Raw genomic sequence first — 57,671 nt, 5'->3', positions numbered from 1 at the left:
CTTTCGGGTAAAATAGGGTTTTTGACATAAAGCACTGGTGCGGCTGACATTTCTCGTATGAGGGATGTCTGCTTGTCAAGTTCTATTTTTTCGTGCAAAAAAAAGAGCGGGCTATCTTTTTGATAACCTGCTCTTTTTCTTGATTTTTGGCCCTGCGCCTTAACTTAATGACATTGAGTAGTGGCATCACCTTTTTGAACTACAAACCCTACGGCAAAAGATAGATATGGAACTCTCAAGTTGTTTCTTGTAAATGCGAGATCTGAAGGAAATTGCAGAGATTCTTGTAAATCCGGAATCTAACCCCGATGAGTCCTGCCTACTTACTTACGAAGCAGAGATATAATAAAAAATTTACAGCCCTGCTTCCGTGAGTATCGTACTTTAATTATAAGAATTATTGTTCATAGATATCCAATCTCTAAAAAGTTTTTCACTTAATAGTTCCGGACATACCTTTTGACTAAAATTAATGAAACTTCCAAATAAATTTTCAAGCATTTTTTTTACAATTGACTTATTCATTTCTATAGTTGATGGTGAAGGTTCCCAACCTAGCATTAAACTGCGGCATTCTAAAAGCAGTTGTTCTCCCCCTTCATCCCGAAAGGCTATTTCCCTCATTATACCTTGCTCATAAAATCCTAGGTTGCAGTTGTATTCGTTGTTATTAAACTTTTGAATTATTTCCGGTAATTCCTCGATAATTGATGGAAGATCAAATTCACAATCAACAGGCCATCCTTCACTTCCAAAACCTGAAACAATAAAATCAATACTTCTAGTTTGATGTAGATACTTACAAATATCTAATATTACACTAGATTCATTATCAAGTTCATCGTCGTAAATTTTTTTTTCAATTGTCATTTCATGAAGTTCACTTTTTTGTTGTAAGCACATTCTAAACACTTAATTTCCTCCTTCTTATTCATATATGTCATGATTATCCTTTTAATTCAAAAGCATCACTTACAGGGTAGGCAGTTTTTATTTTACCTGTTTTTGAGTTTGGAATAATAACGGCTCTGCGAGCTGGTATTATATCCCAAGAGGGTTGTATTACTTGTCCTAATCCCTCTGGTATTTCTAATACTGTTGGCTTATCAACTTTACCATACAAGTTTAATAATTTTGCTGCTTTTTGGTTATCTAGCCATTGACCTTGTTCTGTCATTACTCCTTGTTCATTCACAGTTCTTGCCCGTCCTTTCAATGAATCTAAAGTTTTTTTGCCTGCGCCATGTGTTTCAAAAGTATGACCAAAGTTCGGTAAGCTCTTCCAGTTCACCTCACCATTTTTCCCGGACAACCATCCTGCATCATTCTTACCGGTGGCGCCCCCTTCTTTATCCAAGTAAGGTTCAACCACTGTCAGCGCAGGAACTAATGTTCCAAGTTGTTCATTTGTTACTTGCTCGATTTTTTTAGTTTCAACTGTTTCGAGCTTGCCTGTAAGTTCCTTGGTAGATTCACCCAGTCCTTGATTATCCTCACTATCAGAATTCGCTACAACATTACTCGCTTCCTCTACAATCCTTGATACTCTTTTTGGATCCTCACTAGCCATCATCACCACATGTCCGCTGCCACTCTTTTCGACCCAGAGCTTGTGGTTTTCTTTGCCGATTTTGAAATTGACCAGCAGGCCGGAGATGGCGTTCTTGAGCTTGCCGGCTCCGGCCACCGCGAGGTTGACTCCGGATTTCAACAGTTGCTTGCCGAAGGCTAACAGCCGGGAGTGAACGCCTCCCTTAACCGTACCGAGAAAACCGCCGCCGGATTCTTTTTTGGCAGCCCCTGCTTTTCCGCCGGCTTTTTGCTCTTCTTTTTGGCTTGGGCTGTCTTTGCTGCCTCCTCCTGAGGTCCCGGACAGATTTGCCAGCAGCTTCGCGCCGTTGCCGAAGACACTACTCGCCTGCGATTCAGCATCATCGACAAGAGCCGTCGCTCCGCTGGTGGCTTCGTCGATCAATCCACCGACCTTTTCTACAGGTCCCTGAAGCGGCTGCATCAAACCCTGGACCGGGCCGGACGCTGCGATCTTGTTGATCAGCTTGTCCGCAAAAGGAATATGCTGGCGGATCAGGTCAACCAGAGACTCACCTGCTACAGCTTCAATCCCCTTGAACACGGCCTTAATCAGCGCTGACGGCGGATTGGTGATGATAAAATTCAGTACCATATCCACACCTTTATTGGCCAGTACCGTCATGAGCTGGGCCGGTTTCCCGAGCAACTGCACCTTTGCTTTAATCCCGCCGGCGGCTTCGGTTACCTTTTCCCGAATCCCCTTAAAAAAACCTCCGGCGGCTTCCTTAAGCTTACCGGCCCCCTCATTAAGGGCCTCAGCGGGATTCTTTACAACCTCCAGTGCCTGAACAGCACCGGCATATGCCATACTGAAAGGATTAAACCACGACTTGTCCGATATGTTCATAACCGGAAGAGCCTTGTTGATGGCCCCGGCAACCTTGCCTACAGTCTTTTGCAGAATCCCGAACACACCCTCAAGGAGCTGCAGCACCTTCATCAGCCCTTTTTCCTGGCCTCCGCTTTTCGGAGCCTTACCAGCGTCCTTGTCCTTCTCCTTATCGTCCTCCTGGCCCGTTTGTAGCGGCTGAAGTTCACCGAACAGCCCCTTGACCAGAAAACCGCCCATTCCCGACGGATTCAGGAACTGCTTCACATTCTGCACTTTGAAATTCCGCAACGTGTTGACCACAGTCATGACCGAGTTCGCCTGACGCAGAAGCTTAGGGAGTGTCGATGTCAGCCAGACGCCGATTTGAACCAAAATACTGCCTCCGCCTGTCGCAAAAGCGGCAGCAATTTCAGCAGAAATTTGTGCAATCTCCAGGAACTTGCCGAAATTCACTTTAAAGTCGCCGTTCAGGAATTTCCCGATTCCCGACAATATGCCGTTATATAGCGACTGGACACCGGCGAACAGCTTATCCACCGTTTTCCCCATGAAGTCCAGGGCGGTGCTGACCCCTTTTTTCAGAAGGCTCGCAGCAGTATTGACGGCTTGAACCGCCTTATTCACCGCACGGTCGATCCAGCCGTTGATCTTCTTGGCAATGCCCGGAAAACGGGCGAATATTTTATTGGCTAAGCCCTTCAGCACGTTTCCGAAGCCTTTAATGGCGCTGACAATCAGCTTCCGTCCTGCTTCAATCAGCCCCACAACGGCTTGCTTCGCTTTATCAAAAATGGTTTTAACTGCCTTCCGCAGTTGGGTGAAGAGGAAGTTCATGCCCTTTTGGATGGCTTCCCCGACCTGCCTTCCTTTTTCCTTGATCCATTCCCAGGGGTTTTTCGCTTTTTTCTTTGTTTGCCCGCCTTCGTTTTCGCCTTCCTTTTGCTTCTCCTCTGCCTGGGTTTTCGTGGTTTTATATTCCTGCCGGGATTCGCTTTCGGCTTCGGACAGCTTTTTCTTGACCTCGCCTTCCTTCTCAGCCTTGATCCCGCTAATCTCCTTGTTCTTCTCTGCAGCGGCAGTACCCGCTTCACGGTCAAACTCCCCGCTGGTAGCCTTGATCTCTTCCTGCCACTGGCTCCGGTATCCCGAGACTTCCGATTTGGCAGCAGCCTGTTCGCTTCGCTGCTTCTCTGAAGCTTCGGTTTTCAGCCGTTCCACTTCGGCTTTTGTATCCCTTTTGGCAGTGGTGAGTCCGCTGTCAAACGGCTCCTTCCCTTTCTGGTACTCTGCCTGGCTATTCTCCATATAGGTCTGAAGCGGGCCCTCCAGGTGAGGGTTGAGGTAGCCGGCAACATCGGGCGGGATCACACCAGTGGATTTCAATTGAAAAGCTGGCGGAGCCACGGCGCGGATCGCATGCCCGGATGTGAGAATAGCATCGTCCGGCTTGGGCAGAATCCGGTCCTCTCCGAAATCCTGCCGGGTCTGCTCCAGCTCGGAGTGCTGTACAGTCTGCATATGCTGCGCAGCCTCTGCCTGATAGCTCTCCACCTGAGAGGGGTCCGCTTCACCCGTCAGGCCAATCTCCGGCGGATTTGCCGCATACCGGCTTGCTTCCGCCATAATCTGGTCAGGATCTGCCTCCTCCGGGGTTTGAGGGAAGCTGGCCATCCCTGCCGGGGTATCCCCGCCCTTTTTCCCGCTCTGAAAAGCGGGCAGCTCGGAAGCCGGCACCGCACCCGCCGCTTTCCGCTTCGCAGAACCAGCAGCTTCAGTATCCTTGCCGGGTGCGATTCCGGTCGGTGCCGGAATTGCAGGCAGCGCCTTCTCGGCCTGCTGCCGTTGCTGCTCCAGCGCTCCCCCCGAGACATCTACCGCTTGAGTGTAAGCCTCCACGATTTCTGCCGGAGCAAAACTGCCGAGCTGCCGGATCACACTGCCCGGATTATCGCCTTTAATCTTTACAACAGGAGCTTTTGCCGGTGCCTTTCTGGCTTGCAGCGGCAGGTTAGCGGACAGCGGACCAGAAGAAGCAGCAGACTTAGGCCGGTCCGGAGCTGGCTTGGCTGAGGTCTTTTCCTCCGGCTTGGTTTGTTGCTTCGCGCCTGAACTGGCTTCCGCCTTTGCTCCTGCTTTCCCTTCTGGCTTCGCACCTGACTTGGCCTCCCCGGTTGCTCCTGCCTTACCCTCGAACTTGGCATCTGCGGCTGACTCCGCCGTTCTTTCCGCCTGAGCTTCCGCTTTAACCATCGCAGGCTTATTCTCAGACTTTTGTTTCCGTCCGGTTCCGGGTTGAGATGCCGTTCTGGTGGCATGGATTACCTGAACTGCAGCCGGTTTATCTGGGAGTGGCGACAGCTTACCTTCAGCATCCTTTTTAAATTCAGTCGTAGCCCTGTTGTCTTTTTCAGTTTTCGGGCTGGTCTTTTCAGGCTTTTCAGAACTTTCAGGCTTTGCAGCTTGTGCTGATACAGGCTGGGCCGAAACCTCTGACTGATGTATTGACGGTGACGCTTGCGGTATTGAAGAGTCGCGTGAAGCAGCAGGCAGGTTCTGAGAATCTTTCGATGTTATATCTGAGGTTGTGTCCGCTCGCTCTGCCTTTCCCTTGTTCCGCTTGCCTTGGTCAAGCAGCATAAGAGCGCTCCGAAGGCCAATGACACCCGTGAGCATAGCGAACTCACCGGAGGTTACCGTTTCCGGGGCCGTTAAGAGTCGGTTAGTTAGGCGTTTGAGCTCAAGCGGTGTTCGCAGTTGTGGCTTAAGAGCCGCTTTGTCTGTGAGCGGGGCTTGTGCAGAACTCTTTTTAGTCTCAGTCTGCTGCTCCGCCGGCTTGTGTACAGCAATCTTGCTTGACATAGAGGGTCACTCCCTGAAATTCCGTATACAAGTAATGGTAATTTCAGGAGCTGATTCACAGCCTTTTTCATAAATTTTCTTAATAAAAAACGGCTACATCGTCCTTCACTGGACCATGTAACCGTTCTAGACTGTAAATCAGTAAGAAATCTCATTCAAAGCACCCTATCATTCAGATAGTTATCCTCATCGTAATCCAGTCTTAATCACCGAAAAGACCCTATTCAGCAGGTGTGCTAAACCCGCCGCAGGCGAATTACATTCCAGGACAGCTTACTTAGCTGCGCAGTTAACAGCCCGTCCGACACCTGCGCATCGCCCTTGCTGTGCGGCTGCACCATATCCGGTGAGGCTGCGGTATTGACCGCCTTCACATCTTCATGCTCCAGCACAATATGCTCCGCCACCCGGTAGCCCTGGAAGCCACGCACATCACACTCCAGCACCAGCTTCTCCTCCACGCTCCGGTTAAGCGCAAATACCACCAGCTCCTCATTCTCCGCATTAAATACAACCGCCGAATCCAGCAGCGGCACATCGGTATAATCCTTGCTGTCGTATAAGGGAGAGGAAATGATCGGACGCAGTACGGTTCCTCTGCCATACAGCGAGGCATGCAGATATGGATAAAAGATCGTCTGTCTCCAGGCCGCCCCCCCGTTCTCGGTCATAATCGGCGCAATCGCATTGACAAGCTGGGCCAGACAGGCGATTTTGACGCGGTCGGCATGATTGAGCAGCGTAATCAGCATGCTGCCGACCATCAGCGCATCCTCAAAGGTGTACCGATCCTCCAGTTGCGCTGGTGCGAACTGCCATGGCGCGATTTCCTTATCGGTCTCCAGCGTATGGAACCACACATTCCATTCGTCGAAGGAGAGATTCAGGGTCTTCTTGCTGCGCTTCTTCGCTTTGATGTAATCGCAGACAGCGACAATCTCCTTAATGAACAGATCCATATCCAGCGATTTCGCCAGATAGTTGGCCGTATCGTTCTCCGCGTTGCCGTAATACGTATGCAGCGACAGATAATCCACCTGCTCATACGTGTGATCCAGCACCTCCGCCTCCCACTGCGCATAGGTTGGCATGGAGCGGAAGGAGCTTCCGCAGGCCACCAGCTCAATCGAGGGATCAACAAGTTGCATTGCTTTGGCAGTCTCGCTGGCAAGCCGGCCATATTCCGCCGCGGTCTTCTGCCCGATCTGCCAAGGGCCGTCCATTTCATTGCCAAGGCACCATGTCTTGATGCCATGCGGCTCCGCATAGCCGTGCGATTTCCGCAGATCGCTGTAGAAGCTGCCGCCGGGATGGTTGCAATATTCCAGCAGATTGCGTGCTGCATCGACGCCTCTTGTGCCCAAATTGACCGCCATCATCACCTCGGCCTGCTGCTCCCGCGCCCAGCGGATAAATTCATTGGTTCCTACTTCATTAGGCTCGACTGTTCTCCAGGCCAGTTCCAGTCTTTTTGGACGGTTGGCAACCGGGCCTACACCATCCTCCCAATTGTAACCGGATACAAAATTGCCCCCGGGATAACGTATCATAGGTACTCCGATTTCCCGGATCAGCCCGGCCACATCTTTACGGAAGCCATATTCATCGGCCTGCGGATGCCCCGGCTCGTAAATCCCCCCATAGACAACCCGTCCGAGATGTTCAATGAAAGAGCTATACAGGCGGGGATCAACCTCAGCCAGGGTATACTCCTTATCTACAGTCATCTTTGCTTTCAAAAAGTTAGACATAACCTTCCTCCTGTTTTCACATTTTCAACTTGCTATGCTAGATATGATGAACTATAGATTTCCCCATTTTATGTATTATTAAGTTCATCCTAAATAGCTTTACGAACCCTATTTTAGCGGTTTGCTGTCGTTAATTATATTGATGAATTAAATGTAATTTTATATATTTTCAACCTTTAGCTTCTGCAGGCAAATATGGTAAATGCACGGCAAAAAAAACCGCCCAAAGCTTGCGATAAACAAGCAATGAACAGGGGCAGAGTAATCGCTTAAGAAATGAACTAGAGTAGGGGAAGCAAGAAGAAGCGTAAGGTAAGTTAGGGGAAACCGACGAAAATAACTGCAATAATGCCGGTGTTGGAGCAGGATCAGGGGAACGGACGGAAATAACTGCAATTATACCGTTGTTGGAGCAGGCTCAGGGGAAACGGCGGAATTAACGGCAATTATGCCGCTGTTGGAGCAGGATCAGGGAGAACCGGCAGAATTAACAGCAATTATGCCGTTGTTGGAGCAGGATCAGGGAGAACCGGCAGAATTAACAGCAATTATGCCGTTGTTGGAGCAGGACCGAGGGAAACCGACGGAATTAACAGCAATTATGCTGTTGTTGGAGCAGGATCAAGGGAAACGGCGCAATTAACCGCAATTATGCAGTTGTTAGAGCAGGACCGAAGGAAACCGGCAGAATTAACAGCAATTATGCTGTTGTTGGAGCAGGATCGGGAGGAAACGGCCGAAATAACAGCAAATATGCTGTTGTTGGAGCAGGATCGGGAGGAAACGGCGGAATTAACGGCAATAATACCGTTGTTGGAGCAGGATCAGAGGAAACGGCCGAAATAACCGCAATAATACCGTTGTTGGAGCAGGATAAACTGAAGTAGAGCAGCCCCACTTCAGTTTACCCTCACCCAGGGTGAAAGCCATTTATTCCTTGATTTTTATACTCAAATGTTCGAAAAAATCCGTAAGCGATTGCCCTGAATGAACAGGGACTCCAATCACCAGATTACCATTATTTTAAAATACTCGAATCTTTCCCTCTACCGCGAAAGCTCCTTGTACTCAAAATAATCAAAATCAGCAAAATGACTGGTGCCGCTCAGGTCCTGGGCACACATCCCGATGAAGGTGCCGGTGAACCTGATGTAAGCCGGGAAATCATCGGATAAATGATAGATTTCCATGCTCCGGCCAATCTTTTCCCAGCCTGTATCTCCGATACAGTAATAGAACTGGGCAAATTCCCGGTTGATTGCTACCTTTAACTTGCAGCTTACTGCGGCTGGCAGTGGAATCTGCTCAAACATAGAATCGTCATACACTCCGTCCCTGGAACGAACGATGCCCAGACATTTGCCTAATTCTTCATCATGAGTGATTCGCAGATACACGTAATCCTTCGTATCATAATAGACAATCAGTCCGGCCATCTGCTGAAAATGCTCCGGTTCGAACTCAAGGCTCGTTTCGGCACTGCAGCAGAAATCCTGCTGGCGCAGGGCGACCAGGCTCTGGTGGTACAGCGAGCTCATGGACTCTCTTCCTCTCAGCCGCAAGGATCCGGGCCGCTCCCGCAGGGAGAGCCAGGAGTCATCGGCAGGAACACGCAAGGTGCTCCAGCGGACATCCAGCTCCGGGGCGTCAAAATCATCTCTCTCCGGCGGTGCCGGAAAGGGATGCGCCGGCATATCCGGGCCTTCTACCGTGAGCAAAGGCTGGTTCCCTCCACCGGAAAGGGCCAGCCAGCCCTCCGCTGTGAAGGTGCAGCGCTGAATCGCTGTCTCTCTGCCCAGATTACAGTATTTATCCTTCACAGGACGGCCGCACAGATGGACCATATACCATTCATCTGTATGCGTGTGAACGAGGCAGGCATGCCCGGCCTTTTGCAGCTCCAATCCCCTATCCCCGGCTGAAGTCAGCACAGGATTGTCAGGAGCGGTTTCATAAGGTCCTTCGATGTGCCGCGCCCGGGCTACAGTCACCGCATGGTTATATTGAGTGCCTCCCTCTGCCGTAATGAGATAATACCAGCCGTCTTTCCGGTACAGATGCGGCCCTTCCGTAAGTCCGATAGCTGTACCTTTGTAGATGTTCAGCACCGGTCCGGTCAGCTTGTTCAGCTCTGGCGAGTACTCCTGCAGGACAATGCCGGCAAAGCTGTTGTTCCGGGTCCGATGATCCCACAGCATATTGACCAGCCATTTACGCCCGTCAGCATCGTGGAACAGGGAGGGATCGAATCCGCTGCTGTTCAGATAGACAGGCTCAGACCAAGGTCCTTCAATACTGGAGGCGGTTACTACATAATTAGGGGTATCCTTGAACGCTCCCTGCCTGCTTTTGACATCGGTATACACAAGATAGAATGTCCCTGCATCGTAGCTAAGACAAGGGGCCCAGACTCCGCCGGAGTCGGGATCTCCCTCCATATTGAGCTGCGACTTGCGGGTCAGCACATGCGTTAGCAGCCTCCAGTTCACAAGATCACGGGAATGATGAATCCGGACTCCGGGAAACCACTCAAATGTAGATGTGGCAATGTAATAATCCTCTCCCACTCTGCAAATAGACGGGTCTGGATGAAACCCGCGTAGAATAGGATTCTGTATCAGACTTCTGCTCATGATCTCCACCCCAAAACTCGCTGTCCCGCTTCAAGGACGGCAATAATTTTATCAACATCATAGACACAGCCTTGCCAGGTTCCGCCACTGGCCGCTTGCAGCGCCGCCCACAGCCGGGTATCCTCCGGCAAGCCGGGATCGACGGCAAGGGACGGGTGCGGAGTGCGGGAGGCCAGAATGCTGTCTCCTGCTTCCCGCGATTCAGGCTCTTCACCCTCGCCCACCAGATTCACGCTACCTTCAAGTTTGACCGTATCGACAAGCACCTCAACCCAATCGTTATCCCGCAGTCTGCCAAGCGGTCCCCCGGCCAGCGCTTCCGGTCCCATATGGCCGATGCAGGCACCGGTAGAGACACCGGAGAACCGTGCGTCAGTGATCAGGGTAACATGCTTCCCGAAGGGCAAATGCTTCAGCGCGGACGTCAATTGATACGTCTCTTCCATTCCTGTTCCACTGGGGCCGCGTCCGATGACGGCAAGAATATCCCCGGCATGGATGTGGCCGTCCTTAATGCTTCTGATCGCATCCTTCTCCGCAGTAAAAACCTTCACTCGCCCCACATGCCGGTAAATGCCCTCACCGCTTAGAACCGCCGGATCAATCGCCGCCGATTTGATCACCGCGCCTTCCGGGCACAGATTGCCGGTTGGAAACGTCATTGTCGAAGCAAGACCACGCCGTTTGGCCTCCCCCGGGCTCATAATAACGGTATCAGGATCAATGCCATCCGCCTCTCTCAAGCGATTGCGCATTTCCGTCCGTCGCTGTGAGGTCTCCCACCAGTCCAGATTTTCTCCAAGTGTCCTCCCGGTTACTGTCAGCACAGAATCGTCAATGAGCCCCAGCCGCCGCAGATGCAGCATGACCTCAGGGACTCCGCCGGCAAGAAAAACACGGATGGTCGGATGCGGAATCGGTCCGTTAGGAAGCACACTAACGAGACGCGGCACCTTACGGTTCACCCGATTCCAATCTTCAACGGTTGGAACCCGAAGTCCGGCAGCATGTGCAATGGCCGGCAGATGAAGCAGCAGATTGGTAGAGCCTCCAAATGCCGCATGAACCGCCATGGCATTGGCAATCGCCTGATCTGTAAGAATGTCCCTCATTACGATTCCGCTCCGGTCCATATGCAGCAGTGCGCGTGTGGATTGACGGCCTACATTCATCCACACGGGCTGTCCTGAGGGAGCCAGCGCCGAATGGGGAACCGCCATCCCAAGCGCCTCGGCTATGACCTGAGCCGTCGCGGCGGTCCCCAGGAATTGGCAGCCTCCTCCCGGAGTGGCACAGGCACGGCAGCCCAGCTCCGCAGCCTCTTCCAAAGACAGCTCTCCGTTACTGAACCGAGCGCCGATGCTTTGCACTTTACCGGCGTCCTCTCCCTGGAGCGGTGGAAGAGAAACGCCCCCGGGCACGATAATCCCCGGAAGATCACGCATTCCAGCCAGTGCGAGCATCATTGCAGGCAGCCCTTTATCGCAGGTGGCTACACCCAGCACTCCTTTACGCGTTGGCAAAGAACGGATTAACCGGCGCAGCACTATGGCCGCATCATTCCGGTACGGAAGGGAGTCGAACATGCCTGGCGTTCCCTGGGAGCGGCCATCGCAGGGATCACTGACATACCCCGCGAACGGAATGCCCCGGCTCTCGGTAATTTCCCGGGCGATTTCCTCCATCATCACACCGATTTCCCAGTGGCCTGTATGATAACCAAGCGCCAGCGGACTGCCGTCCTCCCGCCGGATTCCCCCCATCGTGCCCAGGATGAGATATTGGGGCAGATTCATGTGGAGCGGGTCCCAGCCCATTCCGGCATTCTGGGTCATTCCAAATATTTCACCGCTCGGGGCGCTGCGCAGCACCTCACCTGTAATAGGGAGGCTGCCTGCGGGGCCTGCCGCGGCTGTATGTACAGAAGCAGACTTTTCCGGGGCCTCCCGCATGATTTCTTGCAAGCTCATTTCCACTCTGAACCCTTCTCTCTTGAAGAAGATAATTTCCTGGCAAGGTGAACAACTTCCGTCACCGCTGTCTCCTGTTTGTCGGCATAAGCGTGCTGCATCATCGAGGTGCTCACCGATGCAACCGCCTTCCCGGCAGCATCAAGAATGGGTGCGGCCACACAGCAGATTCCTTTAATAACCTCCTCCCGATCCACTGCGTACCCCTTCTTGCGGATAGCCGCCAATACGGCCATGAATTCATTCCAATCCGTAACCGTATGCGCAGTAACCGGGGCTAAGGCTCTGTCCGGATATCGTCTTTCAAGCTCTTCCAGAGGAAGCATGGCGAGCATCATCTTGCCCATCGCCGTTGCATGTGCCGGGAACCGCATTCCTGGGCTGGACTCCAGTTTTACCAGCGAAGGCCCTTCCTGCTTGGCCAAATAAAGAATCTCGCTCCGGTCCAGCACAGATAATTGGAAGGTCTCACCCACGATCTTGACACTCTCAGAGGAGAGCTTTAGGAAATGCTCCACCAGATTAGTGTTCTGCTTACGGGATTCATTAAAAACCGTATTGTAATAAGAAACCCCTGCTCCCAGCGCGTATGCCTCCTTCTCATCCTTCTGCACCCAGGCCAATGCTTCCATCGTGCGCAGAAGAGAAAACATCGAGCTTTTATTGATGCCCGTGGCCTCGCACAGATCCATCAGCTTGTACTCCCCGGGCTTCCTGGAAATTGCCGTAAGAATCAAATCCGCCCTTTCCAGCGCGGGAACCCAATATTTTCGCTCCAAACCTCCATCTCCTCTCCTAAAAAATATTTGATTAAGCGTTTCCAGTTCAATATAATAATCTCATGTTTATAATAACAAACTGGGAGGCAAAAATAAAATGAATCTTATTCATGCAAACGCGGGCATTATTCCCCCTGTACCGACCATTTTGGATGAAAAAAGGAAATTTGACCGCACTGGAATGCAGACGCTGATCGACAGCTTGATTGAGAAGGGCGTACACAGTCTCTTTTTCCTGGGAACAGCCGGGGAGTTCAGCCAGTTTAGCGCGGAGGAGCGGGAGGAGATTGCGGAGTTTTGTATTGATTATACGGGCGGACGCCTTCCGGTCTGGATTGGAACGGGCAGCAACACTACCTCCGAAGCGATCCGCCTCACACAGCATGCTTGCGAAAGTGGCGCTACCGGCGTTATCGTAATCAATCCCTACTACTGCAAGCTGGGCGAAGAAGCTTTGTTCTCGCATTATTCTGCGATCGCCGAAGCGTCTGAGCTGCCCCTGATGCTGTACAATTTTCCCGCGCTTACCGGCCAGGATTTGAGTCCTGCCTTTGTCAGCCGCCTTGCGGCACGTTATTCCCGGGTTGTCGGAATCAAGGAAACGGTGGACCAATTGAGCCATATCCGCCAGATGATTTTACAGGTAAAAGAGATAAATCCAACCTTCGCAGTGTTCTGCGGATTTGATGAATATCTGTTGCCCACCCTTGCGGCAGGCGGAGCCGGAGCCATCGCGGCCAGCGCCAATTTTGCCCCGCAGCTTCTGCTCGGCGTGTATAACGGCTTCCAGAATAACGATTGTGCAGCGATGCTTGAATATCACCGGAGAGTTATCGAGATCCCGCCGCTGTACGGTCTGGATGAGCCTTTTATCTCTTCGGTCAAAGAAGCTGTGCGCTTGTCAGGCATTCCTGTCGGGACCTTCAGTCTTCCTCCATCAAGTCCTTGGAGTGAGGAGAAGGAGCAGCAATTGCAGCGGATCTTCAACAGAGCCGGGATTGCATCGGTCTGATTGAAGCGGACTGCACACCAAAAAACAGGTGAAGCACGCCGGAGATCAGCATACCTCACCTGTTTTTTTGGCAAATCTGCCGGCCCGCCAGCTTCCACCATCAATTCAACTTAAGCCGTTATAAATGATATTTACGGATGAAATAAGACGGTGTGCAGCTCCAGGCATGACAATAGCTGTTGATTAAGTAGCTGCCGTAAGGAGAGAAATTTTTGTCCCCGGGATCATACAGCTCCCAGAAGGTGTCCGCTCCGTCTTTAATCATCTGGCCCCAATAGTTTTTGATTTCCTGCGCGGCTCTTTCCCGCTCGCCGACCTGAATCAAGGCCTCAATCAAGTGATGCATCATATAAGGAGTGGTCAAGGATAAACCGGGTTTCTCCTCGAGCAGACGCACAAGCAGCTCTCTCCCTTTCCCTTCATCCAACACACCGGCCAGTATCATCCAGATTTGCGAGGCCCAGGAGATTTGCTGTTGTTCCCCGCTCACGAAGCAGTGCAGCTTGTCACTCCACAGAAATTGCAATGCTGCCGCTGTGAGCTGTTCAATTCTCACCTGCAGGAACTCTTGATTGTGATCCTCCAGTATTGCCGCAAGCCGCAGTGCCGATTTCATATTATAGATTAGAATCGCCTGGGCGGAGGCCACTTTACTGAGCTGATCCTTCCAATCAATAAATGCCCACCACGTCTCATCGTCCTGTACGATATCACGCGCATCCAGCCGCTCCAGCGACAATTCAATTTGCCGAAAAGCGGTTGGCCACAGCTCACGAAGCGTGTCCATATCCTGCGTAGCTTCATAATAGTCACTCAGCGTTGCCACAAAAAAGAGCGAATAGTCGAACAGATAAGTATCATCGGGAATAACCACTGGCTTCATGAACAGGTTAGCCGAAATCAATCCTTTATCCGTTGGATACGCGGCGAAAAGATACAGGCAGCGTTTGACCAAATCGTAATTTTTGAAGGTTTCGTAATTGGCGAGCGCCTGCAGCCGCAGATCACCCAGCCAAAGTCTGCGGTCCCGCTTCGGCCCATCTTCAAAAACCTCCTGCATGCAGTCTTTCAGCGTCCTGATGCTAACCTCGTCAATCCGCCCAAGCTCCTCATCTGGATGCTTCAGCGGCACAAGCCTTTCCGGCGAAGCCGAGGTCACGGTTGTACAGTAGACATCATCAAAGATCACCTTATACTTCACGGAGGTGTCGATGACCTGAAGCTTCAGATACCTGAAGCTATAACGGCGTTCCATATGCAGTGTGTGAGGCAGCACATCCAAGTGACACGTTTCCTCCTGCAGCCAGGAGCGGCTTAACCAGCCATTGTATTCGGCAAAGGCTTCCCCCATTTCAACCGGCATCTCTCCCAGGGTTACCTTTAAATACAGCGGCGCATCGGGCGGACTTCCGTCCGGCACAATATGAAACGACAGCTTGCCCACCAGGTGTTTGCCGAAATCCAGAATGACCTCATCCCCTTTTCCAAGGACAAGCGCCTGTAAATTATCTGCCGGCCCTACAGCCTCCGTTCTCCATCCATGAACCGCTTCTTCATCGGCTATAACTTTCATCAAATGCTGCGGACGGCAGACCTCATGGAATAATTCAGGGACAAGCCGCTCTGCCGCCACGGCAAAAGCTTCATTCTTCTTGATCTTCACGCCTGCACTCTGTTGATTGGCTTGAGACATCATCCAGCCTCCTAATTAAGATTCATCGCTAAGCAGATCAGCCCTTGACTGAACCAACGGTAAGCCCGCCCACGAAATATTTCTGCATGAAGGTAAATGCGACGAGCAGCGGCAATGCGCACAGGAAGCAGGCGGCGAACAGCACGTTCCACTGTGTAGGGTTCTGCTGGTCGCCCATGAAACCGAGCATCGCCAGCGGCAGCGGGGATTGCGAAGCTTTGGTAATGAAGATCATATTGAAAAAATAATCATTCCAGATCCATACACCCTGCGTGATAATTACGGACACGGTAACCGGAATCAGGAGCGGAAACACGACTCGCCAGAACCGGTAGAACAGTCCGGCCCCGTCGATATGCGCCGCCTCCTCCACTTCCTCCGGCACTCCGCTGCGGATAAAGCCGGTATACAGGAAGGTGGAGAACGGCAGACTGCACGTAATGAACATCAGGATCGGCGTATACTGCGTGCTCGGAATATGCAGGCTGTTCAGCATTTGCACAATCGGAATCAATACCATCTGGCCGGGAACAACAAGTCCTGAAAGGAAGAACAGGTAGAGAAACTGACTGGTTCTGCTCTTGATCCGGGCCATCGGATAGGCAGCCATCGAAGCGATGAACACTACGACGATCACGGAAATGCCGGTCAGAACCAGACTGTTCATAAAGGCCTGCGGAAAATGCATCCGTTCAAATGCAGAGCGGTAGCTCGACAATGAGAATTCATTAAACAAGTTGACCGGATTGCTCATATTGTCGGGAGAACGCAGAGAGGTGGACAACGCAATCACCAAAGGAATCAGATTGAGCACCATTACGGCTATTACAAGCAGTTGAACCAGCGCTTTTTTCCCCAGCTTCCGGCCGTGCAGCCGCTTGATCTCTTCCCGCTTCGGATCGGTTGCCAGCATATTCTTGGTCATCGACGTCATACCGACACCTCCCGTTTGTTCATATTCAGCACGAAGATGCCGGTGAGGATCATGATGAACAAGAAGGACAGAATGCCGAGCGCAGAGGCTTTGCCGAACATTTGCTCCGTGAAGGCCATTTTATAAATTGAGAAAATCAGCGTGTTAGTCGAAGTTCCGGGACCGCCGCTGGTCATAATGAACGGGAAGTCAAAGGCCTTCAGACCATTGATTAGGCTCAGTGTAATATTGATGGTCACCGAAGTGGCAAGCAGCGGAAGCTTGATATTTGTCAATAGCCGCCACGGACTACAGCCGTCAATCTCCCCCGCTTCCAGCAGGTCCTTGGGAACGGTCTGCAGACCGGCCAGAAAGATAATCATCGTAGTGCCGATATTTTTCCAGATTTCCACAAAGATAATCGAGTACAGGGCGGTGGAATAATTGCCGAGAAAATTGATGTTCTCCGTGTTAATTCCTAGCTTGGACAAGAGGGTGACAATCATCCCCGAATCGGGCATATAGACGTAACTCCAGATAAAGCCTACGACAATTGCACTGAACAAGGTAGGGATATAGGAGATGGACCGGTAAAAGCCTTTACCGCGGATATTCATATTCAGCATCAAAGCAAGCCCTAATCCAATCAGGTTGCCTAAACCTACACTGATTACGGTATACAACACCGTGTGCCAGAGTGAAGTGCCAAGCGTTCCGCTTGCGAACAAGTCTTTGAAATTGTCCAAGCCAATATAGCTGAAATCCGGGGAGAACCCGTTATAGTCGGTAACGCTGTATTGAAACAGCTTCAGAATCGGAAAGATCCAGAAGATCAGGTAAAATGCCAAGGCCGGGAGCGCAAAAAAGTACATCGTTTTTTTCATTACAGTCCGGTTCATTTTCTCTCATTCCTTTCTATCCTGGTACACCGGCCATTTCAAATGACCGGTGTATCTATGATCTACTGCTTGCTTTTTGCCAGTTCCTGATATTTTTTATCCATCGCCGCCGTTACTTCCTCCGGTGTCGTCTTCTGTCCCCCAATAATGTTGGCGAACTTCGCTTCCATTTCTTCAGCTACTCCTGTCACCCACATCTGATTCGGGAAATAGATGGAGTTTCCGTTATTGTTATAGTCATCGAATACGGTTTTGAACAGCTCATGATTGAGCGGAACGCCTTTGTATACGCTGATGGACGTATTGGAGTCCACCCAGCTCTTGAACAGGTCGGATTGGCCGTCGAACCAGTAATTCAATATTTCTTTGGCGATGGCTATATTCTCGGATTTGGCATTGATGGCATACCCGGCGGATGTCGCCGCAGCAATATAAGTCGGCTTGCCGGCATCGTTAGCCGGGAGCGCGAAGAAGCCGCGTGTAAATTCAGATGCGCCTTTAGCCGTCAGTGTCGGATAATCCCAGGTTCCGTCGAACACCATTGCAGCTTTGCCGTCAATAAAATTCTGGGCGGCTTGAGCGCTGCCGAGTCCCAGGGAGTTCTTAATGACATATCCCTTATCATATAGCTCCTTGAACATGGAAACTGCCTTCACCCATTTAGGGTCATTCAGTGAAGTCTCTCCGGTCTGAAGTTTAGTGTCAAACTCTTTGTTATCCGGGTAAACGGTATTCGCCGCAATCTGATACATCCCGAATTGAATGAAGAAAGGGTCTTTATCTCCAAGGACGATTGGCGTAATCCCCGCAGCCTTCAGCTTCTGGCAGGCTTCGAGGAAGGACGGCCAATCCTTAGGCAGCGCGGTAATTCCCGCCTGTTTGAATAACTCCTGATTATAGTAAACCCCAAGCATATCCATACCCGATGGAATCGCATACTGTTTTCCTTGATACGCCATATCTTCCTTCGCAGCCGTACTGATATTGTCCAGGAATTTCAGGTCAGACAGATCTGCTGCAAAACCGGCCTTCGCCATATCGTTCACAGCAAGCGAGGCATTTCTTGGGAACACCAGGAAAATATCCGGGCCCTGCCCTGCCCCCAGCTTCGTACGGACAGAGGTAATGTACTGTTCATCAGGATATTTAGACGTTTCAAGCGTAACATTCGGGAATTTCTCCTTGACCAGCTTAGGAAGAATATCCAATACAAAGTCCTGGCCGTCGGGCGCCTTAGTCCCTGACATCATCAAGGTAATGGTTACCGGTTTCGCGCTGGAGCCTCCTGAATCCGCCGCAGAGCCATTTGAAGCCGCCGGCTCGTTGTTAGAACTGGAACCGCAGCCGCCAAGAAGCGACGCGGACAAGATCAAAGCGGTGATGCCGGCCCAAAAGGATGGTTTAGCTTTCATGAAATGAATCCCCTCTTTCGTTTGTGTTATGCGCTTACTGTTTACGCTTTCATTTTACTATCATCGGCGGTATACTTACTTTGGTCATTTGAGTGCACTATCTTTGGATTGAAAGGAAGGCCTGAAATGAGATTCTTTAATATTAAAACCAAGCTGTTTCTGGTGCTGCTGGCGGTTTCTGTTGTCCCGATTATTGTTATCGCTTTCAGCTCTTACCGGAGCTATACCAAGCTGGTGAATAAGCAGACCTCCCTGGTGGCAGCGACCACCATCGGAAATGCGGTTGAGAGCATTGAAGCTGTCCTGCAAAATATTGAGCGGATCTCGATCACCTTCCAGCAGCAATCCTCCAGTTCAACGGAATATAGAACAGTCAGCGACGAATTGCGGCAGCTTCAGACGACAAATGATTCTTTCGAAATCTACACGATCCGCAACAAGCTGAAGCTGATTTTTCAGAATGTGCTGCTGGGTTACGACTATATCAATGGCATCTATCTTTTTACACCGGACGGTAAATTTATCAGCTATGGTGCGGCAAGTGACCTCAAGGCGGATTATAACCCACTTCAGGACAACTGGTATCAGAAGACACTGGCCAAACATGGGGAGCTGTACATCGGGGATAACAAAATCAAATCTTATTTTATTAATCCCAAACCCTCCATTTCCTTCTCACGCGCGGTTTACGATATTAATACAGGGCAATTTCTCGGCGTCTTCATGCTCGATTGCAGTCTGGATATCTTCAGCGGCCTCAACCGCAATCTGGCAACCAACCTGTCCAATATTTATCTGGTAAATGAGGACGGCACCCTGCTCTTTGAAGGCTCACAGAATCCTGAAGGCTCCACGCTGCCTGCCGAGCTTTGGACAAAGGCCCGGACCATGACCGGCGACCAGGCGGAATTTTATAATTCTGACTATATAACGGTTATCCGCGCCTTCCCGAGCAACGGCTGGAAAGTCATTGCCAATCTTTCGACCTCTGAGCTGTATAAGGAATACGGAATCTCCCAGAAGCTGATTATTTATATTTCCGCCACCTGCGGCGTGCTCTTCGTAATCCTCTCCATTATTCTGTCCGTGTGGATTACGCGGCCGATTATCGAGCTTAGCCGGACCATGCGCAAAAATAAATCGCAAAAATTCATTCCCTCCCAAGCCAAATACAAACGGAATGATGAGATCGGCATTCTGTATACGGAATATGACAAGATGATGCGGGACATCGACCTGTACATCCGGGAGAGCTACCAGAACCGCATACTGTCCCTGGATTCCCAGATGAAGGCGCTGGAGGCGCAGATCAATTCACATTTTTTGTACAACACGCTGGAGTCCATTAACAGTATTGCCGAAATTGAGGAAGTGGAGAGCATCGCTATTATGACTAAAGCGCTTGGCGATATGTTCCGGTACAGCATCAAGACGGAAAGCGAGCGGGTCCCGGCCGCTGAGGAATTGCAGCATGTGGACAACTATATGGCGATCCAGCAAATCCGGTACGGAGACAAGATCTCTTTTTACAAGGCGGTTGACGGGCGGGTGACGGACAGTAAAATTCTGAAGCTGATTCTGCAGCCGCTGGTGGAGAACGCACTCTATCATGGGCTTGAAAATAAAAAAGGCAAAGGCAGCATTACCGTCAACGGCTGCAGAGAAGGAAACCATCTGGTGTTTGAAATTATCGACGACGGCATCGGCATGACGGCAGCCCAAGTCGCCGAAATTCAAGCCCTGCTGGCCGATTCCCCGGAATTTAGCGGGTTTGGACAACGAAATAAACGGAGCATCGGGATTAAAAACGTTCATTCGCGGATTGTGCTGTATTACGGTCCGGAATATGGACTTACCTTTGAGAGTCAGGAAGGCTCCGGCACCATAGTGAGAATCACCATCCCGGCAAATTAACGAAAAGGACGGATGCTAATGCATACTTTTATTGTGATCGACGATGAATACCTCGTTCGTAAAGGACTGATCAAAAAGATCCAGTCCTTTGAACAGGAGCTCGTCCTGCTGGGAGAGGCGGAGAACGGGGAGGATGCGCTGGAGCTCATCGAGGAGTCCGATCCAGACCTGATCCTGACGGATATGCGGATGCCGGTGATGGACGGTAAATCCCTGCTGCGGGTTATGCAGATGAGATATCCTGCTAAGAAGATCATTGTCATCAGCGGACATTCCGATTTCGAATATATGCAGGAGGCGATCTCCGCCAGAGTTGTCAGCTATGTGCTCAAGCCGTTCAGCCGCGATGAAATCCACCAGGCACTGCGGAAAGCCATAGATTCGTTGGCAATTGAACGTTCTACCCAGCAGCAGGCGGCATTATCCAAAAGCGAAAATGAAGCGATCATTCATCAGTTGGATCAGCAGAAGCTGCTGCATCTTATTCTGGATGATCATACAGGCAAACCCCTGTCCTTTCAGTCCGGACAGATGAACCGCTTTGCGGCTGCAAGCTACTATGTTCTGCTGACTGTATATAGTTCCGCGCAGATAGATTCGAAGCTTTTTGAAGGCGGCATTCATGAAAATTACATTTCAGTCCCGCACCCGGTGAACGAGCATTTGGTATTCGTGATATTCGCTTCATATGAGCGGGTTACCTATAAAGGAATGGACACTGGCTTCGCGCTTCATTCCGCCGATCAATTGCTCGGGCCGCTGCGTTCGATTCCCTATAATAAAGTATTTGCGGGGCTCAGTGCCGCCAAGTCCAACATGTGTGAATTGAATCAGGCGCAGAAGGAATGCTTAAGCGCCATGAACAGAAAGGGGGTCATGGATTTCGGCTCCGTATTCCTGTACAACGCCGAAGACCGTCCTTCGGAAATGCCTTTATGGAATAAAAGCGGGGATTTAATGTTCTATTTGGAAGCCGGACATTCCTCGAAAGTCAGGGAGAGTGTCGTCGATTTCTTTACTTTTTATATGCAGTTGCCGAGCGCCACACTATTCCAGCTCAAGCACCAATGCCAGGTACTGGCTGCGGAGATCAAACAATTGCTCGGATTGCATCTTCCGGAAACGGCTTACCAAACAACCTCTTCCAGCATGGAGGCTATGCTTCATACATCCTTTGACCCGGAGGAAATCCGCCAGTATTTTATGACTGTGCTGCCAGACCTGGCGGAGCTGCTGAAAGAGAGATCACCGTATTCTTCACCGAATGTGATTGATAATGTGAAGGTTTATCTTCACAGAAACTATTTGCAGGATCTGACCTTGGAGAAGGTCTCCTCATTATTTTTTATGAACTCCAGTTATTTAAGTCATTTGTTCAAGGAGAAAACCGGGGAGAATTTCACGGATTACATTAACAAGCTGCGGATTGAGGACGCCAAAGCTTTGTTAAAAACCACGGACGACAAAGTATACATCATAGCCAATGCCCTGGGCTTTGAGAATGAGAAGTATTTCTTCCGCCTGTTCAAAAAGAGCACTGGACTCACGCCCGAAGCTTACCGGAACCAGTCTTGAGTGATAGCACTGCCCCCGCCCGGAGCTTAGGATCAGTCAAATTCCGGGTAAGGGCTTTGCCGCCAGCTCGCCCAGGCGGCTGTAATCGCCCCATTTCCGCTTGCCCTGATTGCGGATGCTGCCGCTGATATCGCGGCTGAAGGCAATCATAACCCCCAGCGCATGCTCGGTCATTGCTGCCCGTGGATGCCGCTTGCATTGCAGACACGGATGCCCCGTGCCTGAAGCTCCGCAAAAGGCAGCTTATCCACACCGGCGCTCATAATGTAGAGCAGCTTGAGATTTATGCATTTTTCCAGAATCTCCGCTTCAAACAGCTCGTTTCTGGCAATGATTACGTCCGCGAGGACAAGCTGCTCCTCAGGAATTTCGGAAACCTTGCTGCACACGGCAATTTCCTCTCCCGTCTGCTCCAGCACCATACGGCGAACCTCATCATTCAGCAGTACTGTCGAAATAATCATGTTAATCCTCCTGTCAGTTCTTCAGAGCCTTGAGCACAGACGACATTTTTCCGATTCCCTCAACGATCTGCTGATCGCTCGGGGTGGAGAAATTGAGCCGGAACGCATCGGTGCAATCCGCAGGTGAAACGGCCAGCATATTGCCGGGAATGAAGGTCACCCCAAGTTCCGCGCATTTGGCGGAGAACTCGGCCGGATGGATATCCTGGTGAAGATTGCACCAGATGAACAAGCCTCCTTCGGGTTTGTTGTAAGTAACTCTGTCCCCGAAGCCTTCGTCCATGCAGGAGAGCATGAGGTCGCATTTGCGCCCGTAAATCTTTTGCAGCATCGCTATATGTCCATCGAAGTTGTAGTCATTCATGAACCTTTCCGCCAGCACCTGCGCGAACAGATTCGTATGCACATCGGCGCTTTGCTTGACGACCACCATTTTCTGGCAATTTCCAGCGGAGCGAGCACATAACCTACCCGGATTCCGGCGGAGAGCACTTTGGAGAAAGAACCTACATAGATGACGATGCCTTCGGTATCGAGCGATTTGATGCTGGGAATATCCTCGCCGTGGAAACGGACCTCGCCATAAGGATTGTCTTCCAGAATCATAACGCCGTAACGCTTCGCCAGCTCATAGACGGCCTTGCGTTTCGCAAGGGACATTGTGACTCCCGTCGGATTCTGGAAATTGGGAATGGTGTACAGCAGCTTGATATTATCGTGGGTCTTGAGCGTCTCTTCAAGCTGCTCTATGCTGATCCCATCCGGTTCAATATCGACGCCAAGGAGCTGTGCATTGTAGGAACGGAAGGCGTTAACCTTAAGCGTGCGGAAAGACATCACTTCCTGGCATTTCAGAGCCAATATGATTTCGCCTCCCCGATGATGTAGATGGATGGACAATCATTTCTAAGATATAATTTACAATATATACGATTTCGGCTTTAATCAATAAACAATAAGTTATAGATTAGCCATTAACTGCCTATATGAACACAAGAACCTTCAAATCCCTGGTGGCAGCGGACTTGAAGGCTCTTGTTTTTCATTCAAACAGGCTCTGCCCGTTCGTTGCGATCCCGTATTTGACATTCATCGAACAGATCATCGTAGAACTGAAGACCTTTTTCATTAGGCTGCAAACAGCCGGACATCCTCTTAATAGCGGTGGTAAAAATCAATTCCGGTCAGCTTCATGTTGTCTTCCGTCGGGACCTATTACTAAGCGCACCGCATTCTGCCAGCCTGTATATAATTCAGCTCTTGTATGCCCGTTCATCGCAGCCTGGTAGACTTCATATTTGTCTGTACCTGAAGCAAACTGATCCAGACCGGACCAGAAAGCAGTCGCAAGACCGCCCAGATAAACAGAACCCAGCGCCGACAATTCAGCACGGGTGGAACGGGCAACTGAATTCCCCAGAATATCTGCCTGAAACTGCATCAGCCAGGGATTGGAGGATGCTCCGCCATCCGTGCGAAGCTCGCAGAATGTAATCGAGGACTGCTGCTGCATAAAATCCACGGCATCACGCACCTGATAAGCGATACTTTCCAGAGCGGCGCGGATAATATGATTTTTACAGGTTCCCCGGTTCATTCCGATGATCGCCGCTCTTGCATAAGGGTCCCAGTACGGCACACCCAAACCAACAAAAGCCGGTACTAAATAAACCCCCTCGGTGGAAGAAATCCCGGAAATTAATTGCTGCATCTCATCAAAAGAAGAGAATAACCCCAGATTGTCCCGCGCCCATTTAATACTGTCGCCCGACGTGCGTATAACCGACTCAAGCGCATAAACAACCTTTCCGGCGGCGGCCCAGGCGATAGTGGTAACCAGCCCCTCCCCGCCATCAACCGGCTCCTCTCCTACGTTCATCAGTATAGAGGTGCCTGTGCCATAGGTTGCTTTGGCCATGCCAGGCTCCCAGCACAGATGGCCGAACAGTGCTCCTTGCGAGTCTCCGATGACGCCGGAAATGGGTACCCGCTCTGCAAACAGGCTTGGCTCATCAGTATAACCAACGACAGCATCGGAGGGCTTGAGCTTGGGAAGAAGGGCAATCGGAACTCCGAACAGGGCCGCCAGCTCCTCATCCCACTCTAAAGTATGGATATTGAACAGAGAGGTCCGGCTCGCGTTGGAGTAATCCGTCACATGCTCCTTGCCGCCGGTCAGCTTCCAGATCAGCCAGCTATCCACCGTTCCCGCCAATAACCGGCCTTCCTCCAGCAGTTGCGGAGCTTCCGCCACATGATCAAGAATCCATTTGAATTTAGCGGCGGAGAAGTACGGGTCCAGCACCAGCCCGGTTTTTGAACGCACTATACTTTCTTTGCCATCCTTCTTGAGCTGTGCACACCGTTCAGCGGTTCTTTGACACTGCCAGACAATGGCATTGTGGACAGGAAGTCCGGTGATGCGGTCCCACATAAGGGCAGTTTCACGCTGGTTGGTGATCGTCAGCGCGGCAAGCCCGCCCGCAGAAATATCTGCCTTTTGGAGAACCGCAGCTATACAGTTCTTAACATTGTTATATATTTCAATAGGGTCATGCTCCACCCAGCCCGGCTGCGGATAGTGCTGCCGATGCTCCAGTGAAGCGTCATGAATCACTTCTCCCCGCCGGTCCACAAGCAGAACCTTGGTCCCCGAGGTGCTCTGATCGACAGCTAAAATATACTTTGGCTCCAGTTCCATTAGCTTCACCTTTATTTATTGATCAGTTCAATTGCCGCTTGCTTGAGATTATCGCCTGTGAGACCGTAATGCTGAAAGACTTCGGCTGTCTTCCCGGCGATTGCCGGTTCATCCGGGATACCGAGCACCTTCATCGGAACCGGCTCATTCTGCACGACAACTTCAGCGACAGCGGCGCCGAGTCCTCCGTAAATACTGTGCTCCTCAATCGTAATGATGCCTTTGGTTTCTCTGGCGGCGGCAATAATGGCTGCTTCATCCAGCGGCTTAATCGTATGCATATTGATTACACGGCAGGAAATGCCTTCAGCGGACAGCAGTTCAGCAGCATCCAGAGCGATGCGCACGGTTTCTCCAGCCGCGATAATCGTAACATCCGTCCCATCCTTCATGATTACAGCCTTGCCAATCTCAAAGGGATAGTCATCCGATTCGTAGACATCCTCAACAGCATTGCGCCCGATCCGCACATAGACGCCTCCGTCATATTTGACTAAGGCCTCCGTCATTTTCTTCGTTTCATGCCGGTCTGCCGGCAGCACGATAGCCAGGCCAGGGATAGCACGCGCGACAGCGATATCCTGCACCGAATGATGCGACATGCCAAGTGCGCCGTAGCTTACACCGCCGCTAATTCCGATCAATTTCACATTGGTGCGGGAATAAGCAACATCCACCTTAATCTGCTCGATGCTGCGCATGCTGAGGAAGCAGGCAGGTGAGGTGACAAACGGCTTCTTGCCGCTATGGGCCAGCCCCGAGGACATGCCCACAATATTCTGCTCCGCAATCCCTACCTCAACGAATTGCTCCGGAAATGTATTGGCGAAAGGCGCCATAGCTGCGGAGCCGCGGGAATCGCTGGCCAATACCATAATATCGCGGTCGTCTTTAGCCAGCTCCAGCAGGGTTTCGCAGATTACCTGACGATTAGGAATTGTATTCATAGGTGATTCACCTTTCCTTTCTATTTCAAAGTGTCGATGTAGCCTTGAAGCTCGGCATGTGCAAGCTGAAGCTGCTCATCGCTAGGTACATGATGGTGCCACGCGGGAACATTCTCAGCGAAGGATACGCCTTTGCCTTTGATTGTATTGGCCATTATCAGTGTCGGCTTGCCTGAAACCTCTGGAACCGAGCGGAAGGCATGCACCAGTTGCTCCATGTCGTTGCCGTCTACCGAAATCACATTCCAGCCAAAAGCGGACCATTTCTCCTCCAAAGGCTCGAGTCCCATGACCTCTTCGGTAGACCCGCTGATTTGCAGCCGGTTCCGGTCAATGATTCCTACGAGATTGTCCAGCTTGTAATGGGCTCCGGCCATCGCCGCCTCCCAGTTCGAGCCTTCGGCTTGTTCCCCGTCGCCCATTAAGCAGAAGACCCGGTAAGAGCGACCATCGCGTTTGGCAGCTAGTGCCATTCCGACGGAAATAGGCAACCCGTGGCCTAATGCTCCAGTATTCATTTCAATGCCGGGCACCTTATTATTGGGATGACCGATCAGGCGTGTGCCGAATTGACTGTAGGTTTCCAGCTCTTCCTTAGGAAAAAAACCGCGATCCGCCAGGACGCACCACAGCGATTCCACCGAATGGCCTTTACTGGCGATAAAACGGTCCCGCTCCTCCCACTTGGGGCGAGCCGGATCAATATTCATAATTTCATAATAGAGTGCGGTTAAAATATCCGTATTGCTCAGGGAGCCACCGGTATGTCCTGTCTTGGCACGATGAATGATGGTCAATAAATCCATGCGTATCTGTGCAGCTTTTATCTGCAGTTCTTGAATATTCATAAGTTATAAGTTCCTCCTTGAACGCCATATTGGGGTCTGGTCGTAACTGCGGGGAATGTTTGGACTGGTCACTTCTGCCCCTTTTATGTTTTCTTTAGTGATTCAGATCCGAGCCGCGGAGCCAGCGCTGGATTTCCTGTTCGGTAGGGTCCACCGGATCTGGCGTCAGACCGGGAATATAATTGCAGGCTTCATAAATCGCCGGAATCACATTTGCATGAATACCAACGGAATGATGCACGTAAGGGCCTTTGACTAGCTTTTCTTCCCATAACGGCCAGTCGTTGACTTCAACCCAGACGTAGGAGCCGCGTGTATACGGGCCTTGAATCCCGCGGGCCTTGCCCAAAAAAATAGAATAGTCGCCGTGATCGCCGTCGAAGCGGGCAAGCGTCATTCCCCCGCCGCGGATTTCGCCTTCATGTGTGCCCGGTGAATGATCGTCGAACAGGAAGTGCTTACGCAATTTAGGCTTGTTCTCGACGCTCAGCGATACCGGGAAATTGCCGCAATGGAAGAGCAATTCGCCATTGTCGTTCTCGGGATGACGCACCGTAATATCTGCAAAAAAGGTAGGCGCTGTGTTCATAGCAGCCGCTTGCACCATGACCGAAGTGATGGCCCCGTGAATGTCGGTTTCGCAGGTAACCGGAATCTGCTCGTCGGTCAGGATGGCGTTTGCCAGACAAGGCATAATGCCCATGGACTCCTGCAGCGAAGACCAGCACTGAATTGCAATCGCACTGCTTCCGGTTTCTCTGGCAAAAGATTTCATCGCTACCTTTAGCGCAGCGATCCGCTTGACGTCATCCTCCGTCACTTCGCTGTAATCCAGCTTTTCCTTAATGTAATCAATAGTCTCTTGCAATTCGGAGCTGCTGCCGGCAGCAATTTTTTTGGTGCGAAGCTGGATGTCCACCAGTGTAATCGGGTGAATCTCGATTCCGAAACGCTCCAGCAGCTCACCCTCATTGCAGATCATCGTCCAGAAGGAAGAGGGCCGTGGGCCAATTTGCAGAATCCGCAGGCTTTTAAACTGACGGACAACATTGGCTGCAGCAATGAAGTTTGTGAACCCCCGTTCAAACACCGGATCAGTTACCCGGCTGTTCGTTACATAAGTAAAGGGAACATTGAACCGGCGCAGCACCTTTCCGGTGGCAAAAATTCCACACTGGGTATCGCGCAGCCTCATCCCATCCGCCAGCGGCGCTTCATCCCTTGGCCCCCATAACAATACGGGTTTGCCAAGAGCTTTACCGACACGTGCGACCGTATCCTCCGTCCCGAAATTACAGTGCGGAAAAAATACCGCATCCACTTCCTCCGCCCGCAAGTGCTTCACAATTTGATCCGCGTTGACGTGGTCATCATATAGAAGCCCTTCGTTATTAAGCCCGTCAATATCGACAATATCAATATCCAGATCAAAGCTCTCCATTTGCCGGCGGATTTCCACTTTGTATTTAAAAGCATCTTCGGCACTGAAGGTGAAACGCCGGGTCGGGACATAGCCAAGTTTTAGTTTTTTCATCTAAATTCTCCTTCTGAACAATTCATAATCCCTACGATAAATTTAACTAAACTTAAGTTAAAACCAGCAGATAATTCACTTAATACAGCCATACTATCACTGAAAAAATAGATAGTCAATCGACTTTTTAGTCGTTTTTAACTTAATTTAATATAAATTAAACTATTTATTTTAGTTAATTACCGTAAAAAAAGAGGAGCATGCCTAACGCTCCCCGCTTGTGAAATTCTCCGTGCTTAACTACTCACTCTACTCACTCTTTAACAAGAAACAACACATTGTTGAGATCAACCTTGTCATATTTATTTACGGTAATCCCCGAATACATTGCCGTATTCGATACAATTACAGAGGTTGTAATATCGTAGCTGGCACGGCGGATTGCATCCTTGTCGAATTCAATCAGCTTATCTCCCTTGGCAATTGAATCTCCTTCTTTGACAAAGCTGGTGAAATGCTCGCCCTTCAGTTTTACGGTGTCAATTCCAATGTGGATCAGCATTTCCACGCCTTCATCCGAAATCAGGCCAATTGCATGTTTCGTCTTGAACATGGTAACTACCGTTCCATTGAAGGGCGCATACGCCACTCCAACACTTGGTACAATCGCTGCCCCTTTACCCATGGCTCCGGTGGCAAAAGCTTCATCCTGAACTTCAGTTAATGGCTTCCATTCGCCTGACATTGGGCTGAGTACAGCCGTTTCCTGCTCAGCGCTTATTTGCGGTGCCTTCGCAGGCGCTGTATCCCGGTATTGTCCGGCTGCAACAGCAGGAGCGTTCTTATAACCGAACAAGAGGGTAACAATAAAGGCCCCAACGAACGCAATCACCAATGAAAGCAAATATCCTACAAACCCGCGGTCAACACCTTCAGGTCCGATAAACAGCGGAATACCGAACACTCCTCCCACAGCAAAGCCGTAAGCCTTCGCTCCGAACATCCCGGCAACAGATCCGGCGATACCGGCCATAATCGAAGCCAGAATAAAAGGTTTCTTGTTTGGCAGGGTTACACCATAAATAGCAGGCTCAGTCACCCCCATAATACCGGCAATTGTGGCAGAGGCAGCAATGGGTTTTAGACGTTTGTCCCGTGTTTTCAGGGCAATGGCAAACGCAGCGCCCGTCTGGGCAAAGGTGGTGCAGAACAGCATGGCATTAATCGGGTCGAAGCCGTTGGTCACTACGTTATTGATCAGAATCGGGATGAAGGCCCAATGAAGTCCAAAAATGATGAGCACCTGCCAAACTCCGGCAAGAATAAGACCGGCGACAACAGGGCTGAGACCATACACACCCATTGCCCCGTCAGCAAGCATATTGCTGGCAAAGGTTGCTACAGGACCTACCACAAGAAAGACCACAGGCGAAGCAATCACTAAGGTTAACAGCGGAACCGCAAACAGCTTGATGGACGAAGGCATAAATTTGTTGAACCACTTTTCAATGGTTGCGGCCAAAAAGGCACCTATAATAATAGGAATAACAGATGAAGTATAGTTCATTAACACAACCGGAATGTTGAGAAAAGTAAGCTTAACGCCATCAGAGTAGGCCGATAACATAGTAGGATAGACAAGTGCCGCTCCTAACATTGCTGACAAATAGGGGTTCCCGCCAAACTTTTTCCCGGCAGAGAATCCAAGCAATATCGGTAAGAAGTAAAACAGGGCATCCGCTGTAGCGAACAAAATTTTGTAGGTGCCCATATCTTCGGTTAACCAGTGCAGCGTAATGAATAAAGACAGCAGCCCCTTGAGAATCCCTGCAGCCGCCAGCCCGCCAACTACAGGCGTGAACACACCAGTGACGATATCCACGAAGCGGCTGAAAATACTGCCCTTCTTCTCTTCCGCAGGCCCGGCATCAGCATCCGTCCGGATTCCCAGCTTCGCAGCCAGCTCGGCGTACACCTTCGGAACATCATTACCGATGACCACCTGATATTGTCCACCGCTTTCAACAACAGTGATTACGCCATCAATTTGTTTGATCTGCTCCTTGTCCGGGATGTTGTCATCCTTGAGCTTGAATCGCAGCCGCGTCATACAGTGAATAACACTGTTCACATTGCCCGGTCCACCCACCGAGTCAAGGATAGCGTGTGCTGTTTTCTGATAATTCATTTTGTTCACTCCCTTTGAAGTTATAAAAAATATAGAATGTATGCGTTTCCCAAAAGGACAAGAACGATCCGCAGATCAGTTCTTCTCCCCAATAAGAACAACATCAGACTCGAAACGGTGCATATGAATCGTCGTTTGGTTGCCGTTTGCAGACATTTCGGTTGCCGCGAATCTTCTATGCTCAAGATCAATCGTTGTACACGTGTACTTCTGAAGATCCAGATTCAGGCGCAGTCTGGTATTTACCGGAACATAGATTACGATGGTGTCATCGCTGACAGCGGCACGTATTTCCGGCGACGGGTTCAACAGAATCTCCGCAGGCTGGAGACCTGTAAGGTTGTAATTCTCAAATATATATTTGATAAAAGAGTAATCCCAGGCTCCCTCGAACCGGAGGGCATCTCTCCAGTCGTAGGGCTGATCGAAGCCCTCTCCTTCAACAATTCCGAATCTCTTGCCTTTCTTGTGCCAGCTCCAAATCCCGTGAGCTCCATAGGTTACTCCTGCGCCCCCACCGGCCAGCAGGCTCTGCCAGGCTGCTTTTCTTACATCAAACCGGGAATACCGGCCATACACATTCCGGCTATAGCTTATCTGCTCATAACAAGGCTCGCCATTTAAGACAGGTCTGATCCATGACTTCTTATAGAAATGCTGGGCAATTTCATACGCCGTAGATTGATATTGTGAATTGTGGCCGGATTGATACATATAGAAATCAATACCTTCATGCTGCTCAAGACTGTCCGGTATTTCTCTCAGCCTGCCTTGAATATGCAGCGTCTTCAGACTGGAAGGGCTTACAGAACACGCTGTTTCCAAAGCTTTCATATAATAAGCATTTGCCGTCTCATTCGGAAAATCAGTGTCGCCGCTTACCAGAAAAATAGGATTAAACTTCGAAAAACGCTTCACCACGTAGCTGACGTATGGCTCTACACAATCCAGCGGCATTTTATTATCCTTCTGAAACATGCTTGCCCAGGTGTCCGGTACATAGTTGCACCAGAGAAGCACCAGGGCGGGAACAAATCCCTGCTCCACAGCCATGCCAAGCATTTCATCAGCCCGTTCAAAATAATCTTCATTCAGCTTATGGTAGTCATAATAACCGTTTGGATCTAAGCCAAAGGGCTCGATGGCAATATCTGATTCACTGGCATCCCACTGACGTAAAATATTGATTTGCAGAACATTGAAGCCTTGCATTTTACGATATTCCAGATATTCGGCCCACTCTTGCATAGAAGCATTGGTAAATGCACTCCATACTGTATCCGCCAAATAGAAAAAAGGTTTGCCGTTTACTGCGAATGAACGCCGTTTCTCACTGAGGGAGACCTGCATAGAAATCACCTTTCCCTTCAAACATTTTTCGTCATTGTTCATTAAAGTTTAGATAAATTAATTCATAAAAAACGTAGTTTTAGCTTAAATTATCCGCTTTCACCTGAATATTAGCATCATATTCACTTGCAGTCAAACATTATTTTATAATTATTCAGTATTAGTTTAGTTAAGTTTATTTTCTAAACTTTTGTTTATAATAGTGATATAATCTATAAAGTAATTAATAAGCAGGAGTGAATCCGATGAAAATAGATGACATAGCCAGGCTGGCAGGGGTTTCCAAAGCTGCGGTATCTCTAGCTCTGAACAATAAGCCCGGTGTGAGCGAAGCGACACGCCAACATATTTTAGATATTTCCCAAGCCAACGGCTATACGCCACGAACGTTCAAAACAAATAAAGTTTCCGCCAAAAATAAGTCCATTATGCGCTTCATCGTCTGCAAAAATACGGATATGATCACTGAGCATTACGAATCCCAGCCGTTCTTCAATGAACTGATTCATCATTTGACCCACTATGCCAGAGAACAGGGGTATAACCTGATTATCTCTTCAATCCCCATTCAAAGCTTGAAAGAAGAGATTGAAGTTTTAGAGAATGAGCAGGCTTCAGGCGGTATTTTATTATTAGGAACGAACTTGACCGCCCAGAGCATTGAGGATGTTCTGGAGATTCACCCCTTTGTTGTCATTCTGGACACTTGCTTTGAACATGTTGATGCCAGCTTTGTTGCCATTAACAATTATCTTGGCGGTTATCAGGCAGGCAAGCACCTGCTGTCTTTAGGACATTCAAAAATCGGATACATCGAGTCAGAGACCCGGATTTTTAACTTTTCCAAACGTAAAGAGGGTTTTGTTGACGCGCTTAAAGAGGAAGGCATTACTCTGGAGGAACAGCTTACCTTTGCCATGAACCCTATGCTGGTATTGCCGCAGGACTCCTTCAAGAGTGAAATTAATAACCTCAGCCAATGGCCTTCCGTCATCTTTTGTGAAACAGATTACATGGCTATCAGTGCGATTAAGACTTTTCAGGAAATGAATATTAATGTTCCTAATCAGGTTTCCGTCATGGGATTCGATAATATTCTGGAGGCTACGGTGATCAGCCCGGAATTGACAACAATTCATGTAAGAAAAGCCACCATAGCCAAAGCCGCGATGGACATCATGCTCAAGAAGATAAACAATGAAGAGGACAGCAAGGTTCAAGTCCTTGTCAATACTGAAGTGGTCAAGCGGAGGTCTTGCACTGAGATTATTCCGCTAACCTAACCGTTACGTACCATTCTTGCAGCCCAAAAAGCATCTTGCCTGCGTTAAGTCAACGCAGGTAGGATGCTTTTATTTATGAATCCGGGCCAATGGCCGGCCTTCTCTAGTGTATTGTCACGAATACCTTGATTGTGGGTATACAAGTGCTTTAAACTCAGAATATCACTTCGAGTTTACTCTAAGTTAAGGAGAGAGATTCAATGACCTATACGATTACCGAGGTTGCCGCAATCTTCAGCCTGTCGCCGCATACTTTGCGTTTTTATGACAAAGAAGGATTATTCCCCTTCATTTCCAGGAACAAATCCGGGAACCGTGCCTTTACTGAAGATGATCTGGAATGGATCGCACTAGTCTGCTGCCTCAAAAATACAGGAATGCAGCTCAAGGAGATCAAACACTATTGCGATTTGTGCAAAGAAGGAAGCTCGACAGCAGAGCTCAGACGACGCCTGCTTGACGAGCATCGCAAGCTGGTGCTGGAGAAAGCCAGGGAATTGAAGCAGAATCTGGAGCTGATTACGAAGAAAATATCGTTTTATGACGACCCAGATAATCTCGCACTGATGGACGAGCTGATGAATGTACACACACAGAACCGCGAGAATGTCGTACCGGATAACAATCTACTATAATTGAAGACAATAAATGCCTAAATAATTACATTTAAAGGCTGCGGATTTAACGTATACTTTCATGTAAGCGTTATCAAAAAATAGATATGCTGGAGGTGATTCTATTCGTGTATACCCGTATCATCACCCTGATGAACAATCTGCGTCTCAGGACCAAGTTCTTCCTGTCATTCGGCTGTGTCGCCCTGATTCCGGTGCTCATCGTGGGGGTGTTCCTGACGAGTGAGCTGCGGAATATGGCGATGGGCAATGCCCTGGAGCAAATAACAGCCAATGTGGACCGGGTGAAAAAACGGACCGGCGAGATGCTGGGCGTCCCGCTCGATATCGCTTACCGGCTGTCCAATGACAGCCGTCTGGAGGAGGCGGCCAACCACCGCTATGTGTCGGTATATGATGTTGTGCAGGCTTACTGGAATTACCCCGATTTCCGCGAATTCGTCCGGCTGTACGATGAAATCTCCAGCATCCGCCTGTATATCGACAACCCGACAGTTCTGGATAACTGGGAGTTTCTGCAGGCGGATGAGAAGACCACAGAGGAGCAGTGGTACCGGACCGCCCTCGCCCAGAAGGGTCTGGTGATCTGGGATTATATCCAGGACAACCGCAACGGACGGTATTATCTCAGCCTGATCCGCAAGGTCGATTTTCTGAAGCAGCGGACGTCCGGCGTGCTGGTTGTCAACGTGAACACCAATGAGCTTAATTCCATTCTGAAGCAGGAGACCTTCGAAACCCTCATTGTGGATGAGAACGACAACATCGTTGCCTCCAACCGTGCAGATACGCTGGGCAGAACGCTGGCCGACATTGATTTCAAGGCCGTTACCGCCGCAGAGCACGGTCTCTACGATGTAACGATTGACGGCAAGCCCTTCAAAATGCTGATCGAGAACTGGCAGCCGGGCGGAAGCCTGAACAGCCTGCGCATCATCTCCATTTTCTCCGTTGACAGCATTGTGCAGGAGCCCAACCGGATTATTCTGCTGGCTGCGTCGGTGATCATTTTCGCGTTAATTATGGCGATTCTGCTAATCTATTATTTCTCACGGCTGCTCACCGGACGGATGCTGCAATTAAGCAAGCATATCTCTAAGGTCTCCTCGGGAAATTTGGGTGCCACGCTCGTTATTGACGGCAAGGATGAAATCGGCCAGCTTGCGAGACAGTTCAATCATATGGTGCGCAATATTGGCGACCTGATGAACGAGGTTCAGGAATCCAACCGGCAAAAAAACGCCATCCTGCTGAAGCAGAATGAGATCAAATTCAAAATGATGGCCAGCCAGATCAATCCCCATTTTCTCTTCAATGCCCTGGAATCCATCCGCATGAAGGCACATCTCAGAGGACAAGCGGATATCTCCCAAGTCGTACGCCTGCTGGGGAAGATGATACGCAAAAACCTGGAGGTCGGCAATGGGATGATTAGCCTGCAAAGCGAGCTGGAGACCGTAAGCTGCTACCTGGGTCTTCAGAAATTCCGCTATGACGACAGGCTTGCTTACGAGCTTGATGTAGACCCCAGAGCGGATGCTGTTCAAATTCCACCCTTGATTATCCAGCCGCTGGTGGAGAACTGTGTCCTTCACGGGCTGGAGAACCGGATGGACGGCGGCATGGTCCGGGTGGATATCCGCATTGAAGACGGGCAGCTCAAGGTCCAGGTATCCGACAATGGAACAGGCATTTCCAAAGCGCGGATGCAGCAAATCCGGCAGATGCTGGAGAACAAGGATGACTATGAAACCAACAATATCGGGATGCGCAATATTCATATGCGGCTTCAGTTGACCTACGGCCCGGAATACGGCTTGACTCTGGCCAGCCAACCGGGATACGGAACACAGATCAGCTTTGCGATCCCTTTAAGGAGTGATACCTATGTATAGTGTGCTCATTGTGGATGATGAGCTGGCGATCCGCGAGGGACTTGCGGCGCTGCTGGACTGGGAGAGCCTTGGATATCAGGTCATTGATACCGCGGCTAACGCCATAGAAGCAAGGCATAAATACGAGCTTTATTCCCCTGATCTGATGATTATTGATATCCGCATGCCCGGCAGAGACGGTCTGGAGCTGATTCAGGAGCTGCGGCAGGCCGATCCGGGCATGCATATGATGATCCTCAGCGGTTATGCGGATTTCAGCTATGCCCAGCGTGCGCTGTCCTTCGGCATCGACAACTACTTGCTTAAGCCGGTGGATGAGGATGAATTGCGGCTGTACCTGACAGGTCTGTCCGCAGAGCTTGCGGTGCTGGCCGCCCAGCGCAAGCAGGATGCTGCCGTCAAGGTATGGACCCGGGAAATGCTTGTCCAGTCCCTGCTGATGGAGAGCAGCCCGCAGGCTCCGGCCGCAATGGAGGCATCGGTACTGGAGTCCGGCCTGCGCTGGGATTCCTATCAGGTCGTGCTCATCCGGCTGCTGCTTCAGGACAATGCGGACAACGGACCTTCAACGGTTGTTAAGACGAGGCTTGCGGCAAGCTTTGAAGAACACGGCTGGGGCGTTGTTTTCGCTCTGGACTCTTATTTGGGCGTTCTGCTGCAGCCTTCCTATCAGAAGGAGCTTGTGCGCAAATTAATGGTCCAGGCGATACAGGAAGCCGTAACCGCCCAGGGGCTGGAATGCATCATTACCGCAGGCGACATGGTGGACTCTCTGGAGGAAATCCCCGACTCCCGCCAATCGGCGCTGGCACGGATGAAGGAGCATTTCTTCTACGATGAGCCGGGCATGATTGGACCGGATTCCCTGAAGCTGAAGGAAGGGCTCCCGATTAGGGCAGAGGAAGCGGAGAGCCGGCTTGCGTCTGTGGCGGAGCGGCTGTATTTTGCCTTGGATACCGGCAGCACCGGGGTGCTGTCTTCCCTGATCGGGGAAACCGGTGAATTGATGATTGCCGCCCGTTATTCCGAGATGGCCGTGAAATCGCGTTATGTGCGGATAGCCACTTCTCTGATCAACAAGCTCGCGCTCCAGCACAAGGAGTCTGTCCCGCAAATCGGCTCGGTGGATGAGCAAATCGAGCAAATCTATAAATTCACTTCAATGCCCGGGCTGCAGCGCTACGTCATCACTCTGCTGGAGCATTATGCCGGCGGTATCGCCCGTGACGATATGGAGGTCCTCATAAAACGGATGCTCGATCTGATCCACCGCCACTATGACGAGAATCTGAAGCTCGATACGCTGGCGGATGTGTTCACTTACAGCAGCGCCTACCTGGGCAAGCTGTTCAAGAACAGCACAGGGCTCTCCTTCAACAGCTATCTGGACAAGGTCCGCATGGAGAAGGCCAAGGAGCTGCTGGATCAGGGCTGCAAAATCCATCAGGCCGCAAGCAGGGTCGGCTTCAGCGATGTCGATTATTTTCGCGAAAAGTTCAAGAAGCTTGAAGGCATCTCCCCCTCCGACTACCGCAGAAAAAACTCCATCTGAGTGGATATTATTTCAGAAAGCGCTTACGAAAAGAACGGATTTCTCCCTGTTTTTTATAGCAAATGTTCCGGTGTTTCCTGGATTCCCGGTAGCTTATGATAGTGCCATATCGAAGGAGGGACATAAATGAAAGCGATTACCACCAAAGTGAAGCCGGAGCTGAAGAAGCCTGCCTCACGTTTTTGGCCAACCTTCTTGCAGCAGAAGTACCTCTATATGATGGCTGTTCCGTTTATACTCTGGGCATTTGTATTCAACTATCTGCCTTTATGGGGATGGACGATGGCTTTTCAGAAATACAAGCCCGGCAAATCCTTTTTCGAGCAAAAATGGGTTGGCCTCAAGTACTTCAAGGAGCTGTTCCAGGATGAGCAATTCTTCAATGCGCTGCGCAACACGCTCGCGATGAGCGTCATGGGCCTGCTGGCCGGATTTATCATTCCCATTATCTTCGCAATTCTGCTGAATGAGCTGCGGCTGCAGCTTCTGAAACGTTTTGTACAGACGGTCTCCTATCTGCCCCACTTTGTGTCCTGGGTGGTCGCCGCCGGGATTATTACCAAGATGCTCTCAACCGACAACGGTGCGGTGAACGATCTGCTAATGGGCCTCCATCTGATCAGCGAACCTATTCAATTCATGGCCAAAGGCAATCTGTTCTGGGGCATTGTCACGGCTTCGGATGTCTGGAAGGAAACCGGCTGGAACACAATCATCTATCTCGCAGCCATCTCGGGCATCGGGCCGGAGCTGTATGAAGCGGCAAGAGTGGATGGCGCGAGCCGGCTGCAGCAGGTGCGGAACATTACACTGCCAGGCATCCGGACGACCATTATTATTCTGCTTATCATGTCAATCGGCCATCTGATCAGCATCGGCTTCGAGAAGCAGTTCCTGCTCGGCAACAATCTGGTGCGCGATTACTCGCAGACGCTGGACCTATACGCACTGAACTACGGGCTGGGCTTGGGGCGCTTCTCCTTTGGTACAGCCATTAATATCTTCAACTCTGTGGTGAGTGTGATTCTGCTGTTTGTCGCCAACGGCATTTTCAAAAAAATAACGAAGGAAAGCATCATTTAGGAGGCCCTTATGCTGAGTAGAAAACTGGCCGCTGCGTCCTGGTCCGACCGTATCTTCGATTTGGTAGTTTATGCTGCGATTACAGTGGTGACTATTGCCACCTTATATCCTTTTCTGAATGTGCTGGCGATTTCCTTCAACGACTCCACGGACAGCATCAAGGGCGGGATTACGGTCTACCCCCGTGCGTTCACCTTCAAGAACTATGAGACGATCTTTGCCTACTCCGGGCTGATGACCGGACTCAAGATTTCCATTCTGCGCACGGTCATCGGCACGTTCCTTGGGCTGGTCAGCGCTTCGATGCTGGCCTTCACGTTAAGCCGGGTAGACTTTCAGGCTCGCAAGTTCGTCTCTACCTTTCTCGCACTGACAATGTACATCTCGGGCGGAATGATCCCCGTCTACATTCTGATCAAGGACCTGCATATGATGGGAACCTTCAGCGTGTACGTTCTCCCCAGTCTCGTCAGCGCCTTCAATGTATTTGTCATCCGTTCCTTCATTGACGGCCTGCCTTACGCGCTGCAAGAATCTGCCAAGCTGGACGGAGCCAATGACTTCACCATTTACTGGCGGGTCATTCTTCCGCTGACCAAACCGGCGCTGGCGACCATCGCCCTGTTCCTGGCCGTCGGCCAATGGAATTCCTGGTTCGACACTTACCTGTACAACGGGTCCAAGGATTCGCTGACCACCCTGCAGTTTGAGCTGATGAAGGTCATTCAGAGCACAACCACCAACGCGGATAATTTCCGCGGCCGCAATATGACTGAGGTTATGGCGCAAATCTCCCCGGAATCGGTCAAAATGGCGATCACGATTGTCGTTACAGTGCCCATTCTGATCATCTACCCGTTCCTGCAGCGCTACTTCGTCAAGGGCATGACGCTCGGTTCGGTAAAAAGCTAGTCCGCTTCCGGTATCGGCAGGCTCCGCCTGTGTATACAATACATTTTTTGATCAGAAAAAGGGAGGGTTTCTATTCATGACAAGAAAGACAGTGAAACCGTACGTGCTGCTGATGGTCTTGACCTTGCTCCTCAGTGTGCTGGCAGGCTGCAGCGGCTCCAATAATACCAAGAATACGGCAGACAACGCCGGGGCCACTAAGGCTGCCAATGCCGGAAACAGCAACACAAAGGCCACCGCAGAGGCTACGGCGGAAACCGAGGATTTAAGCCCGCTGACACTCTCCTTCTTCGCAGAAGACCCGAATCCGAACTGGAATAATATGAAGGACGATATCAGTAAGCAGATTACGGAGAAAACAGGCGTCACGCTCGATGCGGAATTTGCCGTCGGCGACCCGCAGCAGAAAATCGCCCTCATCGCCGCCGGTGGTGAATACCCCGACATTATCTCCGCCAAAGCGGATATCGGCAAGCTGGTGGATGCCGGTGCCGTCATTGATCTGACCGAGTTAATAGATAAATACGCGCCCAACATCAAGCGTGTGCTCGGCGATAACCTCGCCCGGGCGAAATATACCAACGAAGACCAATCTATCTATGCCATCCCTACCTGGGCAGCGGTAGATGAGAAGAAATTCGTGGCCGGCGGGGGATTTGAGCTCCAGCACCGCGTAGTGAAGGAAGCCGGTTATCCCGAAATCCGTACCGTTCAGGATTATGAGAAGGTGATCAAAGCCTATCTGGAGAAGCATCCCACCGATGAGAACGGCAACAAAAACATCGGGCTCTCCCTGAATGCGGACGACTGGCACATGTACATTTCCGTCACCAACCCTGCTGTGGCTACAACAGGCGGCTCGGATGACGGGGAATATTACGTCGATCAGCAGACGCATGAAGCGATCTACCACTTCCGCCGCCCGGAAGAGAAGGAATATTTCCGCTGGCTGAACCATATGAACGATATCGGCCTGCTCGACAAGGAGAGCTTCGTGCAGAAGTATGACCAGTACAAAGCCAAAGTAGCCACCGGACGGGTGCTTGGCCTGATTGACCAGGATTGGGATTACAATGATGCCCAGCAGGCACTCAAGACGGCAGGCAAATTCGACCAGACCTACGGCCACTATCCGGTAACGCTGACGAAGGAATTTAAGGAAACGAGCTTCTGGCCTACCGGCTTCATGGGCGGCTACGGCATCTCGATCTCCAGCACGAATCCTGATCCGGTCCGCACGATCAAGTTCCTGGATTACCTCGCTTCGGACGAAGGGCAAATCCTGAACAACTGGGGCATTGAAGGCAAGCATTATGTGGTGGAGAACGGCAAACGTGTCGTTCCGAAGGAAGTTCAGGACCGCATCAACAATGACAATACGGCCTTCACCAAGGAATCGGGACTCGGCTTTTACTGGAATATAATGGTCCACTACGGCGACGGCGCCAAGGACTCCACCGGCAACTATTACACCAGAAACTTCCCGGAACAGCTTGTGCTCGGCTACAGCGATGTTGAGAAAGAAACCCTCGCCGCCTACAAAGCCACCACCTGGAAGGACCTGTTCCCGAAGGAAGAAGAATTCGCCCAAAAAGCGTACGGAGCCGCGTGGAACATCGCCATTCCAGGCGAGGATGAAGTCGCTATTCTGGGCAACAAAATGAGAGATATCACATGGAAACGCATCCCTCAAGCCATCCTGGCCAAACCGGCTGAATTCGATAAAATCTGGGATGACTACATGGCTGACCTCGACAAAGCCGGCGTTGCGAAAATGGAAAAAGGCTACACCAAATATGTGCAGGACCGTGTGGCTTTGTGGAGCGTTAAATAAGGGAAAACCGGTGGAGAAGGGCTTATATTTCGCCCTTCTCCACTTACTTGATCCAGGTGAAAACTAATCGCCGGGCAATTGGATGCCGCCCCAGCCGCTTACCTCGCATTGGCCATATTCATTATCCCCCGCAGCAACCACCGTGCCGTCTGATTGAAGGCCGAGAGTATGCGCGCAGCCCGCCGCTACTGCCACAATATCACTCCAGCCGCTTACATTGCATTGGCCATGCTTATTCCACCCCACAGCCGCCACTGTACCGTCCGATTTAAGGCCGATGGTATGATTGCTACCCGCCGCAATCGCCACAATACCGCGCCAGCCGCTTACCTCGCATTGATCATGCTTATTCAACCCCACTGCCGTCACCGTTCCGTCCGATTTAAGCAGGGCGGTATGAAGGTAACCCGCCGCTGCCGCCACAATGTCGTGCCAGCCACTTACATTGCATTGACCATACCGGTTATTACCCACAGCCGTCACCGTGCCGTCCAATTTAAGACCGATGGTATGCCAGTCACCCGCCGTGACCGCCACCATATCATGCCAGCCACTTACATTACATTCACTTTCATTATTCCGGCCCACTGCTACTACCGTGCCATCCGCTTTAAGGCCAATGGTACGACACCAACCCGCCGCAACCGCTACAATATCGCGCCAGCCGCTTACTTCGCACTGTCCATGCTTATTCCAGCCCGCAGCCGCCACCGTGCCGTCAGATTTAAGACCGATGGTATGAGCATTCCCCGTGTTCGTCGCCATATGTACATTACCAGCCGCAACCGCTACTATATCACGCCAGCCGCTTACATCACATTGGCCATATTTATTATCACCCACAGCCGTCACCGTTCCGTCAGATTTAAGCAGGGCGGTATGACGACGCCCCGCAGCTATGGTGTCTTTTGGCCACCGTTTCACCTTTAACCCCGCTTCTTCTGGTGAAGTGTACTCCATGTCTTACCTCCTTTTTCAGCATTATCATGCAAGATTTATATTTATAGCAGGACGGACACCATAACCGTCTGTACTGTTATTCCCATAGCTGCGGATACTGCAGCCCGGACCTGCAAACCGAAACAGTAGAATCTGCCTTTCATTTCATAGAAATTACAAAAGGCCCGCTTCCTCTATAATAGAGAAAAGCGGCCCTCTTTGTTAAACCCTTTGGTGAAACTGAACCAATAAATTATTTCACTGGTTTCTCTACCTCAACCCCATTGAGGATCAGATGCAATGTGATCTCTGCCTTGAGCGAATCGGAGACTGCACAGTACTTCTCCTCAGCCATAAGAATGGCTTTCCAGAGCCGGTAATCGGGAACATCTCCGTCTATATGAAAGTTCAGGTCAATCGCGGTAAAGCCGGAAGGATTCGTTTCCTTACGCGTTCCATCCGCTTCAATCTCTATGCGTGTAATCGCTGGCAGAAACCGATCCAGTATCATCGTGATATCAATCCCCATACAACCACCTAAACCAGCCAGCAGCAATTCCATTGGAGTCATTCCTTCGCCGTCTCCTCCGTATTTGGGAGTTGCATCCATCCCCACGGAATAACCGGAAGGGCCAACAGACGTAAAGGTACGTTTGCCTTTCCAAGTAGTCGATACTTTCACCACATAACCTTCTTCCTTAAAGTTCATTGATTTGACGTAAAAATTTCCGGGTTCGTTCCTCTTGCGGATCTTCAAAAAACCGCTGCGGAGCCGCTTCTTCAATAATGCTGCCATCCGCCATAAAAATGATTTTGGTAGCTACTTCGCGGGCAAACTTCATCTCATGCGACACGACCAGCATCGTCATGCCCTCCTGTGCCAGCTCACGCATCACGCTCAGCACCTCACCCACAAGCTCGGGATCAAGCGCAGAAGTGGGTTCATCGAATAACATCACCGCCGGTTCCATCGCCAGAGAGCGGGCAATGGCTACTCTTTGTTGTTGTCCGCCGGAGAGCCGGGAGGGATAATACTCCTCCCGGTCTGCCAGCCCAACGCGGTCCAGCAGCTTGCGGCCCATAATGACGGCCTGATCCTTCGGCAGCTTCTTCACTGTAATCAAACCTTCGATCACGTTGCCAAGCGCTGTTTTGTGCGGATACAGATTAAATTGCTGGAACACCATCCCGCTCTGCTTGCGGATACTGCGGGTTGCCTGCTGTCGTGTACGCCTGGGTGCTGCCGCATCCACCACGATACCGTTCACTTCAAAGCGGCCCCCCGAGATGTCCTCCAGACCATTCAGACAGCGAAGCAGCGTGCTTTTGCCTGAACCGCTGGGGCCTAAGACGACGACAATATCTTGTGCAGCTACCTGTATATTAATGTCCTTCAGCACTTCCAGATCTTCAAAATGCTTGGATAAGCCTGTGGTCGTTATCATGTTAACGTCATCTCCATGTTCAGTAAGCTTTGGCTAATCTCCGTTCAAACCGCTCCAGAATGAAGGACAGCCCTGTACTCATAATCCAATACATTATCCCGATCCCCAGATAAAAAGGCATATATTGATAGTATTGGGCAATGAGCAGTTGAGCTTGACGCAGCAGTTCGCTGACCGCGATGACCGAAACGAGCGAGGTCTCCTTAAGCATGCCAATAAACGTATTTCCCATAGGCGGAATGGCGATGCGCATCGCCTGCGGCAGCACGATCCTGCGCATGGCCTGCCATGGCGTCATCCCCGTCGAATAAGCAGCCTCCATTTGTCCCTTCGGAACAGACAGGATGGCAGCACGAAAGGTCTCAGACAAGTAAGCCCCGGCATTTACACTAAGCGCAATATAGGCCGCTGTCATGGAGCCGAGCGTAATGCCGTAATCAACAAGCCCATAATAAATAATCACAATCTGCACCAGCAGCGGTGTTCCGCGGATGATGGATACATAGAAACGGGCCGCCCACCGAATGGGCGGATTCCCTTTGAGCCGGGCGACGGCCACCACTAGTCCGATGATCAGACCGAAGAACATGGAGACAATCGTCAGCAGCAGGGTAAGCCCAGCGCCCTTCAGCAGGAAGGGCAGGTTGTCGAACACAAGTTGCACAGGTTACTCCCCCCTTCCCGCCATAGGGCGCACTCCATTTTTATTTTGCGGGTGACTCATTGAACCATTTCTTAAAAAGAGTATCGTATGTCCCGTCAGCCTTCATATCCGTCAAGGCTTTATTAATGGCGTCCCGCAGCTCGGGGTTATCCTTGCGAAGCGCTACACCCGCCATATCGGATTTGATCGGTTCGCCGACCGCTTTAATCTGAAAGCCATTCTCATCCACAATCGGCTTCAAGGCATACAGATTATTAATTGTAGCGTCAATACGTCCTGCATCCAGATCCTTCAGTGAGGTAATGACATCATCATACGTCTTAATCTTGAAATCACCGACTTTGGGCAGCACTTCAGTACGCAGGTAGGTTTCATCATTCGTTCCGAGTCCAACCCCAATTGTCTTGCCCTTGAAGTCTTCGAGCTTCGTGATATCCGAATTTTTGGTATTGACGATTATTTTGACATTGTTCGTAATGTAAGAATTGGTGAAATCAATTTGGGCCTTACGCTCGTCCGTGATCGTAACCTGGCTAATAACAATGTCGAATTTCTTTGCTTGCAGACTTGGGATCAGCCCGGAGAAATCCTGAGTTGTGAATGCTGCAGTCACTCCAAGCCGTTTAGCGATTTCCTTAGCGATATCGGGGTCAAAGCCGTCTACTTCCTTCTTTTCATTCAAAAAGGTATAGGGCGGATAGGTTCCCATGGTGCCCACCTTCAGCACACCTGCTGCTTTGATTTGTTCCAGTTGATTCGTTGCTTTTGCTCCCGAGTCTGTTTTACCTCCGCAAGCGCTCAGAACCAGTCCGAACAGAGCCAGAACTGTGACCGTAGCCACGGCAAATTTACGTTTTATCATATTGCTTCTCCCCTTTATCTATATTCTTCCCAGTAATCCGTAAAATTCAAAATTAGCTAATTCACTGGCTAACTGCTGTGCAGATGCTTTCGCTACCTCAGTATGAATTTCTTCGGAGCCAAATAACCAGCGCGAGATCAAACCATCCAGCATACTCATCAACAAAGCAGCGCGAAGCTCAACCTTTAATCCCCCGGGCAGCATTTTCAGCTCTATCGCTCTTTCTATATTGCGGCGGAAGGCTTGCTCCATCGCATTTCGGGTAGCTGAAATACTTTGCCTTATCGTCTGATCCGCTCCATTCCCCATCAGGAGGATCTCCATAAGATGGCGGTTCTCAGCGGCAAAATTGAACAACCGGTGGAACAGTAATTCTGAGGCTTTTACCATGTCGGCGATGTTCCCCGGATTTTGACGGTAGCCTTGAGCAATCGCTTGAAGCAGTTGTTCCTTGCCCGTTTCTATAATCTCCAGCGCAATGGCTTCCTTACTCTTAAAATGCCAGTAAAAGGTCCCCTGTGCCACGCCGGCCTCCTGAACGATGTCAGATATTTTGGTCTGATGATATCCGTTCCGGGCAAATTTCTCCAGAGCAATCTGCATCAGTTGTGTTCTTCGATCTACATTTCCATTGTTTTCATCCATAGGCAACTCATATTGCTCCTCCCGATTGATCAGTCAGTCGTGTATTTTTAAATCCTATAGGATAACTGTGTGATTGTCAATGAATTCTTAAGAAAAGAGACTTGATCTTATGTGCTTATCTGGTTTTTGAGCGTTTTGTTGACAAAAGCCGTGCGGAGCGCCCGCACGGCTTCATTTTACAGATATACAAAAGGCTCCTTCGCATCGGCAAACGTTACGGAGAGACCGCTCACCAGCGGCTTCAGCCATTCCGCCATATACTTCATTCCCCATTCCTCGGACCGTTCATGACCGATAACAATCATTGCTTTGTTCATGCCGAGCATAGCAGCGTCGTTAACATAAGCGCATAATGTCCACTCCGTGATATCTCCGCAGACCATGACATCCAGATTTTTGTCCCGCATAAGCTCCATAGGCATTTGCTCTCTGCCCAGGCCGAGACTTCCGCCTCCGACCAATATCCCTATGCGGGAGCAAGGCGTGTCAGGATTGCCGACGATTTGAATGACCTCCATGCCAAGTTTCATCTTCAAAAAAATAGCCAACGCTCCGACCGTCGTCTCTTCGATCAAATAACCCCAGGACTCTTTCTCGTCAAGCTTCTTGTCCTCCCATTCCAGCTCCTTAAGCAAACCGTCGTAAATCCGGTCCGTATCGGCTAAATGCATATGATCGTGAAACCTCCAGATCACAATCCCGTGATCCTCTATCAGCTTCCGCTTAGCCAGATATACAGGGTCCTCCTGAAGCCAATCCAGCGTATCCATTCCGGTAAAGTAGGTCGGCTCATGGGTAATGATGAGATTCGCCCCTATGGCAATCGCTTCCCGGATTACATCCACAGTCGCCATAAATGTTGTGACGATACCGGTGACCTCCATGTCTGCATGACCGCTCGCGAGCACATCGCAGGTCATCTCCAGCTTGCGGCCTCCGCAGCAATCCAGCAGAATTCGATCTATAACCTCTTGCACATTCATAGTCCATATCTCCTTTTCATCCTGTTCTTATCCTTTAACCGCACCAATCACAACTCCACGGGTTAAATATTTCTGCATGAACGGCAGAACAAACAAGACCGGCACAATGCCCAGAACCGCCATCGCCATCCGTACGGCTGTGCTTGGCAGTTGTACAGCTTCTGCCCCAATTACGCTGCTGGCCTGCCCGGAGTTCAGGAACTGAATGTTGTTCATAAGTTGGATCAGCAGATTTTGAATGCCATAGAATTGCGGCTTCGAGACGAAGTATAGCGCGTTGATCCAATCGTTCCAATAGGCAAGCCCCATGAACAGCCCGACTGTAGCCATAACCGGCATCGACAAGGGAAGCATTATCCGAAAGAAGGTCCGCACTTCCGACGCCCCGTCGATCTGGGCAGCCTCAATGATTTCAAGCGGCACGTTATTCTTAAAATAATTTCGCACCAGCAGCACATTGAAGCCGTTCGACAGCAGGTTCGGAACAATCAGCGCCCAAAGCGTATCTTTGATATGGAAATATTGGGTCCACATGATGTAGGAAGGAACGATCCCCCCGCTGAACAGCATCGTGAAAAAGATAATAAATGCGAGCACGTTGTGGTATTTGAAATCTGACCTGGACATTGGATAAGCAAGCATGCTTGTTATAAGCAGTCCGAACCCGGTTCCCAGTATTGTGACCAGAAAGGAGACCCCATAAGCTCTTATAAAGGTGTAGGCAGTGGATTTGATATATAAGTAAGCATCAAGACTTGTCTTCTCAGGAAAAAAGCTGTATCCGTTACGGATCAATGTCGTCTCATCGGTGAATGAAGCAATAACAATCAGAAGGAACGGTAAAAAAGCAAATACAGTCAGCACAATCATCACAATCGCAGAGAAAATAACAAATGTTCGTTCCCCTCTGGTTTGTATCATAAGTATTTCCTCCTAGAACAAAGCATTTTCAGAATTAACCTTCTTGACGATGGCATTTACTGTAAGCACAAGCACAAATCCGACGATAGATTGATACAAGCCGGCTGCCGCCGACATTCCGATATCATTAAGCTGCATCAAGGCGCGGTAGACATACGTATCAATCGTTTGTGTAGTGCTGTACAGCGCTCCCGAGTTCATAGGAACCTGATAGAACAGACCGAAGTCGGAGTTGAAAATCCGCCCCATGGACATAAGCACCAGCACAATAACCGTCGGCTTCAGCAGCGGCAAGGTAATCATGCGAATCTGCTTCAGCTTCCCTGCACCATCAATTTTGGCCGCTTCATAGATGCTTTTGTCGATTCCTGCAATAGAAGCAAAATAGACAATGGAGCCGTAGCCAGCCGTCTTCCAGATCTGAATTAACACGAGCAGGTAAGGCCAGTACTTCGGTTCCGAATACCAGTTGATCTCGGGAAGACCGAGCGGACGAAGAATGGAATGGTTGACGAAGCCGCTGTCGGCATTAAGAAACGCGAAGACGAGCAGGGACAGGACAACCATCGAGATCAGATTCGGAAGAATGAGACCTGTCATGAACAGCTTCGAGTACAGTTTGCTCAGCAGCTCCGACATCAGGATGGCGATAAGGATGGAAACAACCGTGCCAAGCATAATGAAGGCCAGGTTGTAGAAAAGCGTATTTCTCGTCATGATCCAGGCATCGCTGGTCTGGAACAGAAAGTTGAAGTTTTTAAAGCCGATCCAGTCGCTGCCGAAAATGCCTTTAGCGTAATTTACATCCTTGAAGGCGATAAACACCCCGAACATGGGAATATAGCTGTTAATCAGGAAATACAGCAAGCCTGGAGCGGCTAAGATCAATAAGGGTAAGGTTTTTTTGAGCGGTTTGGATTTACGGTTGGCTATCATGCCGGACTTCACCTCCATTACTGAAAATAGAGCCTGATTGCGACTCTACTCTCAGCAGGTTCTTATGAGTTATTGGTTTTTCGCAGCAATCCACTGATCAAGCTGCTTCTGCTTGCTGTCGATAATTGCTTGCGCACCTGCATCCTTCAGCGCGCTGATGAACTTTGGAATAATTGTATCCGGGTCTACCGATCCGCTGACAAGCGCCGGCAGGAATTGATTCACTACATTGTTCACGGCACTGATTTGGGTCTTCACTTCGCTTTGATCAAAGATAAATCCGAAATAAGGCGATCTTTCTGTGTCCTTATTCTCCTTCAGCTTCAATTCAACATCCGACCAATTGGTTCCCTCCAACTGGTATTGCAGGGACTCCGAACCCACAATCCCGGAACTCAGCATGGCCGTGTATGGTACCGTATTAGCGTCTTTGCCTTCCGGAAGCTTCACATGGTGCTCGTCGACCTTCAGGTAATCCTCCCCTTCAATCCCAAAGAGAATAGTATTGATCAGATCAGCGTCGGAATAGAGCAGATTCAAGAACTTGACAGCGGCCTCTTGTTCCTTGGAGGTGCTGGATACCATCCAGGTAACGGCATTTACGGCACTCGTATCAAAGTAGAAGGGAGCAATACGTTTGGTCTGAAGCTCTTTTCCGGCTTGGGCACTCAGCATTGTACCTACTTCCTTACCGCTGTAGCCTCCAAGGTAGGAAAAGCCGCGTCCGGAGGAAATCATCTCCATGCCTGTGATCGTCGTCGTTGCCGTATCCTTCTGTAAATAACCTGCATTGAACCAGTCTCTCATCATCTTAATCCCGTTCTTGAAGACATCCGACTCATAGTAATTGACGACCTTTCCGCTATCGCCAATTACCACACCGACTCCGGTAGTATCTGTCAGATAATCCACCTTGTTCGAACCCTTCAGCAGATTAATCAGTCCCGTATCCGTCGGATTGACACTAATCGGTCCGAACGGAACCACATCGGGAAACTTCGTCTTAACGTCTGCAAAGACTGCCGGCAGATCGTTCACCGATTGAATTCTGTCGGCTGTCACGCCTGCTTCCTTCAGCATATCGGTGTTATAGATAATATTAGTGGGCACAGCCATCCCTTTATTGACCGGAATGCCATAGATATGTCCATCCATCGTCGTCGTTTTGAGGATGTCCGGGCCGAAATCCTTCTCCAGAATTGCATTCATTTCTTTCCCGTATTTCGGCAGCAGGTCATCAAGCGGAGCAAGCTGATTTTTCGACACATAGTTGGAGAATTGGCCCAGCGTGGTGAAGATATCCATTTTCTCTCCGCTCTGAAGGGCCAGATTAACTTTCTGGGCATAATCGGATGGACCGTAAAGACGGAAATCCACCTTCACCCCGATCTTCTTGGTTGTGATCTCATTGATTGCGTTCGTCACCTTGCTAAGATCATCGGGAATCCGGTTGAAGGATGGCAGGGCAAATACGATTTCAGCTACCTTTGCATCCGCTGCTGCATTCTTCGAATCCGCTGTAGATGTACCCGAATTACTGCTGCAAGCCGAAAGGAGTGAACCGATTAATACCGTTGACAACAGCAGCGGGCTTATCCCCTTTTTACTTTTCATGATGATGCCTCCTCGTTCTGTGTTTTCGCTTTCATTTTACTTTTTTGAAGGAATCCGGGCTTTCAAAAAGACGGTATGTTTTTTCGAAAAACCGCACTGCAGCAAAAACTCCGCCTCTGATACCGGAAGCGGAGTTTCTTGTTACCGGACGTTCCTATGCTTTGAACGGTAAGCAATCGGCGTTTCTCCTGTCAGCTTTTTGAAAACCGTAGAAAAATAAGAAATCGTATCAAAACCGGTTTCCATCGCGATCTGGCCGATAGTTGCCGGACTTTCAATCAGCAATTGCTTGGCCGCGTTGATCCGGCAGTCGTTCAGATATTCCTTGACGGTCTGCCCCGTCTCATTCTTGAAGACCTTAGCCAAGTAATCCGCGGTCAGATATACGCTTACAGCCACATCCTCACGGCTGAGCTCCTGCCGGTAGTTGTCATGGATAAACCGCTTCGCTCTCTCGACAACGCCTTCAGACAGCAGCACTTCTTTGATGGAATCCACCGTTTTGTCCGTAACCACCCTGGCCCACTTCATGAAGTCAAACACACTGCTCTCGGCACTCTGGGCCAATTGCTGGGTCACTTCATCGGCGAAGAGCCGGTGCGCCTGGATGTGATGCCGGGAGAGAAGCGAATAGACCACTTGCAGGAAGTCCTCCCGGATGGAATGGAGCATCGCTGAATTCAGCTTATTCAGGCTGGTCAGCACCTCCAGCTCTTTTTTCAGCCGATTAACAATCTGAACCTTCTCCTTCTGAACGAACAGCATGGTGAATAGCTCAGCATCCAGGGTGAAGCCTTCCGCAGTATTATATGGAAAGGGTTCATTCTGGCAATGGACTTTGCCCCGGAAAATGATGTTGGACTCATCCAGTTGCTCCAGTTCCAGCTTCGCCTGCGAGAGTCCTGAAGCTTCTACCTTCTCACTGAAATAACAGGTAGCCGTACACTTCAAATATTGCCTGCACAGCAGAATGATATTCTCCGCACTTTCCCGCAGCCACGGCACCCCGGTCTCACCCCCGATAATAATCGCATTGTAGAATACGTTGTCGGCCTGATAGGCAATGATTCGGCCATGACTCACCTCGTTGAACAAAATCTCGGAAATCAGGTTGGAGAGCGCATAATGGAACAGGCTTTCGTCCCACCTGCTCTCAATTTGAGAGCGCGGAACACTTACGAGAAGCAGAATATAGCCGCTGTGCACAGACAAGGACAGCTCCCGCTTCTGCATCTCACTCTGAATCAGGTTGATTCTCGGAGAGATAGCGGCTGTCAGCACATCACTCCAGAAGCCCCTTTCCACCAAATCTTTATTTTTCAGCCATGCAAGCCCCATTTTGCTGTATTCGCCCATCATCATCTTTTTCTTCAGTGAATCCACGGACTTGCGCAGCGCCGCTTCCAGCTCCTGCTTATCCAGCGGCTTAACCAAATAAGAATCGGCATTATACGAGATCGCCTTGGAAGCGAAGGTAAAGCTCTCATGACAGGTTAAAAATATAAATCCGCCATCATATTCGTGCTCTCTGGCCCATTTAATCATATCTAAGCCGGAACCTCTCGGCATTTCAATATCGCATATAATCAGATCGGGCGCGCCGCTGCCGAATAATTGCTTCGCATCCTGTATGTTATACGCGGTTAGTACTTCGGTAATTCCAAATTCATTCCAGTTCACAATACCGAGAAGAGCTTCAACCGTAGGTATATCATCATCAATCAGCAAACAACGCATGTCTTCCCTCCGACTCTGCCAGCCGCTCGGCTTCTTGTATAGGTATCCACAATTCCACTCTTGCGCCGGCCTGTTCAGCATTTGACAGCTTCAGCAAATCGCCGCGTTTATAGAGTAATTGCAGTGTTTTTCGAATATTGGTTATTCCAACCCGGGCTCCGTCCTCGCCTGCCTCTTCGGGTGCTGTGCTCTTCAGCCACTCGGGAGAGAAGCCTCCTCCGTTATCCTCAATCACAATCTTGACGAACGGGCTTCCGTCTCTTGTCTCCGTGCGGGCGCGGATGAATATCGAAAGCATCTCATTATAGAACATCGCGTGCTTGAACGCATTCTCAACAAAGGTTTGGATCATGAATTGAGGGATGCGCACCTGCCGGGCTTCATCACTGATCTCTGTCATATAGAATACTTGATCAGGATACCGGATCTCCTGCATCCGGATATAATTCTCGGCGTGCTTGATCTCTTCCTCAATCGAAACCTCTACAAGCCCTCCCTTGAACATGTACCGCAGATGCTCGGACAAACAGTGAATGAGACGCCGGATTTCTTCGTTCTTATTCTGATACGTCAAACTGGTGATCGTTGAAATCGCATTCAGAAAGAAGTGCGGCCTGATTTGCATCTGCAGATATTTGATCTCCGCCCGGCTTCTTTCGATCTGTTCTTCATACGATTGAATTTTCAAATCCTTGATTTCGCTGACCATAGATTGAAATGCGTGGAATAGCTTCATGAACTCCAGAGAATACGGGGTGCCGGTTGGAACCTGATATTCAAGCTGTCCCTGCTCAACCCCTTTAGCCGCCTTCACTAGCTCAAGGATCGGCTTCAAGACATCCCTTGTGAAAAAACGCAGCACGAGCGGGATGACGATGGCCGATAGAACGGCCAATAAGGCGATGATCCACTGGATCAGCTTGAATCCCGACAACAGATTTCCCTTGGCAACTATATTGGTGATTTGTCCAAATTCCGTGATTGGTTCGGAAATGACCAGATAATTATACTGATACTGTCTTGTTAAGCTGTCCAAGGTCGTGTCGCCATCATTCAAAGCGATATTGTTCGCGGATACAATAATCCCTTCTTTATTGCTCAATACATACCGGTTCTGGTCGTTGCCGCCCCTGTTCACCATCGCCAATAGGGTATCTGCTTTGACTAACGTACCGAAACTGACGCCCGAATAGGTGATGTACCTGAACAAATAATAATCCCCCTGAATCTGAAGCACCTTCCATTCATCTGCTTCACCCGCAGGTCCGGAATTGAATTTCTGCCGGTTGATGGATTCCATCAGAGCCAGCTTATCCTCAGATTGAATCCGGTTGCTGAATTGCTCAAGCACGAGTTCACCGGAAAGTCTGATAAACATGCCATCGCTGGAGTAATCGTTCGACATTTTTGACAGCAGTGTATTTTTGAGCTCCTGCGCTTTAAAGTAACGGCTGCCTTCATCCAGGTAGGCGAAATTCACCGCAGCATCAATGTTATTATTGAACACCTCGGTTAAGTCTTTGGAAAAATTGTTGAAATTATTATGAATGTTCGCCTGATAGAGGGCAAGCGTATTCCGCGAGCTTGTAAGGGCATTGTTCCGAACAACCCCGAGTGAGTACACATTACTCAGAACGAGGACAGAGAGCAGGATCGCAAGAATAACCGTCAACTGTACAGAAAATTTAAATACGATACTGTTCGTTCGAATCATACGCCTACTTTTCCTCCCCGGAAGTCAGCAAGCCCCTGAGCTGATCCATGATCGACCGGAGCCCAGGGGCGTACGTGTATTAGATTTCAAATTAATCTATATTGAGGCACTGTCTTCCTCAACCCACTGCAATGCCGCTTCAATGTACTTATCCCAGAAATCCCAGGTATGCGCTCCCCCGCTTTCAACATAGGCATGCCCGATCTGTTCCTGTTCCAGGAAGGCATGGAAGCGGCGGTTCACATCCAGCAGGAAATCCTCTGTTCCACAGGCCATATAAATCTTCGGCGGCTTAAGTCCGTTCTCTTTCAAGTCAAGAGCAAGCCTCTCCGGATCTTTGTCACTGCCCAGCAACTGGCTCAGATCGCCAAAGACACTTGTATAGTATTTATAGCTGGCGATGCCATCTTTGTAATCCGGTGGAATATTGGCAACTTTATAAGGAATAAGTGCCGACGACAAGGCAATGATGCGGCCGAATTGCTGCCCATACTTCAGGCCGTTCCTAATCGCACCGTATCCTCCCATGGATAACCCTCCAATGAAAGTGTCCTCCCGCTCCGTAGACAGCGGGAACAGACGGCGTGTGAAGTCCACCAGCTCCTTTCCGATATATTCCCCGAAATACTCTTCCCTGTTCTCATCATCCAGATAGAACTGATTCTCTCCGGCAGGCATAAAGACAGCGATGTGATATCTATCCGACAGCTCCCTGATCCGTGTGAAGTTCATCCAATCGTTGTGGCTTCCGGAATAACCATGCAGCAGATATATTGCTCTCAGCGGTTGTCCGGCCCGGGCCGATGTTTGGAATTCTTCAGGCTGGTCGCCTGGCAATAAAGCGCTGAAGGTGACTTCCCGTTTCAGGCATTCCGAACGAAAGCTAATTTGCAGTGTAGCCAAAATAATCACTCCTTAATTGAATTTGGATTCATGTCTTATAAATTGTAATAGTCCTGGATGACTTCAAGCTTAGGCAAATCCACTACAGCTCCAGTATACCTCAATTTGAAAGCACTTACAGCAAAGCCGAGATTCAGAGCATCCTGCACGGTATATCCTTTAACGGCTGCCGCATAAAATCCGGACCAGAATGCATCTCCGGCCCCTGTAGTATCCACAATGTCCGTAGCGAGCGTCTCAAAGCTTCTCGTCTCTCTTCCATTTGACACAATGGCTCCATCCTTGCCTAACGTCAGAATGACCAGCTTGGCTCCAAGCTCCAGAAACTTCTCCAACTGATTAGATGGGGTATCCTTGCCGAACAGCCTCTCGGCATCGTCTTCCGATGGCTTGATGATGTCCACCTTGGAGAACAAGGATTTCACATACTGTACACCATCTTCTCCCTTCTCCCAAATGCCCGGATGATAGTTAGGGTCGAAGCCAATCAGCGTGCCCTGAGTTCTCGCCTCCTCAATTACCCGTTCGATAGTATGCCTGGCGGGAATTCGGGATACGGGCCAGCAGGAAAAATGCACAAGCTTGGAATTCTTCAAAGCCTTCTCAAGCGTTGATGTGTAGGCCAACTGATAGTCTGCGCTGCGATAAAAAATCGGAGTCGGCGTCGCTTTGCTCTTGGATACGACCACTAAGCTGGTGGAATCACGGCTTTTCTGGATGCCTTGCAGCTCCATTCCTTCTCTGCGCAGCCTGTCCACAAGAAACTCGCCGAAGCCGTCTTCACCCACGGCGGAAACCATACAAGATCTGATCCCCAGCTTCTTCACATTGATTGCGATATTGGAGGGAGACCCCCCCAGAAACTTCGTATATCCGGCAGATTGAAACGTATCATCATACTCATTGGAGATCATGTCAACGAGCAGTTCTCCGACTGCCAAAAGGTCATTTGATTTATCCTCAAAGGTCAGTCTGCCGTGAAAATCCATCATTTCGTTGCCCCCTTGCTATATATAAGCGCCACATCTAGCGGACACCTATAAGTGTAGCCGGACTCCACGAATGATTTCTTCCAATAATCAGTTCTTTTTTTACAAAAATACGGGCGGATTGTCTCTCTAATGATGAAGCTTGCTTCAACATCAGGGACATCCGCCCACAGAATGGGATAGGTTATGAGAGATTAAACCGGATAAGTAACAGGAATTCCGTCCTCGTTCACATATTCAATAACGGTCTGGTACGTCTTCAGGCTGATAACCAGCTTGCAGTACTTCTCGCCTTGCTCCCATAACAACCGGATCTCATCGGTTGCCGCATCCAGTACATGAAACGCTCCATCGAAGGCGCTGTACGTATTACGGAAGCGAATCAGCTTCATCAGCCGTTTCACGGCTTCTTGTTCGAGCGCTTGCTCAATTTCCTCTACGGTGTAGTTATGGCGGTTGATTTCGCGCCCTTCTCCCGTTGCCGTTACCTGTTCCTTGTCATTTCTGCCAGCGAGCAGGCCCACATAATACACTTGCGGGATACCCGGTGTGAATAGCTGAATCGCTCTTGCGGCGAGATACGCATCGTCGTCTTCATTCAGTGCGCTATAATACGTGCAGCGGATCTGATGAACATCAAATCCGTCAGCAGCCTTGTGCTCATCTGACAAAATGAGGCTCAGATTAGCGCCCCGCTCCACACAAAGACCGACCAGCTCCCGGGCTTCATTCGTGTCGATCAGATCGTCAAGGTCCGGCTTAACCGGAATCCCGTCATGGCAATCGAGCATCGTGAACTGCTTGTGCGGCCGGGTCTTCAGATAGGAGTACAGCTCCGTATTGGACCTGCCGGTAAGCGCCTCCAGCACCCGGTAAGGCAGAATGAAATCGTATATCCAGCACCCGTGCTCCGACAATTTGTATTGAGTGCTATAATGCGCATGCACTTCGGGTAATAGCTCAATGTCCAGCGCGTCTGCCATTTCCTTGATCCAATCGAGAAATTCATATATTTCCGGCTCCACAAAAAAACAACTGGTTCCCAGCTTCTTGATGACATACCCGACAGCATCGAGCCTGACCATTTTGATGTTCTGTTTCTTGAAATTTTCAAAAAACAACCGCAAAAGCCGCCGGGTCAGCGGTGAATGGACATCCAGATCAATCTGCTCTGAAGGATCTGTCTTTCCAAAGGTCGTCCAGACCTTCTCCTCCTCACCACTGCCGTTAAGTTGAAAGGTCGAATAGGGCAAGGGTCTGCGCAAGAACATTTTCTCAATGTCAGCTTGAACAGGGCTCCCATCGTCCCAGATCTTGTCCAGTGACATAAATAAATCGGCAAATTCGGAAGACCTTCCCTTCTCAAGGAAGTCTTGAAAATACGGCGATTGGCGGGAGATGTGATTCACCATCAAATCCACCAGCACATCAAACGTATCCCCAATGGCCCGGATATCCTCCCAGGTGCCGAAGCTTGGCTCAATCTCAAGATAAGTGAGCGGAGCAAATCCCCGGTCCCCGGAAGAAGGGAATGGGGGAAGGATATGAATGCCGCCAGGAAAAATATCCGTGAAATGCTTCTGAAGCAGTTCATTCAACACCTTCAGATTTCCGCCCATGGAATCGGGATACGTGATCAATTGGACTTTATTTTGGATAGCCATCGTCTATAACCTCCTGCAATATGCCTGGATGTCCTCAAGTTTCGGTGTTACTTCTCCTAGACAATATTATTTTAGCCGGGCATGAGGCACGATGGCTTCCAAAAATCAGTCCTTTTTTTACAAAAATTCGCCTGAATTCAAGTGTATGCAGAATCCCGGTTCTGGAAAATGCAGCTCTACCCTTTGCTCCCCGTAGGAAAGAACAATACTGCCCGGCTCCAAGGCACGAATGCTCACATTCTGCAATTGGCCGCTGCTCCACTCCATGTCCACCTCGTATCCGCCACGTGCCCGAACACCGCGAATGTACCCGGACGGCCATGAAGCCGGCAATGCGGGGAGCAGACGGATCACCCCTGCATGACTTTGCACCAGCATCTCTGCGATGCCGGCGGTCCCGCCGAAATTACCGTCTATCTGAAATGGAGGATGGTTGCAGAACAGGTTCGGTAAAGTCGAAGAGCGCAGCAGTTCCATCACATTGTCATACGCTTGCTCAGCCGCTTCCAATCTCGCCCACATGTTAAGAATCCAGGCCCGGCTCCAGCCCGTATGTCCCCCTCCGTTCTTCAATCTCCGCTCCAGCGTCGTTCTGGCGGCACCGGCCCAATCAGGCGTGGATTGCAGCGTGATTTGCGACCCGGGATGCAGCGC

At 50.1% G+C, this 57,671-nt stretch carries 47 protein-coding genes and 1 pseudogene (1 of these 48 only partly in view); 11 read left to right on the top strand and 37 right to left on the bottom strand.

Features of this window, described 5'->3' with window-relative positions; genetic code table 11:
- Positions 1-384: 384 nt before the first annotated feature.
- From B212_RS33005 to arfA, 3 genes are all read right to left on the bottom strand, one after another.
- Positions 385-912: a hypothetical protein gene (locus B212_RS33005; RefSeq protein ID WP_019909519.1), complete on the bottom strand. Its 528-nt coding sequence runs from the start codon at positions 910-912 to the stop codon at positions 385-387.
- A 34-nt stretch (positions 913-946) separates the two neighbouring features.
- Positions 947-5,284 carry a hypothetical protein gene (locus B212_RS34920; RefSeq protein ID WP_019909517.1) on the bottom strand — a complete coding sequence of 1,446 codons (4,338 nt, stop codon included), beginning with the start codon at positions 5,282-5,284 and terminating at the stop codon, positions 947-949.
- Positions 5,285-5,520: 236 nt separating this feature from the next.
- Positions 5,521-7,035 carry an arabinosylfuranosidase ArfA gene (gene arfA / locus B212_RS0105760; RefSeq protein ID WP_019909515.1) on the bottom strand — a complete coding sequence of 505 codons (1,515 nt, stop codon included), beginning with the start codon at positions 7,033-7,035 and terminating at the stop codon, positions 5,521-5,523.
- Positions 7,036-7,483: 448 nt separating this feature from the next.
- Between arfA and B212_RS0105755 the strand changes: the two genes are divergently transcribed.
- A complete protein-coding gene (locus B212_RS0105755; RefSeq protein WP_019909514.1) occupies positions 7,484-7,678 on the top strand; it encodes a hypothetical protein in 195 nt (64 codons plus the stop codon).
- A gap of 403 nt (positions 7,679-8,081) precedes the next feature.
- On the opposite strand, the gene B212_RS0105745 is transcribed toward B212_RS0105755, so the two are convergent.
- The 3 genes from B212_RS0105745 to B212_RS0105735 are packed head-to-tail and all read right to left on the bottom strand — an operon-like array spanning position 8,082 to position 12,417.
- On the bottom strand, positions 8,082-9,668 hold the full coding sequence (locus B212_RS0105745) for a glycoside hydrolase family 43 protein (RefSeq protein ID WP_019909512.1): 1,587 nt from the start codon (positions 9,666-9,668) through the stop codon (positions 8,082-8,084).
- Positions 9,665-11,644: a YjhG/YagF family D-xylonate dehydratase gene (locus B212_RS0105740; protein ID WP_019909511.1), complete on the bottom strand. Its 1,980-nt coding sequence runs from the start codon at positions 11,642-11,644 to the stop codon at positions 9,665-9,667. The genes B212_RS0105745 and B212_RS0105740 overlap by 4 nt, the downstream gene beginning before the upstream one ends.
- On the bottom strand, positions 11,635-12,417 hold the full coding sequence (locus tag B212_RS0105735; RefSeq protein WP_019909510.1) for an IclR family transcriptional regulator: 783 nt from the start codon (positions 12,415-12,417) through the stop codon (positions 11,635-11,637). The genes B212_RS0105740 and B212_RS0105735 overlap by 10 nt, the downstream gene beginning before the upstream one ends.
- Before the next feature lie 97 nt (positions 12,418-12,514).
- Between B212_RS0105735 and B212_RS0105730 the strand changes: the two genes are divergently transcribed.
- Positions 12,515-13,429 carry a dihydrodipicolinate synthase family protein gene (locus B212_RS0105730; RefSeq protein ID WP_019909509.1) on the top strand — a complete coding sequence of 305 codons (915 nt, stop codon included), beginning with the start codon at positions 12,515-12,517 and terminating at the stop codon, positions 13,427-13,429.
- Between the two features lie 118 nt (positions 13,430-13,547).
- Here B212_RS0105730 and B212_RS0105725 read toward each other — a convergent pair whose 3' ends face one another.
- The 4 genes from B212_RS0105725 to B212_RS0105710 form a co-directional block, all read right to left on the bottom strand.
- Positions 13,548-15,125, bottom strand: coding sequence for an alpha-L-rhamnosidase-related protein (locus B212_RS0105725; RefSeq protein WP_232231464.1), 1,578 nt, complete (start codon positions 15,123-15,125; stop codon positions 13,548-13,550).
- Between the two features lie 34 nt (positions 15,126-15,159).
- Positions 15,160-16,056 carry a carbohydrate ABC transporter permease gene (locus tag B212_RS0105720; protein ID WP_019909507.1) on the bottom strand — a complete coding sequence of 299 codons (897 nt, stop codon included), beginning with the start codon at positions 16,054-16,056 and terminating at the stop codon, positions 15,160-15,162.
- Positions 16,053-16,934 carry a carbohydrate ABC transporter permease gene (locus tag B212_RS0105715; protein WP_019909506.1) on the bottom strand — a complete coding sequence of 294 codons (882 nt, stop codon included), beginning with the start codon at positions 16,932-16,934 and terminating at the stop codon, positions 16,053-16,055. The genes B212_RS0105720 and B212_RS0105715 overlap by 4 nt, the downstream gene beginning before the upstream one ends.
- 62 nt (positions 16,935-16,996) lie before the next feature.
- On the bottom strand, positions 16,997-18,346 hold the full coding sequence (locus tag B212_RS0105710) for an ABC transporter substrate-binding protein (RefSeq protein ID WP_019909504.1): 1,350 nt from the start codon (positions 18,344-18,346) through the stop codon (positions 16,997-16,999).
- Between the two features lie 126 nt (positions 18,347-18,472).
- Between B212_RS0105710 and B212_RS0105705 the strand changes: the two genes are divergently transcribed.
- Both B212_RS0105705 and B212_RS0105700 read left to right on the top strand, forming a co-directional pair.
- Entirely contained in the window at positions 18,473-20,260 is a 1,788-nt protein-coding gene (locus B212_RS0105705; protein WP_019909503.1) for a sensor histidine kinase, read from the top strand.
- A gap of 18 nt (positions 20,261-20,278) precedes the next feature.
- On the top strand, positions 20,279-21,835 hold the full coding sequence (locus tag B212_RS0105700; RefSeq protein ID WP_019909501.1) for a response regulator transcription factor: 1,557 nt from the start codon (positions 20,279-20,281) through the stop codon (positions 21,833-21,835).
- A gap of 36 nt (positions 21,836-21,871) precedes the next feature.
- On the opposite strand, the gene B212_RS34340 is transcribed toward B212_RS0105700, so the two are convergent.
- The 11 genes and pseudogenes from B212_RS34340 to B212_RS0105650 form a co-directional block, all read right to left on the bottom strand.
- Positions 21,872-22,009, bottom strand: a complete 138-nt coding sequence (locus B212_RS34340) for a hypothetical protein (protein WP_019909500.1) — start codon at positions 22,007-22,009, stop codon at positions 21,872-21,874.
- Positions 22,006-22,299 (bottom strand): hypothetical protein, encoded by a 294-nt coding sequence (locus B212_RS0105690; RefSeq protein WP_019909499.1) that lies wholly within the window; start codon positions 22,297-22,299, stop codon positions 22,006-22,008. The genes B212_RS34340 and B212_RS0105690 overlap by 4 nt, the downstream gene beginning before the upstream one ends.
- A 13-nt stretch (positions 22,300-22,312) precedes the next feature.
- Complete coding sequence (locus B212_RS33000) at positions 22,313-22,663, bottom strand: hypothetical protein (RefSeq protein WP_028530634.1); 351 nt, start codon at positions 22,661-22,663, stop codon at positions 22,313-22,315.
- Positions 22,660-23,160 carry an aminotransferase class I/II-fold pyridoxal phosphate-dependent enzyme gene (locus B212_RS32995; protein ID WP_028530633.1) on the bottom strand — a complete coding sequence of 167 codons (501 nt, stop codon included), beginning with the start codon at positions 23,158-23,160 and terminating at the stop codon, positions 22,660-22,662. Before B212_RS32995 ends, B212_RS33000 begins: the two co-directional genes overlap by 4 nt.
- A 227-nt stretch (positions 23,161-23,387) precedes the next feature.
- A pseudogene (locus B212_RS35240) lies at positions 23,388-23,508 on the bottom strand (hypothetical protein); the annotation flags it as partial.
- Positions 23,474-25,000 (bottom strand): glycerol kinase GlpK, encoded by a 1,527-nt coding sequence (gene glpK / locus B212_RS0105675; protein ID WP_019909498.1) that lies wholly within the window; start codon positions 24,998-25,000, stop codon positions 23,474-23,476. The gene glpK and the pseudogene B212_RS35240, both read right to left, overlap by 35 nt.
- A gap of 11 nt (positions 25,001-25,011) precedes the next feature.
- The gene (locus B212_RS0105670; protein WP_019909497.1) at positions 25,012-25,947 is read right to left on the bottom strand and encodes a transketolase family protein; all 936 of its coding nucleotides are present in this window, start codon (positions 25,945-25,947) and stop codon (positions 25,012-25,014) included.
- Positions 25,948-25,967: 20 nt separating this feature from the next.
- Entirely contained in the window at positions 25,968-26,795 is an 828-nt protein-coding gene (locus B212_RS0105665) for a transketolase (RefSeq protein ID WP_019909496.1), read from the bottom strand.
- A gap of 94 nt (positions 26,796-26,889) precedes the next feature.
- On the bottom strand, positions 26,890-28,329 hold the full coding sequence (locus B212_RS0105660) for an L-fucose/L-arabinose isomerase family protein (RefSeq protein ID WP_019909495.1): 1,440 nt from the start codon (positions 28,327-28,329) through the stop codon (positions 26,890-26,892).
- Between the two features lie 253 nt (positions 28,330-28,582).
- The gene (locus tag B212_RS0105655) at positions 28,583-30,457 is read right to left on the bottom strand and encodes a beta-glucoside-specific PTS transporter subunit IIABC (protein ID WP_019909494.1); all 1,875 of its coding nucleotides are present in this window, start codon (positions 30,455-30,457) and stop codon (positions 28,583-28,585) included.
- Between the two features lie 75 nt (positions 30,458-30,532).
- Positions 30,533-31,807, bottom strand: a complete 1,275-nt coding sequence (locus B212_RS0105650) for an apiosidase-like domain-containing protein (protein ID WP_019909493.1) — start codon at positions 31,805-31,807, stop codon at positions 30,533-30,535.
- A gap of 245 nt (positions 31,808-32,052) precedes the next feature.
- On the opposite strand from B212_RS0105650, the gene B212_RS0105645 reads away from it, so the two are divergent.
- The 7 genes from B212_RS0105645 to B212_RS0105615 all read left to right on the top strand — a co-directional run bounded on the left by B212_RS0105645 (position 32,053) and on the right by B212_RS0105615 (position 41,001).
- Positions 32,053-33,090 (top strand): LacI family DNA-binding transcriptional regulator, encoded by a 1,038-nt coding sequence (locus tag B212_RS0105645; RefSeq protein ID WP_019909492.1) that lies wholly within the window; start codon positions 32,053-32,055, stop codon positions 33,088-33,090.
- 200 nt (positions 33,091-33,290) lie between these two features.
- Positions 33,291-33,725: a MerR family transcriptional regulator gene (locus tag B212_RS0105640; protein ID WP_019909491.1), complete on the top strand. Its 435-nt coding sequence runs from the start codon at positions 33,291-33,293 to the stop codon at positions 33,723-33,725.
- Between the two features lie 107 nt (positions 33,726-33,832).
- On the top strand, positions 33,833-35,620 hold the full coding sequence (locus B212_RS0105635; RefSeq protein WP_019909490.1) for a sensor histidine kinase: 1,788 nt from the start codon (positions 33,833-33,835) through the stop codon (positions 35,618-35,620).
- Positions 35,613-37,172 (top strand): response regulator transcription factor, encoded by a 1,560-nt coding sequence (locus B212_RS0105630; RefSeq protein WP_019909489.1) that lies wholly within the window; start codon positions 35,613-35,615, stop codon positions 37,170-37,172. The genes B212_RS0105635 and B212_RS0105630 overlap by 8 nt, the downstream gene beginning before the upstream one ends.
- A 126-nt stretch (positions 37,173-37,298) precedes the next feature.
- Positions 37,299-38,255 carry an ABC transporter permease gene (locus B212_RS0105625; RefSeq protein ID WP_019909487.1) on the top strand — a complete coding sequence of 319 codons (957 nt, stop codon included), beginning with the start codon at positions 37,299-37,301 and terminating at the stop codon, positions 38,253-38,255.
- A gap of 9 nt (positions 38,256-38,264) precedes the next feature.
- Positions 38,265-39,167, top strand: coding sequence for a carbohydrate ABC transporter permease (locus B212_RS0105620; RefSeq protein ID WP_019909486.1), 903 nt, complete (start codon positions 38,265-38,267; stop codon positions 39,165-39,167).
- A 76-nt stretch (positions 39,168-39,243) separates the two neighbouring features.
- Positions 39,244-41,001: an ABC transporter substrate-binding protein gene (locus B212_RS0105615; RefSeq protein WP_019909485.1), complete on the top strand. Its 1,758-nt coding sequence runs from the start codon at positions 39,244-39,246 to the stop codon at positions 40,999-41,001.
- A 63-nt stretch (positions 41,002-41,064) separates the two neighbouring features.
- Here B212_RS0105615 and B212_RS0105610 read toward each other — a convergent pair whose 3' ends face one another.
- From B212_RS0105610 to B212_RS30835, 16 genes are all read right to left on the bottom strand, one after another.
- On the bottom strand, positions 41,065-41,961 hold the full coding sequence (locus B212_RS0105610) for an RCC1 domain-containing protein (protein WP_019909484.1): 897 nt from the start codon (positions 41,959-41,961) through the stop codon (positions 41,065-41,067).
- A 232-nt stretch (positions 41,962-42,193) separates the two neighbouring features.
- A complete protein-coding gene (locus B212_RS0105605) occupies positions 42,194-42,622 on the bottom strand; it encodes an OsmC family protein (protein ID WP_028530630.1) in 429 nt (142 codons plus the stop codon).
- Between the two features lie 16 nt (positions 42,623-42,638).
- Positions 42,639-43,385, bottom strand: coding sequence for an amino acid ABC transporter ATP-binding protein (locus tag B212_RS0105600; protein WP_019909482.1), 747 nt, complete (start codon positions 43,383-43,385; stop codon positions 42,639-42,641).
- Positions 43,386-43,404: 19 nt separating this feature from the next.
- The gene (locus B212_RS0105595) at positions 43,405-44,049 is read right to left on the bottom strand and encodes an amino acid ABC transporter permease (protein WP_019909481.1); all 645 of its coding nucleotides are present in this window, start codon (positions 44,047-44,049) and stop codon (positions 43,405-43,407) included.
- A gap of 40 nt (positions 44,050-44,089) precedes the next feature.
- Positions 44,090-44,911, bottom strand: coding sequence for a substrate-binding periplasmic protein (locus tag B212_RS0105590; protein WP_019909479.1), 822 nt, complete (start codon positions 44,909-44,911; stop codon positions 44,090-44,092).
- An 18-nt stretch (positions 44,912-44,929) separates the two neighbouring features.
- Entirely contained in the window at positions 44,930-45,556 is a 627-nt protein-coding gene (locus tag B212_RS0105585) for a TetR/AcrR family transcriptional regulator (protein ID WP_019909477.1), read from the bottom strand.
- Between the two features lie 176 nt (positions 45,557-45,732).
- The gene (locus B212_RS0105580) at positions 45,733-46,539 is read right to left on the bottom strand and encodes a Nif3-like dinuclear metal center hexameric protein (protein ID WP_019909476.1); all 807 of its coding nucleotides are present in this window, start codon (positions 46,537-46,539) and stop codon (positions 45,733-45,735) included.
- A 27-nt stretch (positions 46,540-46,566) separates the two neighbouring features.
- On the bottom strand, positions 46,567-47,460 hold the full coding sequence (locus B212_RS0105575) for a carbohydrate ABC transporter permease (protein WP_019909475.1): 894 nt from the start codon (positions 47,458-47,460) through the stop codon (positions 46,567-46,569).
- A 12-nt stretch (positions 47,461-47,472) separates the two neighbouring features.
- Positions 47,473-48,396: an ABC transporter permease gene (locus tag B212_RS0105570; RefSeq protein ID WP_019909474.1), complete on the bottom strand. Its 924-nt coding sequence runs from the start codon at positions 48,394-48,396 to the stop codon at positions 47,473-47,475.
- A gap of 69 nt (positions 48,397-48,465) precedes the next feature.
- Positions 48,466-50,010: an ABC transporter substrate-binding protein gene (locus B212_RS0105565; RefSeq protein WP_019909473.1), complete on the bottom strand. Its 1,545-nt coding sequence runs from the start codon at positions 50,008-50,010 to the stop codon at positions 48,466-48,468.
- A gap of 141 nt (positions 50,011-50,151) precedes the next feature.
- Positions 50,152-51,747, bottom strand: a complete 1,596-nt coding sequence (locus B212_RS0105560) for a response regulator transcription factor (protein WP_019909471.1) — start codon at positions 51,745-51,747, stop codon at positions 50,152-50,154.
- A complete protein-coding gene (locus B212_RS0105555; protein WP_019909470.1) occupies positions 51,728-53,461 on the bottom strand; it encodes a sensor histidine kinase in 1,734 nt (577 codons plus the stop codon). The genes B212_RS0105560 and B212_RS0105555 overlap by 20 nt, the downstream gene beginning before the upstream one ends.
- Before the next feature lie 96 nt (positions 53,462-53,557).
- Positions 53,558-54,373 (bottom strand): alpha/beta hydrolase, encoded by an 816-nt coding sequence (locus tag B212_RS0105550; RefSeq protein ID WP_442950097.1) that lies wholly within the window; start codon positions 54,371-54,373, stop codon positions 53,558-53,560.
- 26 nt (positions 54,374-54,399) lie between these two features.
- Entirely contained in the window at positions 54,400-55,356 is a 957-nt protein-coding gene (locus B212_RS0105545; RefSeq protein ID WP_019909468.1) for a carbohydrate kinase family protein, read from the bottom strand.
- Between the two features lie 191 nt (positions 55,357-55,547).
- Positions 55,548-57,017 (bottom strand): sucrose phosphorylase, encoded by a 1,470-nt coding sequence (gtfA, locus tag B212_RS0105540; RefSeq protein ID WP_019909467.1) that lies wholly within the window; start codon positions 57,015-57,017, stop codon positions 55,548-55,550.
- Positions 57,018-57,134: 117 nt separating this feature from the next.
- Positions 57,135-57,671, bottom strand: the end of a protein-coding gene (locus B212_RS30835; protein ID WP_019909465.1) for a glycoside hydrolase family 95 protein. 1,776 nt of this gene lie beyond the right edge of the window; 537 of the gene's 2,313 nt are visible here — the last part of the coding sequence; its start codon lies off the right edge, out of view; the stop codon is at positions 57,135-57,137.

Origin of the sequence: Paenibacillus sp. HW567 (assembly GCF_000374185.1) — a bacterium.
Classification (GTDB): Bacteria; Bacillota; Bacilli; order Paenibacillales; family Paenibacillaceae; genus Paenibacillus_AQ.
The sequence above is the reverse complement of the archived record's forward strand: the minus strand, read 5'-3'. Positions and strand labels throughout refer to the sequence as shown.

What these genes read in the sequence shown, in the direction of transcription:
- B212_RS34920 (WP_019909517.1), bottom strand. Translation starts at nt 5,284, where the DNA reads ATGTCAAGCAAGATTGCTGTACACAAGCCGGCGGAGCAGCAGACTGAG.
- arfA (WP_019909515.1), bottom strand. Translation starts at nt 7,035, where the DNA reads ATGTCTAACTTTTTGAAAGCAAAGATGACTGTAGATAAGGAGTATACC.
- B212_RS0105755 (WP_019909514.1), top strand. Translation starts at nt 7,484, where the DNA reads ATGCCGCTGTTGGAGCAGGATCAGGGAGAACCGGCAGAATTAACAGCA.
- B212_RS0105745 (WP_019909512.1), bottom strand. Translation starts at nt 9,668, where the DNA reads ATGAGCAGAAGTCTGATACAGAATCCTATTCTACGCGGGTTTCATCCA.
- B212_RS0105730 (WP_019909509.1), top strand. Translation starts at nt 12,515, where the DNA reads ATGAATCTTATTCATGCAAACGCGGGCATTATTCCCCCTGTACCGACC.
- B212_RS0105725 (WP_232231464.1), bottom strand. Translation starts at nt 15,125, where the DNA reads ATGATGTCTCAAGCCAATCAACAGAGTGCAGGCGTGAAGATCAAGAAG.
- B212_RS0105720 (WP_019909507.1), bottom strand. Translation starts at nt 16,056, where the DNA reads ATGACGTCGATGACCAAGAATATGCTGGCAACCGATCCGAAGCGGGAA.
- B212_RS0105715 (WP_019909506.1), bottom strand. Translation starts at nt 16,934, where the DNA reads ATGAACCGGACTGTAATGAAAAAAACGATGTACTTTTTTGCGCTCCCG.
- B212_RS0105710 (WP_019909504.1), bottom strand. Translation starts at nt 18,346, where the DNA reads ATGAAAGCTAAACCATCCTTTTGGGCCGGCATCACCGCTTTGATCTTG.
- B212_RS0105705 (WP_019909503.1), top strand. Translation starts at nt 18,473, where the DNA reads ATGAGATTCTTTAATATTAAAACCAAGCTGTTTCTGGTGCTGCTGGCG.
- B212_RS0105700 (WP_019909501.1), top strand. Translation starts at nt 20,279, where the DNA reads ATGCATACTTTTATTGTGATCGACGATGAATACCTCGTTCGTAAAGGA.
- B212_RS34340 (WP_019909500.1), bottom strand. Translation starts at nt 22,009, where the DNA reads ATGACCGAGCATGCGCTGGGGGTTATGATTGCCTTCAGCCGCGATATC.
- B212_RS0105690 (WP_019909499.1), bottom strand. Translation starts at nt 22,299, where the DNA reads ATGATTATTTCGACAGTACTGCTGAATGATGAGGTTCGCCGTATGGTG.
- B212_RS33000 (WP_028530634.1), bottom strand. Translation starts at nt 22,663, where the DNA reads ATGAATGACTACAACTTCGATGGACATATAGCGATGCTGCAAAAGATT.
- glpK (WP_019909498.1), bottom strand. Translation starts at nt 25,000, where the DNA reads ATGGAACTGGAGCCAAAGTATATTTTAGCTGTCGATCAGAGCACCTCG.
- B212_RS0105670 (WP_019909497.1), bottom strand. Translation starts at nt 25,947, where the DNA reads ATGAATACAATTCCTAATCGTCAGGTAATCTGCGAAACCCTGCTGGAG.
- B212_RS0105665 (WP_019909496.1), bottom strand. Translation starts at nt 26,795, where the DNA reads ATGAATATTCAAGAACTGCAGATAAAAGCTGCACAGATACGCATGGAT.
- B212_RS0105660 (WP_019909495.1), bottom strand. Translation starts at nt 28,329, where the DNA reads ATGAAAAAACTAAAACTTGGCTATGTCCCGACCCGGCGTTTCACCTTC.
- B212_RS0105655 (WP_019909494.1), bottom strand. Translation starts at nt 30,457, where the DNA reads ATGAATTATCAGAAAACAGCACACGCTATCCTTGACTCGGTGGGTGGA.
- B212_RS0105650 (WP_019909493.1), bottom strand. Translation starts at nt 31,807, where the DNA reads ATGCAGGTCTCCCTCAGTGAGAAACGGCGTTCATTCGCAGTAAACGGC.
- B212_RS0105645 (WP_019909492.1), top strand. Translation starts at nt 32,053, where the DNA reads ATGAAAATAGATGACATAGCCAGGCTGGCAGGGGTTTCCAAAGCTGCG.
- B212_RS0105640 (WP_019909491.1), top strand. Translation starts at nt 33,291, where the DNA reads ATGACCTATACGATTACCGAGGTTGCCGCAATCTTCAGCCTGTCGCCG.
- B212_RS0105630 (WP_019909489.1), top strand. Translation starts at nt 35,613, where the DNA reads ATGTATAGTGTGCTCATTGTGGATGATGAGCTGGCGATCCGCGAGGGA.
- B212_RS0105625 (WP_019909487.1), top strand. Translation starts at nt 37,299, where the DNA reads ATGAAAGCGATTACCACCAAAGTGAAGCCGGAGCTGAAGAAGCCTGCC.
- B212_RS0105620 (WP_019909486.1), top strand. Translation starts at nt 38,265, where the DNA reads ATGCTGAGTAGAAAACTGGCCGCTGCGTCCTGGTCCGACCGTATCTTC.
- B212_RS0105615 (WP_019909485.1), top strand. Translation starts at nt 39,244, where the DNA reads ATGACAAGAAAGACAGTGAAACCGTACGTGCTGCTGATGGTCTTGACC.
- B212_RS0105610 (WP_019909484.1), bottom strand. Translation starts at nt 41,961, where the DNA reads ATGGAGTACACTTCACCAGAAGAAGCGGGGTTAAAGGTGAAACGGTGG.
- B212_RS0105600 (WP_019909482.1), bottom strand. Translation starts at nt 43,385, where the DNA reads ATGATAACGACCACAGGCTTATCCAAGCATTTTGAAGATCTGGAAGTG.
- B212_RS0105590 (WP_019909479.1), bottom strand. Translation starts at nt 44,911, where the DNA reads ATGATAAAACGTAAATTTGCCGTGGCTACGGTCACAGTTCTGGCTCTG.
- B212_RS0105585 (WP_019909477.1), bottom strand. Translation starts at nt 45,556, where the DNA reads ATGGATGAAAACAATGGAAATGTAGATCGAAGAACACAACTGATGCAG.
- B212_RS0105580 (WP_019909476.1), bottom strand. Translation starts at nt 46,539, where the DNA reads ATGAATGTGCAAGAGGTTATAGATCGAATTCTGCTGGATTGCTGCGGA.
- B212_RS0105575 (WP_019909475.1), bottom strand. Translation starts at nt 47,460, where the DNA reads ATGATACAAACCAGAGGGGAACGAACATTTGTTATTTTCTCTGCGATT.
- B212_RS0105570 (WP_019909474.1), bottom strand. Translation starts at nt 48,396, where the DNA reads ATGATAGCCAACCGTAAATCCAAACCGCTCAAAAAAACCTTACCCTTA.
- B212_RS0105565 (WP_019909473.1), bottom strand. Translation starts at nt 50,010, where the DNA reads ATGAAAAGTAAAAAGGGGATAAGCCCGCTGCTGTTGTCAACGGTATTA.
- B212_RS0105560 (WP_019909471.1), bottom strand. Translation starts at nt 51,747, where the DNA reads ATGCGTTGTTTGCTGATTGATGATGATATACCTACGGTTGAAGCTCTT.
- B212_RS0105555 (WP_019909470.1), bottom strand. Translation starts at nt 53,461, where the DNA reads ATGATTCGAACGAACAGTATCGTATTTAAATTTTCTGTACAGTTGACG.
- B212_RS0105545 (WP_019909468.1), bottom strand. Translation starts at nt 55,356, where the DNA reads ATGATGGATTTTCACGGCAGACTGACCTTTGAGGATAAATCAAATGAC.
- gtfA (WP_019909467.1), bottom strand. Translation starts at nt 57,017, where the DNA reads ATGGCTATCCAAAATAAAGTCCAATTGATCACGTATCCCGATTCCATG.